Below are 56,241 nucleotides of genomic sequence, written 5' to 3'. Positions count from 1 at the left end.
CCGCCAGAAAAAGCAAACCGCGCCGTAGCGCGGTTTGCGGTAGTGCCGGCCGCTGGCCGGCAACCAGGGGTATCACGGGATTCCGGGATTGCCGGCCAGCGGCCGGCACTACCTGTCCCTTACGCCTTGGTGTACTTGCCGGTGCGGTAGATCAGCCAGCCCACCAGGAACAGCACGGCCAGGCCGATCCACTGCGCGCCCGGCAGGTGGAACGGCACGGCCAGCACGTCGGCGCGGCTGCTGACCACGATCGGAATCGCGATGGCGATGCCCATCAGTGCCTCACCGGTGATCAGGCCCGCAGCGAACAGCACACCCGGCTTATGCACGCGGTCGCGGCCTTCTTCGTCATCGGCTCGCACCTTGTGGAAGCGCTCGACCAGGTGGGCGATCAGGCCGCCGAGGAAGATCGGCACCATCAGCTCCAGCGGCAGGTAGATGCCGATGGCGGCGGCCAGCACCGGCACGCGGAAGCGTGCGTTGCGCGACTTCAGCCAGCTGTCGAAGGCGATGATGGCGGCACCAACCACGGCACCGATGCCGATGAAGGTCCACGGCAGTTCGCCACCGAACAGGCCCTTGGCCACCGAGGCCATCAGGTTTGCCTGCGGCGCAGCCAGCGCGTTCGGGTGCAGCTCGGACTTCACGCCGATGCCGTAGGCGGTGGCTAGCAGGTTCAGCACCGGGGCCATGATCAGCGCGCACGAGAAGGCACCGATGCCCAGCATCAGCTGCTGCTTCCACGGGGTGGCACCTACGATATAGCCGGCCTTGAGGTCCTGCAGGTTGTCACCGCCAACCGCTGCGGCGCAGCACACCACCGCGCCGATCATGATCGCCGCCACCGCGCCCAACGGCGCACCACCGGCACCGACCGGCTTGAGGCCATCGGCGCCCAGCAGCACCACCAGCACGGCCGAGGCGAACAGGATGGTGGAGATGGTGATGCCCGACACCGGGTTGTTGGACGAACCGATCAAGCCGGCCAGGTAGGCCGAGACCGACACGAACAGGAAGCCGGCAACGATCATGATGATGGTCATCGGGATCGACACGTGCCACTGGCCGACGATGGCCTGGTACAGGGCCAGCAGCGGCAGCACGAAGACCACCAGGGCCACCAGCATCCACTTCATCGGCAGGTCGCGCTCGGTGTGCGCCAGCACCGGGCCACCGCTCTTGCGGGCGGCGGCAAAGCCGCTCTTGACGCCATTGAGCAGCGACTTGCGCAGCGAGATCAGGGTCCAGATGCCGCCGATCAGCATTGCGCCGACACCCAGGTAACGCATCTTCGCGCCCCAGATGGCGAACGCCGCTTCGGTGGAGGATGCCGTGGCGACCGACGCGGCCAGTGCCGGATCGGTGTTCATGAAGAACGCCTGGTAGATCGGGATGGCGATGTGCCAGGTCAGGATCGAGCCGGACACGACCACGATGCCGACGTTGAGGCCGACGATGTAGCCCACGCCCAGCAGTGCCGGCGACAGGTTGGTACCGATGAAGGCGGTGACCTTGGAGCTGCCGACGTAGGCCGAGGTGGCCCAGGCGTCGGGAATCAGGCGCATGCCGCTTTCCGCGGCCAGCTTGACGAAGGCACCGATGACTGCCGACAGGCCGAGGATCTTCAGGCCCGGGCCCGGGTTCTCACCAGCCTTGAGCACTTCGGCCGCAGCCTTGCCTTCCGGGAACGGAAGCGGGTCTTCAACGATCATCGAACGGCGCAGCGGCACCGAGAACAGCACGCCCAGCAGGCCACCGAGGCCGGCGATGCCCAGCACCCACCAGTACTTGAAGTCCGGCCAGTAGCCCATGATCACCAGCGCCGGGATGGTGAAGATCACACCGGCGGCGATCGACGAACCGGCCGAGGCGCCGGTCTGCACGATGTTGTTTTCAAGGATGGAGCCACCGCCCAGCAGGCGCAGCACGCCCATGGAAATCACCGCGGCGGGAATGGCGGTGGCGATGGTCAGGCCTGCGAACAGACCGAGGTAGGCGTTTGCGGCGGACAGCACCACCGCCAGCACGATGGCCAGGGCCACTGCGCGGAAGGTGAGCTGCTTGGGCGCAGCGTCGTGGTTCATGGAAGCCCCTGCTGGCAAAAAATCCCTGCCACGCTAGCGTTCAGGGCAGATCAAGTCCAGCGTGCCAAAGGATGGGGGCGTGTGCTGCAGCGCAATGGGCCAGTACGTGGACCGGCAATCGACCGACCCGGCAAAGTCCGGCTGGGCGCAGAGCAAATGATATGTTATATCTTAATGCTACCTTGCTGTTACTGCATCGCATGCCCCCTTCCCCCTCCCCTCGCCTGGCCTCCATCGACCAGCTGCGCGGCACCGTGATGCTGTTGATGTTGCTGGACCACGTGCGCGAGACCTTCTTCCTGCAGCATCAGGTAAGCGACCCGATGGACGCATCGACGGTCTCCCCTGCGCTGTTCGCCTGCCGTCTGCTGGCGCATCTGTGCGCCCCGGTATTCGTGCTGCTCACTGGTCTGTCGGCCTGGCTGTACGGCCAGCGCCAGCCGGATCCACGCCGGGCCATGGCCGCGTTCCTGCTCAAGCGCGGGCTGTTCCTGGTGGTGCTGGAACTGACCCTGGTGAACTTCGCCTGGACCTTCCAGCTGCCGCCGGAAACGCTGTACCTGCAGGTGATCTGGGCCATCGGACTGAGCATGATCGCGCTGGCCGGCCTTCTGTGGCTGCCGCGCCCGGCCCTGCTGGTGCTGGCAGTCGCGGTGGTGGCCGGGCACAACCTGTTGGACGGCGTGCGAGTGGAAGGCCACGGTCTGCTGGCGATGCTGTGGAAAGTGCTGCACCAGCGCGACTGGATCGAGACCGGCGCGCTGCGCCTGCGCACTTCCTACCCGGTGCTGCCGTGGATCGGGGTGATCGCGCTGGGCTACCTGATGGGGCCGTGGTTCGCCCGCGACCGCGACCCGGCGCAACGCCAGCGCTGGCTGCTGTGCGCAGGCGTCGGCGCGCTGGCCCTGTTCGCCCTGCTGCGGTTCGCCAACCAGTACGGGGATGCACCGTGGCAGTACCAGACCAGCACGCTGCGCACCTGGATGAGCGTATTCAACATCACCAAGTACCCGCCGTCGCTGCAGTTCCTGCTGTTGACGCTGGGCGTGGGACTGTTGCTGCTGCGCCTGTACGAATGGCCGCCACTGGCGCGCGCGCTGCGCCCGCTGGCCGATGTCGGCGCCGCGCCGATGTTCTTCTACCTGCTGCACCTGTATGTGCTGAAGGGGCTGTACCTGGCCGCGCTGGCGATCTGGGGGCCGACACACGGTGATCTGTACGCACTGGATTCGGTGGCCGGCCTGCTGCTGGTGGCCTGTGCGCTGGCGGTGGTGCTGTACCCGCCGACGCGGGCGTTCGCGCGGTTCAAGGCACGAAGGCGCGATCTGGCGTGGTTGCGGTACCTGTGATCGCCCAGGCCAGTCCGGCAATCCACGCATGGCGTGGATCTACTGAAAGCGGATCGGGCCACAGGCCTATAATTCCGCGATGAATTCCACCGCTATTGCTTCCGACGATTTCCTGGGCCATCCCAAGGGCGTCTACGTCTGCTTCTTCACCGAAATGTGGGAGCGCTTCTCCTTCTATGGCATGAAGGCGCTGCTGCTGCTGTACCTGACCAAGTACCACCTGTTCGGCGACAAGGCCGGCCTGGACCTGCTCGGTGCCTATGGCGGCCTGGTGTACTGCATCCCGGTGTTCGGCGGCATGCTGGCCGACCGCTGGCTGGGCATGCGCCGGGCGGTGCTGTTCGGCGGCATCCTGCTGGTGCTCGGCCACCTCGGCATGGCCTTCGAAGGCCACGCCGCGTATCGGGTGAACGGCGAAGTGGTGCGCGACACCTCGGCACTGGCGGTGACCTACCTGTCGCTGGCGCTGATCATCATGGGCGTCGGCTTCCTCAAGCCGAACATCTCCACCATCGTCGGCAAGCTGTACGCCAAGGACGACCCGCGCCGCGATTCGGGCTTCTCGCTGTTCTACGCCGGCATCAATCTCGGCGCGCTGTTCTCGTCGCTGGTGTGCGGCTTCCTCGGCGAGGCCTACGGCTGGAAGTACGGTTTCGGTGCAGCCGGCATCGGCATGCTGGCCGGCCTGGCGATGTTCCTGTGGGGCCAGAAGTACCTGCAGGGCCATGCCGAACCGCCGCAGCCGGCCGCGCTGAAGCAGAAGGTGCTGGGCCTGCCGCGCGAATGGCTCATCTATCTGTGCGCGGTGCTCGGTGTGCTGCCGGTCGCGTGGCTGATGTGGGCGGCCGGCAACGGCGCGTTCGCGCTGGGCGGTGAAATCAGCCTGGCGCTGATGCTGATGCTGGTGGTGCTGGGTGGCGTGCTGGTCTGGTTCGCCTGGTTCACCGGCAGCAAGTGCACGCCGGTACAGCGCCAGCAGATGATCGCGCTGATGGTGTTGATCTTCATGGCACTGGTGTTCTTCACCATGTACGAGCAGTCCTACGGCTCGTGGGTGACCTTCACCGACCGCCTGCTGACAAAGGACATCGTGCCCTCGCTGGTGATCACCGGCGGTACGCCGCTGCCGTGGTCGATCATCTCGCTGCTGCTGGCGCCGCTGGGCTTCGTGGTCAGCGCACGCCTGTCCGAGCGCCGCCCCGGCTCGACCGCGCCGCGTGCGTTCTTCATCGGCATCGTGGCACTGATGCTGGTGCTGCTGGTGCGCGACTGCCTGGTGATTCCGCAGACCGCCGGTTCGCTGACCTACCTGGGCGGCCTGTTCCTGGTGCTGCTGGCACCGGCCTTCGCCGCGTTGTGGACCTGGATGGACCGCCGCGGCTGGGAACCGGGCAAGCCGGTGAAATCAGCGTGGGGCCTGGTGATCGGCGCGCTGTCGTTCGTGCCACTGGCGCTGGCCGCACAGCAGGTCGGCGCCACCGGCGAGATGGCCAGCGTGTGGTGGCTGGTGCTGGCCTACTTCCTGCTGGCCAGCGGTGAGATGTGCCTGTCGCCGGTGGGCCTGTCGGCGGTGACCCAGCTGGCCGTACCGCGGGTGATGAGCCTGATGATGGGTACCTGGTTCCTGGCCACCGCGTTCTCGGAAACGCTGGCCGCGCTGTTCGGCAAGCTGGCTGCGATCGAAGTGCCCGAAGGCGAAACGCTGGACATGGTGGCCGCTGCCGGCGCCTATGCGCACCTGTTCTGGCTGCTGATGTGGATCGGCCTGGGCTGCGCGGTGCTGGCCTTCATTGCTGCGCCACTGCTGAAGCGGATGATGCACGGGGTGAAGTAAACCTCCCCGCATTCGAAATCGAGGGCGGCGGATCGAGCATCCGCCGCCCTTTGCGTCAGGGCGCCCTGTCCTTGCCGGCCGCGGGTGCGGTGGTCGCGGTCTTGCCACCCAGGCTGCGCGACAGGAAGGCCAGCAGCTTGCCGTAGTACTCGCTGCGATGGGCCTCGGTGTAGAAACCGTGGCCCTCGGTCTTGTAGTACAGGCTTTCCACCGGGGTACCAGCGCGCTTGAGCGCGGCTTCCATGCGCTCGGTGTGCTGGATCGGCGCGCGCTTGTCTTCGCCACCGGCCGCGAGGAACACCGGCACCTTGATCCGCTCGGCCAGGTTCACCGGCGACACCGCGCCCAGCTTGGCCGGATCCCCCAACCATTCGCGCAGGTAGGTCACGCCTGAACCGCGGTCCTGGATGTCGCCACGGGTATACATCATCGGCAGGTCGTAGACGCCGACATAACCGGCCGCGCACTGGTACAACCCGGGTTCGCGGGCGGCCCCCATCATCGCCGAGTAGGCCCCGTAGCTGGCGCCGTAGATGCAGATGCGACGGCCGTCGGCGATGCCCTCGCTGATCGCCCAGCGGGTGGCATCGGTGACGTCGTCCTGCATCGCCGCGCCCCACTGCTGCGCACCGGCCTGGGTATGCGCCCGGCCGTAGTTGCCTGACCCGCGGAAGTTGACCTGCAGCACGGCATAACCGGCGGCGGCCAGCATCTGCGTTTCGCGGTCGTACTGGCCGGAATCGAAGATGTCGAACGGGCCGCCATGCGGCATCACCACCATCGGCAGGTTGCGCCCGCTGCTGCCGGCCGGCAGGGTCAGGAAGCCATGCAGCGGCAGCCCGTCGCGCGCCTTCAGTGCAATCGGCTTCACGCTGGCGCTGCGGTCCACGTCGATCCAGTCGCTGCGGCTGATCAGGTGATCGGCCTTGCGCGCGACGGTGTCGTACACGTAGAAATCGCCGGGATTGGTGCCCGACCAGGTTTCCACCAGCACGACACGGCCATCGCGGGTGCTGGAGGTGATGTAGACCGCTCCGCCGAAGGCGGCTTCCAGACTGCGATACAGGCGTGCCTCCGGCGACTTCTCGTCGAAGAAGCGGGTCCGTGGCTTATCGCCCAGATACAGCGCGCCGACCGGCACATGGGTGCCGGGCCGATGGATGATGCGGTATGGATTGACCACCTCGTCGCGCAGCAGCGTGGCGCGTTCGCCGGTCTGCGGATTCCAGCTGACGATCGCATCGGGGCCCTGCGTCTGCTCGACATTGAGATAGGCCAGATTGTCATCGGCCGAGAAGCCGAGGGCGGTTTCGATGCGCTTGCTGACTGCCTCGTCGTTGATCGGCTTCCAGCTGTCGCCGCTGCGTTCGCGGAAGTACAGCTTGTTGATGTTGTCGCTGCCCGAGCCGTGCACGAAGCGGACCTCGCCCGCGCCGTCGGTGGTGAACTCGCCGCGCCGTACCGGCGAGGACGCCACGCGCGAGCGACGACCACTGGTCACATCCATGCGATCGACGCGGGTGAACGGATCCTCGGCCAGCGGCCACACAGTGACCAGCACGTTGCGCTCGTCACCCGGCAGATCGTCGGCCAGGAAGGCAGCAACCGCCTCGACCTTTTTCGGCTGGATGCGGGTTCCCGGGCCGTTGCTCTCCACGCGGTAGCCCACCAGCAACTCGCCGCGATTGCCGTTGGCATCGATGGCATAGAGCTCGCCCGTGGGATTGGGCTGGTCGAGCGAGCCCCATTTCTGGGCCAGGCCGATCAGCAGGCGCTCGTTGCTGACCCATTCGAATTCCTGCGCGTGGTTGCGGCTGGGTGGCCGGAAACCGCCGACCATCTGCTTGTCCTTCAACCGCAGCACAGCGATCGCGGTGGTGTCCTCCATCGGAACCGTTGCCGCCACGTATTCGCCCCCCGGCGAAATCTTGATGTCGGTGAAGGTCTCGCGACGCAGGTACTGCGTCAGGTCCACCGCTCCCACGCTGCCTGCGGCAACGCCCCCGATGACGGCCAGTGCGGCCGCCAGAATCGTCTTGTGCATCCTTCCCCTGCTCCTGTGGACACCTTGTCCTGGTGCCGATTCTAGGCAGGGCCGTGCGTTTCCCGCCAGAGCCGGAAAAAACGACGGCACCGTTGCCGGTGCCGTCGTTACCACTACCTTGGAGAGAGAGTCAGGACGTGGGTTCGGGGGGCGTGCGCCGGGTCAGTGGACCCCGCGCACCGCCAACGTAAGGGCCAGGATGCTGAGGATGACGGCGATGGTGCCGTCGAGCACGCGCCAGGTACTGGGCTTGGTGAACAGCGGCGCCAGCAGGCGTGCGCCCAGGCCCTGCGCGGTCAGCCACAGGCAGCTGGCAGTCACCACACCGGCGGCGAAGGCCATGCGGGCGTTGCCGAAGTTCTCGGCGATCGAGCCGATCACCATCATGTCCAGCCAGAAGTGCGGGTTGATCAGCGAGAAGCCGACCGCAGCCATCAGCACCGCGCGGCGGCTGCCGTCGTCGCTGTCAGCCTCGCCCATGCCGCCGCCACCGGCAATCGCACGGCGTGCCGACTTCATGGCGTACCAGGCCAGGAACGCGACACCGGTCCACAGCACGGCGGTGGTCAGCCACGGCAGCGCCGAAGTGAGCGTGCGCAGGCCAGCCACGCTGGCAAAGATGAAGATCGCATCGATGGCCGCACAGGTGGCAACCACCGGCACGATGTGCTTGCGCAGGATGCCCTGGCGCAGAATGAAGGCGCTCTGGGCCCCGACCACGGCGAACAGGCCGATGCCGGTAGCTGCACCAGAGAACCAGGCACCGAGGCCGGTGCTGGCGGAGATGACCGAGAACATGGGATTCACTGCCTTTGCTTGCTTGGGGGGGCGGTGCCTCGCGAAGGCGGACAGCACCGGAACGGGCGCCATTGTCGCGCCGCAACATGAAAAAGACGAGCTAAACTTCCTAAACCAACATTAGCAGAACTTAATTCGATGCGTATCGACCATGCCCAACTGCGCGCCCTCGCCGCAGTGATCCGCGAAGGCAGCTTCGACCGCGCCGCGCAGTCGCTGAATGTCACGCCCTCGGCCATCTCGCAGCGGGTCAAGGCACTGGAGGATCGGGTCGGTCGCCTGTTGGTCAAGCGCGGCACCCCGGCCACCGCCACCGCCGAGGGCCAGGTGCTGGTGCAGCTGGCCGAGCAGACCGCCCTGCTCGAGCACGATGCCCTGCACCGGATGGGCCTGGCCGACGAGGACCTGCCGCAGGCCAGCATTCCGGTGGCGGTGAACCACGACAGCCTGGAAACCTGGTTCCCGCAGGCCGCCTCGCAGTTCGCACAGAGCACCGGCACCACCCTGGACCTGCGCGTGGAGGACCAGGACCACACCGTCGAACTGCTGCGCCAGGGCACCGTGCTGGGCGCGGTGACCACCCTGGACGAGCCGGTGCAGGGCTGCCAGATCCACGCGCTGGGCAGCATCCGCTACGCCGCCACCTGTACCCCCGAATTCCGCGAACGCCATTTTGCCAAGGGCGTGACCGCGCAGGCGCTGGCGCAGGCGCCGGTGCTGGTGTTCAACCGCAAGGACGAAATGCAGTCGCGCTTTGCCCGGCGCATGGCCGGGGATGACCTGCCCAGCACCGCACCGACCTGGTGGATTCCCTCCACCCGCGCCTTTGTGCAGGCCAACCTGGGCGGCATGGGCTGGACCATGAACCCGCTGCCGCTGGTCAAGCGGCACCTGGACGCCGGCCGCCTGGTCTACGTACGCCAGCGCGCGTGGGAAGACGTGCCGCTGTACTGGCAGCACTGGAAGGGTGACGTCCAGACCATGGCCCTGCTGACCCGCGCCGTGCTGGACGCCTCCTCAGCGCTGGTGCGGCGCAAGCGCTGAGGCAGCCCCGCAAAAAAGGGGACGGAGGGGATTAAGTCGTTTTTGCCCAGAATGTCGTATGGGCCTTAAACGACTTAATCCCCTCCGTCCCCTTTTTGCTCCATCCAATCTCCACGAAGTCTCCACACCGGGTCCATGCGTGATGCGGATACTGGTCGGCCGATCACTGCAAGGATGCCCTGCATGCCTGTATTCGTCCGCGATGCGCGCCCCGAAGATGCCGCCGCCTGCATCGACCTGCGCGGGCGCACCCGCGAGAACGCCTTCAGTGCCGCGCAGTTGGCGGAGCTGGGCATCACGCCGGAAAGCTGGGCGGCCGGCATCACCCAGGGCGATTCGATCGGCCGCGTCGCCTGGGAGGGGGAGCGCATGGCCGGTTACTGCTTCGCCGACCGCGACAGTGGCGAGGTGCTGGTGCTGGCCCTGCTGCCGGACTACGAAGGCCGTGGCATCGGCCGCCAGCTGCTGCAGGAGGTGGTGAGCCTGACCCGCGATGCCGGCCATACCCGGCTGTTCCTGGCCTGCTCGGCCGACCCGCGTTCGCGCTCGCATGGCTTCTACCGGCGCCTGGGCTGGCGTCCGACCGGCGAGATCGATGAGGCCGGTGACGAGATTCTGGAGCTGGTCTGATTGAAGGCGTCGCCAGGCATGGCCTGGCGCTACTGGGGCTACGATCGCCAGGCTTGGGCCCGCCGCTCACGTGACGGGGCCGCGAAACGTCGGATGCTGCGTTGCATCAAAAACGGACCGGATCCGGTTAGAATCGCGGATGGATGGCGCAAGGCGTTGTTTCTTCACGCCCTTTCCCTGCCCCACGCGCATCCTGACCCCTTCCCCTCCGCCAACGATCCCGCCCCCATGAAGAAATTTGGCAAGGCCCTGCTCGCCCTGCTCGTGCTGCTGTTGCTGGCCGCCGCGCTGTTCCTGTACTGGCCGCTGACCCAGCGCTCGGTGCCCGCCGCCAGCAACGACAAGCCCGTCGACGTGGTACTGGTCGGCGCCGGCATCATGAGCATCACCCTGGCCACCTACCTGCAGGAACTGCAGCCGGACTGGAACATCCAGGTCTACGAACGCCTCGACGGCGTCGCCGGTGAAAGCTCCGACGGCTGGAACAACGCCGGCACGGGCCACTCGGCGTTCGCCGAACTGAACTACACCCCGGAACTGCCCGACGGCAGCATCGAGACCAAGCGCGCGGTCGGCATCGCCGAATCGTTCGAGGTCTCGCGCCAGTTCTGGTCGCACCAGGTGAAGGAAGGCCGGCTGAGCCAGCCCAGCGACTTCATCAACCCGACCCCGCACATGAGCTTCGTCTGGGGTGATGACAACATCGCCTACCTGCACAAGCGCCAGCAGGCCCTGGTGAAGAATCCGCTGTTCTACGGCATGCAGTACTCCGAGGATCCGGCACAGATCAAGCAGTGGGCACCGCTGCTGATGGAAGGCCGTGACCCGAAGCAGAAGGTCGCCGCGACCTGGATGCCGCTGGGCACCGACGTCAACTTCGGTGTGATCACCCGCCAGCTGACCACCGGCCTGCAGCGCAGCCCGAACTTCAGCCTGCACCTGAACCACGAAGTGAGCGCACTGCGGCAAAACGCTGACAAGAGCTGGAACGTGACGGTGAAGGACCTCAAGGCCGGAACCGAGTCCACCACCCACGCCCGCTTCGTGTTCATCGGTGCCGGTGGCGCCGCGCTGAAGCTGCTGCAGATGTCCGGCATTCCGGAATCGAAGGACTACGCCGGCTTCCCTGTCGGTGGCCAGTTCCTCGCCTTCCAGGGCCAGGACGTGACCTCGCGCCATGGCGTGAAGGCCTACGGCATGGCCGAAACCGGTTCGCCGCCGATGTCGGTGCCGCACCTGGATGCGCGCAAGCTGGACGGCAAGCCGGTGGTCCTGTTCGGGCCGTTCGCGCTGTACAGCACCAAGTTCCTCAAGCACGGCTCGTGGTGGGACCTGTACTCCTCGGTCACCCACAACAACGTTGGCCCGATGCTGGAAGTGGGCAAGGACAACCTGGACCTGGTGCAGTACCTGATGGCCCAGGCACGCCTGAACGATGCCGATCGCCAGGCCGAACTGGTCAAGTACTTCCCCAATGCCAAGCCGGGCGACTGGAAGCTGGTCACCGCCGGCCAGCGCGTGCAGATCATCAAGCGTGATCCGCTGAAGGGCCCGGTGCTGCAGTTCGGTACCGAGATCGTGACCGACAAGGATCACACCATCGCCGCCCTGCTCGGTGCCTCGCCGGGTGCATCGACCTCGCCGCCGATCATGCTGGACCTGATGGCCAAGGCCTTCCCGGACCAGATGAAGGCCGGCTGGGAAACCCGCCTGCGCGAGATCGTGCCGTCGTACGGGCGCAAGCTCAACGACAACGCCGCGCTGGTCAACGAGATCCGCACGCTGACCAGCCAGACCCTGCGCCTGCCGTACCTGGAGGTGCCGGTGGATGCGGACGCGGCATCGCCCGCTCCTGCGGTGGTGCCGGCAGCGGTTCCGGCACCAGCCAAGGAAAAGCGCAACGCCAATGAGGAACTGCAGGCGCTGTAAGCCTGGCAGATTCCCTGTAGCAGACACGGACGGCCACCTTCGGGTGGCCGTTCGCGTTTGGGCCGCTCCCTGCTGCAGAAAGCGATGCCCGGCGCCGGGAATCCTATGCACAATGACGCGAATTGTAATGTTGTTAAGAATTATTTACATTTGCGCCCTGCGCAGTGACCGCGCCCCTCCCAGATGGACCTGATGTGCCCGAAGCCGCCGCCCCGGGTGCTGGACGACTGTTGCCGCCCCCTTCCCGTCTCCGAGCTTCGAACCCACCATGTCCCTGACGTTCCGTAACCGCCTGCCCCGCCGTGCGCTGCTGCCGGCTGCCCTGCTCTCTTCGCTCGCGCTGGTCGCGTCTCCGGCGTTCGCCGAGGCCGCCGCCGATGCATCCGACGCCAAGACCCTGGACCGGGTCAGCGTCCGTGCCGAGCAGTCCGCTCCGCCATCCAGCACCACCCGCCTGCCGATCACACTGCAGGAAACCCCGCAGTCGGCCACTGCGATCAGCCTGAAGCGCCTGCAGGACGAATCGCTGTTCAGCATCAACGACGTGATGCGCAACGTCACCGGCGTCAGCGTGTCCTTCTATGACACCCAGCGCCCGCTGTACTACGCACGCGGCTTCGCCATCACCGACTTCCAGGTCGATGGCATTCCCACCTACAGCGGTTCCACCAACCAGGAATACGACACCGCCTTCTACGACCGCATCGAAGTGATCCGCGGTGCCAACGGCCTGCTCAGCGGCGCCGGCGTGCCGTCGGCCACGGTGAATCTGCTGCGCAAGCGGCCGGGCAAGGAGTTCGATGCCTCGTTCGCGGTCAGCGCCGGCAGCTGGGACTATCGGCGCATGGAGGCGGACGTGACCGCGCCGCTGACCGATGACGGCCGTTTCCGCAGCCGCGTGGTCGCCGCCTATACCGATCGTGGCCTGTATTACGACCGCTACGACGAGAACAAGATGGCCGGCATGGCGGTGCTGGAAGGCGACGTCACCGACAGCACCACGATCACCCTCGGTTACCAGAGCCAGGACAACAATCCGACCGGCTCGACCTGGGGCACCGTGCCGTTCTTCGACAACCAGGGCAATTTCGCGCACCTGCCGCGCTCGACCAACCTGTCGCCGAAGTGGAGCTACTGGAAGCGCGAGAGCAACACTGCCTTCGCCAACCTGGAACAGCGCTTCGGCGACAACTGGCTGCTGAAGATCAACACCGCCTACACCCGCGGCAACGTGCAGAACGTACGCCTGTACGGCACCGGCAACCCGGACCCGGTGACCGGCTCGGGCATCTTCCTGCGCGCGGCCGCCGGTGATTCCAAGGACACCCGCCGCAATGTCGATGCCTACCTGACCGGCAGTTTCCCGCTGTTCGGCCGCGACCACGACGTGACCCTCGGTGCGCAGTGGTCGGATCTTGAAGGCACCACCAACACGCTCGCACTGAACTTCCCGACCGACTGGGCGCGCTGCGGCAGCGAGCGCTGCTATTACATCCCCAACGTGTACAGCTGGAACGGCGATATCTCCGAGGTCACCTACCGCCGTACCGGCGCGCGCCGCGTGGCCAAGACCACGCAGAGTGGCGTCTATCTTGCCACCCGCCTGCGCCTGGCCGATCCGCTGTCGCTGATTGCCGGCGCACGCCTGAGCCGCTGGGAAACCCTCAGCCGCTCCTACAACGCCGCAGGCGCCTACACCGGCACCAGCGGTGCATACAAGGTGAGTGATGAAGTCACCCCGTACGTGGGCCTGGTCTACGACATCACGCCGAACGTCTCGGCGTACGCCAGCTACACCGAGATCTTCAACCCGCAGAACTTCAAGGACCGCAACGAGAACCTGCTGGCGCCAGTACAGGGCTCGAACCTGGAAGCGGGCATCAAGACGCAGTGGTTCGATGGCCGCCTGACCGCCAATGCCGCCGTGTTCGAAGCCAAGCAGGACAACTACGCGGTGCGTGACATGGGCGTGCCGGAGGGTTCGCTGAGCGATGGCACCTCCGCCTACGTCGGCGTCAACGGCACCAAGGCGCGCGGTTGGGAGATGGACGTCAATGGCGAGATCCTGCCGGGCTGGATGGTCAATGCCGGCTACACCCACGTCAAGGTCACCCGCGCCGCCACCGATCTGCTGTACGCCAACCCGCCGAAGGATCTGTTGCAGCTCAACACCCAGCTGCAGCTGCGCGGTGCGCTGGAACGCCTGAGCGTTGGCGGTGGCGTGCAGTGGCAGAGCAAGGTGCAGGGCTACAACATCGCCTACCCGCTGGGCGGCACGGTGACGGTGAACCAGTCGGCCTACATGCTGGTGCAGTTCAACGCCAACTACCGCATCAGCGACAACTGGACGGCAACCCTGAGCGTGCGCAACGCACTGGACAAGACCTACTGGGCGAATCTGGACTACAACAACTACGGCGAACCGCGCTTCGTGTCGGCCAGCCTGCGCTGGAAGTTCTGAGCCACCAGAAACGGTAGTGCCGGCCGCTGGCCGGCTCCAAGCGATGCATCGATGACGCGGAGCCGGCCAGCGGCCGGCACTACCCCGATCGATGCGGGTCATCCTCCATTTCAATCTGAATTGGCCCGCCTTCGCGCGGGCCCTGCTTTTTGCTGCAGTGCGGGTTGCATGCCCGACTGTAATTATGCCGTAATTACATCGACACCAATCGGAAGCCGGTCGATGAACCCGAGCTGGGATACGTTGGAACGCAGCCGCCAGGCCCGCCTGGAACGTGCCGCGCCGTGGGCCCGGGGACGTGAGGTCGCCGCCACCGACGTGGGCGAGCTGCTGCACGCACTGCTGGAGCCGGGCGACAAGGTCTGCCTGGAAGGCAACAACCAGAAGCAGGCCGACTTCCTCGCCCAGTGCCTGGCCGACCTCGATCCCGCGCGGGTGCATGACCTGCACATGGTGCAGTCGGTGCTGTCGCTGCCCTCGCACCTGGATGTATTCGAACGCGGCATCGCCTCGAAACTGGACTTCTCGTTCTCCGGCCCGCAATCGGTGCGGCTGGCCAACCTGGTGGCCGAAGGGCGCATCCAGATCGGTGCCATCCACACCTACCTGGAACTGTTCGGCCGCTACTTCATCGACCTCACGCCCCGCGTAGCGCTGGTCGCCGCGCAGGCCGCCGACCGCCACGGCAACCTCTACACCGGCCCGAACACCGAAGACACCCCGGTCATCGTCGAGGCCACCGCGTTCGGTGGCGGCATCGTCATCGCCCAGGTCAACGAGATCGTCGACACCCTCCCCCGCGTCGACATCCCTGCTGACTGGGTCAACTTCGTGGTGCAGGCGCCGAAGCCGAACCACATCGAGCCGCTGTTCACCCGCGACCCGGCGCAGATCTCCGAGATCCAGGTGCTGATGGCGATGATGGCGATCAAGGGCATCTACGCCGAGTACGGCGTGAACCGCCTCAACCATGGCATCGGCTTCGACACCGCGGCCATCGAGCTGCTGCTCCCCACCTACGCCGAATCGCTCGGGCTGAAGGGAAAGATCTGCCAGCACTGGGCGCTCAATCCACACCCCGCACTGATTCCGGCGATCGAATCGGGCTTCGTCAAATCGGTGCATTCGTTCGGTTCCGAACTGGGCATGGAGAAGTACATCGCCGCACGCAGCGATGTGTTCTTCACCGGCGCTGATGGCTCGATGCGCTCCAACCGCGCGTTCTCGCAGACCGCGGGCCTGTATGCGTGTGACATGTTCATCGGTTCCACCCTGCAGATCGACCTGCAGGGCAACAGCTCCACTGCCACCCGCGACCGCATTGCCGGCTTCGGTGGCGCACCGAACATGGGCTCCGATGCACGTGGCCGCCGCCATGCCAGCGAGGCCTGGATCAAGGCCGGCCAGCAGGCCGCACGCCCCGGTGAGATGCCGCGTGGCCGCAAGCTGGTGGTGCAGATGGTGGAAACCTTCCGCGAACACATGGCACCGGCCTTCGTCGATCGGCTGGACGCCTGGGAGCTGGCCGAGCGCGCGGACATGCCGCTGCCACCGGTGATGATCTATGGCGACGACGTCAGCCATGTGCTGACCGAGGAAGGCATCGCCAACCTGCTGCTGTGCCGCACTCCTGAGGAACGCGAACAAGCGATCCGCGGCGTGTCCGGCTATACCGCCGTGGGCATGGGGCGCGACCGCGCGATGGTGGAGAACCTGCGCGACCGCGGCGTGATCCGCCGTCCCGATGACCTCGGCATCTCCGTGCGCGATGCCAGCCGTGACCTGCTTGCGGCGCGTTCGGTGAAGGACCTGGTGCGCTGGTCCGGCGGCCTGTACGACCCGCCCAAGCGCTTCCGCAACTGGTAAGGGGCTGAGCATGGAAACCCTCGACTATCGATTCGAAGGACACACGGCGGTGCAGTTTCCGCGCGATGCAGTGCTGGTCGGCGTACTGGCCTCGGGCAATCTGGAAATCCTGCTGGAACCGGCCGCACTGGACGGCGCGATGACGGTGCGCATCATCACCGCCGCGCAGGGCTTTGGCCGCGTCTGGGAGGCGGTGATCGGTGATTTCGCACAGCGCCATCCGCTGCGCGATGTACGCGTCTCGATCAACGATGCCGGTGCGACCCCGGCGGTGGTCAGCCTGCGCCTGGACCAGGCAGTGGAAACCCTGCTAGCTGGAGATCCACGATGAGCCGGACGCAGCGCCACAGTTACTACGAAGCCGATGCACGCGAGCGCATCGCCGGCCTGATCGACGCCGGCTCGTTCCGTGAATTCCTCGGCCCGGCGCGGCGGATGATGAGCCCGCACCTGGCACAGCTCGACCAGCCCGCGGCGTTCGACGACGGCATCGTTGTCGGCGAAGCCACACTGCGCGGCCGACGCGTGCTGCTGGCTGCACAGCAGGGTGAATTCATGGGCGGCGGCGTGGGCGAGGTGCACGGCGCCAAGTTGACCGGGCTGCTGCACCGTGCAGCGGAAACCCGACCTGACGGTGTGCTGCTGCTGCTCGATACCGGTGGCGTGCGCCTGCACGAAGCCAATGCAGGGCTCATCGCCATTTCCGAGATCATGCGCGCCACGCTGGATGCGCGCGCTGCAGGCGTCCCCGTGGTGGCGCTGATCGGCAGCGGCAACGGCGCATTCGGTGGCATGGGCATCGTCGCCCGCTGCTGCAGCACGGTGGTCATGTCCGAGGAAGGCCGGCTGTCACTGTCCGGGCCGGAAGTAATCGAGACCGTGCGTGGTGTGGAAGAGTTCGATTCCCGCGATCGCGCGCTGGTCTGGCGCATAACGGGAGGCAAGCACCGCTACCTGATCGACCAGGCACAGGTGCTGGTGCCCGATGCCATCGAGGCGTTCGCGCAGGCTGCCAGTAATGCGCTGCAGCCCGATACCAGCAGCACCGATCCAGATACTGCACTGGCCGCGCTGCAGGAACGCCATGCGGCACTGAAGGCGCGCGTGCAGGCCTGGGGCGATTGCCGCGATGGCCTGGAGATCTGGGCGCGGCTGGGTATCACTGCCCCCGAGCGACTGCCGCTGCTCGACACCGATGCGTTCCTCATCGCCACCGCCGACCGGAGCCTGCCATGAGCATGCCGCTGCAGACCCTGCTCGATGCCCTGTTCCCGCATGGGCATGCCATTGCGGTGAACGATTCGGTGCTGACCGGCAGCGCCACCACCGAGGATGGCGAGGTGACCGTGATCGGTACCGCCGACAAACTCGAAGTCGGCGTGGACCACGCATTGGCACTGGCCGAAACCGTGCTTGCCAGCACCGCCGCGCTTCCACAGCGACCGATCGTGATGCTGGTGGACACCGCTGGCCAGCGCCTGGCGCGGCGTGACGAACTGCTTGGCATCAACGGCTACTTCGCTCACTTGGCGCAGACGCTGGATCTGGCACGCCGACGCGGTGCGCGGCTGGTGACCCTGGTCTATGGCGAGTCGGTCAGCGGCGGCTTTCTGTCGTTCGGCCTGATGGCCGACCACATCCACGCCCTGCCCGATGCACAGGTGCGGGTGATGGACCTGCGCGCGATGGCGCGGGTGACCAAGCAACCGCTGGAGAAACTGCAGGCACTCAGCCAGACCTCGCCGGTGTTCGCGCCGGGCGTGGAGAACTACGTGGCGATGGGTGCGGTGGAATCGCTGTGGGAGGGCGATCTTGCCCAGCACCTGCTGCAGGCGCTGCGCACGCCCGCCGAAGGCGACCTGCGTGCCGCACGCGGCGCACATCGCGGCGGCCGTGCCCTGGCGGCAGGGGTTTCATCTGCGGTGGCCCACGGCGATGCCTGAGCGGCCCGCCCGCCACACGCTGGCCTGGCTGTCGGCCGATGCCGACTGGCGGGCTGACGTGACTGCACAGGAACCACGCCTGGCAGCGTGGTTCGCGCAGGGCCTGCCGGTCATGGTGGCGCGCTGTGCGGCGGACGACCCCGACCCTCGGCTGCGCCTGGGGGTACCGCTACCGCCAAGCGAAGGCAAGCAACGGCTGGCGCTGCGCGTGGCCCTGCAGGACGTCCAGCAGCTGCAGCCTCCCCCTCCCTTGGATCACGTTCTCGCCGGCGGCGTTCCGGCGGATTGGCAGGCGGCGTTGCAGGCAATGCTGCGGCTTGCACCAGCCCGCGTATTCGGCGCCTTCGCATGGCAGCACCTCACCGGACTGCCCTATGTGCACCCGCGCTCGGACATCGACCTGCTGTGGCAGGTGGATGACGCGCGCCAGGCCGACCTGCTGGTCGAACGCCTGCAGCACTGGGAAAGCGCCTATGGGCATCGCGTGGATGGCGAACTGTGCCTGGTGGATGGTGGCGCGGTGAACTGGCGCGAATACGCCGGTCGCAGCCGCGAAGTACTGGTCAAACGCATTGATGGTGCCGCTCTGGAACTGCGCGAGGCCTTGTTCAACGCCACTGGAGTTGTCGCATGAACGCCGTCGTGAAGCGCGTCGCCCAGTCCACCCCGGCGGTGGACAGCGCGCGCCTGGGGCGCCTTGCCATCGCCAGCCTGCACGCCGAACTGGCCCTTGCCCCCAAACCGGGACTGGTTACACCGTTCGATCGCGGCAGCCACCACGACATGGATGCCGGCACCTTCCTGCGCAGCCTGTTCGCGTTGCGCCACTATTTCATCGCCGTGGCCGACGCCGGTGCCGGCGCGGCGCCGTTCCAGACGCTGCGCCGGCATGGCATCGCCGCCGAGATATCGATGCTGCACGCCACTGCGGGCATCAACACCCATCGCGGTGCGATCTTCAGCCTTGGCCTGCTGGTGGCCGCGTCCGCTGCCTGCTGGGGCCGCGCGGGCCGTGTCGCCGCAGCCGAGCAGGTCTGCCAGGAAGTGCGCCGTTGGGCGCCCGAGCTCGCCGACGCGCCTCTGGATGCGAACAGCCCTGGCCAGCGCGCGCGTGCACGGCACGGCGTGCAAGGTGTGCGCGAACAAGCGGCCGCCGGCTACCCGCTGCTGCGCGAAGTGGCACTGCCTGCCCTGCGCCACGCACTGGCCAGCGGCCTGCCGCGCGAGGCCGCGATGTGCCAGACCCTGATGCAGCTGATCGCGTGCGTGGATGACCTCAACCTGCTGCACCGTGGCGGCGCCGACGGCCTGCGCTGGGCCCAGCGGCAGGCACGCACCTTCCTGGACGCCGGCGGCACCTTCGCGCCGGACTGGCAGGTACATCTGCGTCGCATCGGTGACGGCTTCGTCATGCGCCGGCTGAGCCCGGGCGGCAGCGCAGACCTGTTGGCCTGCAGCCTGTTCCTGCTGCAGCAGGAGCAGGCATGAGCCTGGCCCTGCTCTGCCCCGGCCAAGGCGCGCAGCACGCGGCGATGTTCGATCGCGTGCGCGATCTTCCGGCCGCACGCCACACCCTCGATGTGGCCAGCACGGTGCTCGGCCGCGATGTATTCGCCGCTGCGGCGGCCGACGACCGCTTCGACAATGTGCGGGCGCAACCACTGCTGTGCGCAGCAAGCCTGGCGCATTGGCAGGGCCTGCGCGAGGTATTGCCAACGCCGACAGTGATTGCGGGCTACAGCATCGGCGAACTGGCGGCCCACGCCATCGCTGGAAGCATCGATGCAGCCACCTGCCTGGCACTGTCCGTGCAACGCGCGCGCCTGATGGATGCCGCCAGCCCCGATGACGCCGGGCTTCAGGCAGTACTGGGACTGGACCGCGTTGCCACGCAGCAGTTGTGCGATGTGCATGGCGCCTTCATCGCGATCGCCAATGGCCACGACCACTTCATCGTGGGCGGCGCATGGCGGTCGCTGCACGCATTGGCGATGGACGCGCAGTTGCGCGGTGCGGAGATCCGCCCGCTGCCGGTCCATGTGCCCGCGCACACGCCGCTGCTGACCGGCGCAGTGGCACCGTTTGCCGCCGCACTTGAAGCAGTGTCACTGCAGGCCCCACGCCTGCCGCTGCTGGCCGGCATCGATGCGCGACCGGTGCGGGATCGCGCAACCGCAGTCCACACGCTGTCGGCGCAGCTCGCGCAGACCATCGAATGGGCGCAGGTGATGCGCCAGGCCTTCGAGCGTGGCGCGCGGGTGTTCCTGCAGCTGGGCCCAGGCAACGCATTGGCGCGCATGGTCGCGCCGGCCTATCCGTGTTGCGAAGTGCGCGCGGTGGAAGAGTTCCAGAGCCTTGAAGGCGCCGCGGCGTGGGTCCGCAGCGCGCTGGAGCGGCTGCAGTAACGGGTTCGAGCAGTACGTATCACGCAACACGCAGTACGTCGCCTTACCCCGGGATGGCGGGTCTCCATCCGCGCTGTACGTGAGTCACGTGTCTGGGAGGGCGCATGAGTCCACAAATCGCAACGATCATCGGTCTGGTGATCATGTTCATCGTCGCCACCGCGATGCCGATCAACATGGGTGCCGTCGCCTTCGCGCTGGCCTTCATCATCGGCGGGCTGTGGGTCGACATGGGCGGCAAGGAGGTCCTGGCCGGCTTTCCCGGCGATCTGTTCCTGACCCTGGTCGGCATTACCTATCTGTTCGCCATCGCGCAGAAGAACGGCACCATCGACCTGCTGGTGCACTGGGCAGTGAAAGCCGTGCGCGGCCATATCGTGGCCATTCCGTGGGTGATGTTCGTGATCACCGCAGTCCTCACTGCGTTCGGTGCACTGGGCCCGGCGGCGGTCGCGATCATCGGCCCGGTCGCGCTGCGCTTTGCCAAGCAGTACAACATCAATCCACTGATGATGGGCTTGCTGGTCATCCATGGTGCGCAGGCGGGCGGCTTCTCACCGATCAGCGTGTACGGCAGCATCACCAATGGCGTGGTGCAGAAAGCCGGTCTGGAAGTGACCGAGATGGCGGTGTTCCTGACCAGTCTGGGCTTCAACTTCATGATGGCGACGATCTGCTTCTTCGCCTTTGGTGGCATCGCCCTGCTGCGCCGTGGCTCGATCACCGCAGCAGGAACGCTCGGCACTGCCGAGCTGGCGATGGCCGGTGGCCCGCAGGCGTCGTCGCGCCAGTTCGCGATCGAAGGTCATGGCGCGCTGGTCGCGGCAGGCGGCGGCACGCTCAGCAATGATCCGGTAGCACTGGATGCGGTGAACCTGACCCGCGAGCGGTTGTTCACCCTGATCGGCCTGCTCGGCCTGGGCGTGGCCGCGCTGATCTACAACCTCAACGTCGGCCTGGTCTCGATCACCGTGGCGGTGGCGCTGGCGCTGTTGTCGCCGCAGAGCCAGAAGGGTGCGGTCGATGGCATCAGCTGGTCCACCGTGCTGCTGATCTGCGGCGTGGTGACCTACATCGGCGTGCTGGAACATGCCGGCGCGGTGGACTTCATCGGCAACGGTGTCTCCGACATCGGCATCCCGCTGCTCGGAGCGCTGCTGGTCTGCTATGTCGGCGGCATCGTCTCCGCATTCGCTTCGTCGGCAGCGGTACTCGGCGCGACGATTCCATTGGCGGTGCCGTTCCTGATGCAGGGTCACCTCAGCGCCGCCGGCGTGATCTGCGCGCTGGCGGTGTCATCCACCATCGTCGATGTCAGCCCGTTCTCGACCAATGGCGCACTGGTGGTGGCCTCGGCAGCGAAGGAAGAGCGCGAGACCCTGTTCCGCCGCTTCCTGGTGTACAGCGGCCTGGTGGTGGCACTGGGGCCGTTGCTGGCCTGGCTGGTGTTCGTGGTGCCAGGCTGGATGTAACCACCCAACGGTAGTGCCGGCCGCTGGCCGGCACTCTCATGAAGCCATCCAGCAATCATGGGTTGCCGGCCAGCGGCCGGCACTACCTGGCGGTACACTTCCACCATGGCCATTGCCCCTGCCCCGCGGTCACCGAAGAAGCGCGCACCTCTGTACGAAGAGGTGGCCGAACACGTGCGCGAGCGCATCTACGATTACCGGCTGCCGCCGGGAGAATGGATCGACGAGCCCGCGCTGTGCGAGGAACTGGGCATCAGCCGCACGCCGCTGCGCGAGGCGCTGAAGCTGCTGGCCGCCGAAGGCCTGGTGCAGATCGATGCCGGTCGTGGCAGCCGGGTCACGCGACTGACGCTGGAAGACCTCAACCAGCTGTTCCCGGTAATGGCGATGCTGGAAGGCCGCTGCGCGCATGAGGCGGTGAAGCACATCGACGATGCCGGCGTGCAGCAGCTCGAAGACCTGCATGCAGCGATGGAAGCGGCTGCGGCAGAGGGCAACATCGCCGAGTACTACCGCAACAACTACCTGATCCACGAAACCGTGCAGCATTACGCGGGCAACCCCTGGCTGATCCGCATCACCCACGACCTGCACCGCATCCTGAAGATGCATCGTGGCCGTCAGCTGCTGACCCCGGGTCGCACCGCGCAGTCGCTGGCCGAACACCGCGAGCTGATGGAATGCTTCCGCCGCCGCGACGCGCAGGCTGCCGAACGCACCATGGAACGCCATCTGCTGAGCCAGGGCCAGGCACTGGCCGCCTATGTGGCGGCAGGCGGGCTGCTGAACGTACCGGCGCCGTTGCCGACCGAAGGCGGCGGCTGAGCTGTTGGGGTTGCCGGCCAGCGGCCGGCACTACCGGCCGCAGCCAACCGCTGTTCTGTAGAGTCGAGCCATGCTCGACTGCCTTTCGATCAGGCACCGCGGCGTTGGAGCGAAGTGCAGTCGAGCATGGCTCGACTCTACAGAGACCTCAATCGCTGCAGCTGCCACCACCACCGTCACTGCTGCCGCCGTCGCTTCCACAGTCGGAGCTGCTGTAGCTGTGATGACTGTGGCTGTCCCCGGAATAGCCGCCGGAGAAATCGGCGGGCCCACCGCCACTGCCATCGCTCCGCGCGGGTGAGCCATCGGCCGTGGCCACCGCCATGCACAGGATCGCGCCGACCAGCGGCAGCAGCCAGACCAGCAGCAGCTGCACCGCCCGCCCCCCGGCCGACAGGCCATCACGCCTGACGATCACCACGGTAGCCACCACGTTCAGGCCCAGCACCAGCAGGACCAGCAGAAGGGCAACGATCAGCATTCGGCGACTCCGTGCCTGGACTGGAGGCATTATGGCCTTCCACCCCGATGTTGGCCCTGCCTGTCATGAAGATGGGACAATGTAGGGCGCGCCGGCCTGCCTCCGGGCCGCCGGCGCCCCCCCGCACTACACGGAAGAAGAAGAACAACAACATGCTGAAAGTCATTTTCGATACCGACCCGGGCGTCGACGACGCCCTGGCCCTGCTGTACCTGCACAAGCACGCCCAGATCGACCTGATCGGCGTCACCACCACCTTCGGCAATGCCTCGGTGGAGTCGACCACGCACAACGCGCTGTACCTGAAGCAGGCCTGGGGCTTTGCCGCTCCGGTCGCGCGCGGTGCCGGTGGCCCACTGCAGCCGGAAGCCACCCCGGAAGCCTGGCCGGTGCACATCCACGGCCACAACGGGCTGGGCAATCACCCGGTGCCGGCCAGCCTGGACGTGGCCGCCGATGCGCGCCCGGCCCATCAGCTGATCATCGACCTGGTCCGCGCCCATCCGGGCGAGGTGACCCTGGTCGCGGTCGGCCGCATGACCAACCTGGCCCTGGCCCTGCAGCAGGCCCCGGACATCGCCGGCCTGGTGCGCGGCGTGGTGATCATGGGTGGCGCTTTCCACGTCAACGGCAACATCACCCCGGCCGCCGAGGCCAACATCTGGGGCGATGCCGAAGCCGCCGACGTGGTGTTCACCGCCAGCTGGCCGGTTACTGCGATCGGTCTGGACGTGACCACCCGCGTGGAAATGGATCGTGACGGCCTGGACAAGCTGGCTGCCATCGGCGGTGCCGACGCCGAGCTGGTGCGTGCGCTGTCGCAGGACTACGTGGACTTCTACCTGCAGGCCGGCCACAAGGGCATGGTCGTGCACGACTGCTGCGCGTGCATCGCGCTGACCCGCCCGGAGCTGTTCCAGTTCGAGCGCGCCAGCGTGCGCGTGGCCACCGACGGTGTCGCCCGCGGCATGACCATTCCCAAGCCGGAAGGCCTGGCGTTCGGTCCCAGCGTGTGGGATGGCCACGTGGTGCAGTCGATTGCCATCGGCGTGGATGCGGCCGCGGTACTGGCCGACATCGAGCAGACCCTGAAGGTCTGACCCGCTAGCGCCTGGCCCTGCCCGGGACCGTCTCGGGCAGGGTCCACAGCACCGGCAGCACCAGCACCGCCACCAGCGCGATCATCGCGCCCGGCGCCGCTGCCCAGCCGCTGCGCTCCACCCACCATTGCGCCAGCCATGGCGTTGCACCGCCGAAGAAGGCGGTGGCCATGGTCACCCCCAGTGCCAGCCCGCTGACCCGGCCCTCGCCCGGGAATTGTTCGGCCGTGGCCGGGGCCGCCACCGCGCTTACACCACCGGCCACGCAGGCCAGCAGCACCGCGGCCAGCACGATGCCCAGCGCCGTCGCCTGCGCCATCCACGCAAACAGGGACAGTGGCAACAACGCTGCCAGCACGGTCAGGCCCAGCAACACCGGCCGTCGTCCAACGCGGTCGGACAATGCGCCACACAACGGCGTGATCGCGATCACTGCCACCGCCGCAATCGTCGACAGCCACAGTGCGTCGCCCTCGTCATGACCCCGCGCGTGCAGGAACGCAGGCACATAGGTGATGCCCACGTAGTAGGTGATCGATCCCAGCGCCGAGATCGCGAAGGTGCGCGCCACCGCCAGCGGATGGTTGCGCAGTACGTGGCGAAGCGGCGTAGCCGGAATACTGCCCTCGCGACGCTGGCGTTCGAACTCCGGCGATTCGTGCATGCCCGAGCGCGCAACCAGGATCACCAGTGCCAGCGCGGCACCGAAGAAGAACGGAATGCGCCAGCCCCAGCTGTCCAGCTGCGCGGTAGGCAGCAGCGCAACCGTAAGCGCCGAGATCGCCACCGCCAGCAGCGCGCCCACCTCGCTGGCCGCCGATGCCAGCGAGGTCACCAGGCCGCGTCGGCGTGCTGGTGCGCTTTCCAGCAGGTACGCCACCACGCCGGTGTACTCACCGCCCACCGAAAATGCCATCACGCAGCGCAGTACCAACAGTAGCACGCCCGCCGTAGTGCCCGCCGTGGCCGCTGTCGGCAGCAGCGCGGTGGCCAGCATCGCCGCTGCCATCAAGGCCATCGATGCCAGCAGCATCCAGCGCCGGCCCAGCCGGTCCCCCAGGTGGCCGAAGCACAGTGCGCCCAGCGGGCGCATCAGGTAGGACACCGCAAAGCCGGCCAGGGTGACCAGCAGCGCCTGCTCGCCACCACCGAAGAACACCCGCGACAACACCGTGGCGAAGTACAGGTACAGGGTGAAGTCGTACCACTCCACCACCGTGGACAGGCCGGCCACCCACATCGAGCGCTGCCGCTCGGCAGTCATTGCGTGTTCGCCTTCAACAGCCTCGATCCCGGTTGCGCAGGTTCGGGGAGGATGTCACGGCCGGGGTGAAATACCGGTCATCGGCTGTCCGTCGCCTGCATGTACTGGGTTTCATGGCCGGTGAATCGCTCACCGTCAAAGCCGAAGCAGAAGCGTCCTTCCTTGAACACGCGGTAGACCAGCAACGCACCATTGAGGCAGAACTGCTGCTGGTCCACGCCCGTTTCCAGTGTCCCGTAGCCGGCGGCGTCTCCGCCCTTCCCCGCCGGGCCGGTGAAGGCATCGATCGGCAATGGCGTGGCGCGTCCGGTGCGGGTGTCGACCAGCACCAGCGTGCGCTGGAAGTACTCGGGACGATCATCGACCTGTACCAGCAGATAGTGCTGGTTGAAATTGGGCTTCTGATGCTGGAGCGCTTCTTCAATGGCGGCCCGGTGCCGCGCATCGCAGAAGTCGACCGGGCTGTAGCGGTAGCCGCAACCGTCGTGGTCGTAGGGCAGGTTCATGCCGGAATAGCTGACGCTGCCCTTGCTCCCCGCATCGTCCCCCGGTTCGGGCGTGCTGCACAGCAGCCACGAACGCTGCGCATCCTCCGGGTCGGCCAACAGCTTCGGCTCACGGCCCGCTTCGTAAGCCGCGCCACCCGGGAAGTCCTGCCCCAGGTGCTGGCGGGCGATTGAACGCGCCTTCTCCAACGGCAAGGCAATCCTGGCCCCACGGAACGAGACGAACGTCATCGTCGGCAGGATCACCTCTTCCACCGGCAATCCTTTCCATTGCCCACCCGTGCAGAACGTGGCGATCTCATTCTCTTCGTCCACCTTGCAGGGTTTCGGCACATTCGCGGCCAGCCAGGGATGGGCCGGGCGATCGGTCTGAACGTCGATGTACCAGCCGTCCAGCGCGCAGGTCCGCAGGGCATCGAGCAGAGGCGAGATGTCTGTTGTTGTGGTCGGCGCGGCAAGTGGCGTGTCGGCAGAGGGCGCGTCGGCCGGTTCGTCTGGTGTGCGCGGGCAGGCCGCCAGCAGCAGTGCGGCGATCAGCAGTGCAGCGTGACGTGGGCGCCGGATTGAATGATGCGTTCCCTGCATTGCGTGGTGCTCCCTGGTTTCAACACTCGCTGCGGATGATCGCCGATCCCGGGGTGGTGCAGGAATGCCGTAGATCCACGCCATGTGTGGATGCTCTCGCGTCGGGGTCAGATCCCTTTGCTGCGGCAAACGGATCTGACTCCGCCGGTTACCCCGGCAGCTGCAGCTCCGCTCGCAGGCCGCCGCCCTCGCGGTTGTGCAGCCGCAGTGAGCCGCCCAGCGACTGTGCCAGCTGCACCGCGATGGCCAGGCCCAGGCCGGTGCCGCCGGTATCGCGGTTGCGCGAGCTTTCCAGCCGATGGAACGGTGCCAGCACCGCCTGCAGCTGGTTCTCGGGAATTCCCGGGCCATGGTCGGAAATGCTGATCCATACCCTGCCAGCCTCATCGCGGCCCGCCCCGATCTCGGCGGCGCCGGCGTAGCGCACTGCGTTGTCGACCAGATTGCCGACCACCCGTCGCAGCGGCTGCGGCCAGGTCTGCACGATCAGTCCAGCGGGTGCACCGCCACTGACCGGCTTGCCCATGTCCTCGTAGTCGCCGACCACGCTGGCCAGGAACGCCCCCAGGTCCATCGACACTGGCGCACCACTGGCGACGTGGCTGCTGCGCGCATAGGCCACGCCTTCACGCACCAGTTGCCCAAGGTGGTCGAGGTCGGCCAGCAGTCGCTGCTGGGTGCTGTCTTCAGGCAGGGTCTCCACCCGAAGCTTCATGCGCGTGATGGGGGTCTGCAGATCGTGCGAGATCGCTGCGAGAATCTGCAGGCGCTCGCTGACATGGCCACGAATGCGTGCCTGCAGCGCGTTGAGTGCGGCCGCCGCACCGCCTACTTCCGCGGGGCCATCTTCAGGCAGTGCCGGCCCGTCCTTGCCCGGCTGCAGCTGTTCCACCGCATGCGACAGCTGCTGCAGCGGGCGCATGGCCAAGCGCACCGCCAGCCATGCGCATACCAGCAACAGCGCCAACTGCACCAGCAGCACGGCGGGCAGCCAACGCGCCAGCGGCAGACCCGACGGGGTGACTTCAATGGTCAAGGGTGTGCCATCGTGCAGTCGCAGTTCCACCTCGAACCGCTCCGGCAGGCGAGCCACCTGGCGCGCCTGCAACGGATAGCGATGCTGCAGGCTGTCGTCAATGATCGCGGTGACCTGGCGTGCACGATCGGTCTGCAGTCCCGGCCCAGCCGCAGCCGGGCGCAGCAGGTAACGGTAGGTGCGCCGCTCCAGCCGCGGCACCCAGGCATCGCGCTGGTCCGCGGGCAGGTGCTCCAGCAGCGCGACACTCACGGCCACGTCTTCATCGAGGTTGCGCAGCATCATGCTGCGGGTGGACTGATAGCGTTCGAAAAACAACAAGCCGAAGGACAGCGCGTGGGCCAGCGCCAGTCCGCCCAGCAGCACCAGCAGCAGCCGCGCAGACAGCGTGCGCGGCCAGCGTAGACGGTGTGCGCCGGTGTTCATTCGTCCGGCCCCAGCAACTGCACCGGCACGCTGAACACGTAGCCTTCGCTGCGCACGGTCTTGATGTAGGTCGGCTCGCGTGCGTCGTCACCCAGCCGTTGGCGTACGCGGCTGACCAGCAGGTCGATCGAGCGGTCGAACAGTTCGGCATCGCGGCCCTGGGTGAGGCTGAGCAGCTGGTCACGGCTGAGCACCCGATTGGCGTGATCGAGGAACACGCGCAACAGGCGGAACTCGGCACCACTGAGCGGATACGCGGTGTCCTGCGCATCCAGCAGATGGCGTGCGGTGGTATCCAGGCGCCAGGCACCGAAGGCCAGTTGGCGACCGGCTTCGCTCACCTGCAGGTTTGGCGGCAGCATCCGGGTGCGACGGATCACCGCATTGATGCGTGCCAGCAGTTCGCGGGAAGAGAACGGCTTGGTCACGTAGTCGTCGGCGCCCATTTCCAGACCGATGATGCGGTCGGTCTCGTCGTCGCGTGCGGTCAGCAGCACCACCGGCACCGCACGATGCTTGCCGGCACGCAGGTTGCGGCACAGGCTCAGGCCGTCCTCGCCTGGCATCATCACGTCCAGCACCACCAGGTCCACCGCATGGGTATCCATCAGTGCACGCATGGCCCGGCCACCGTCGGCCTGGCTCACGCGCAGGCCGTTGCGTTGCAGGTAGTCGGCCAGCATCTGGCGGATCTCACTGTCATCGTCGACGACAAGGATGTGCGGTACAGGGTTCATTGTGTTCTCGATGAAGGCAGGGGGACAGCACCGCGCGGTGCAGCCATGGTAGCGCGGCTCAGGGGCTGGCCAGCTGGCGCTGGATCTCGCTTTCGGTACGTGCGTAGTCGCCCTCGCCGTAATGGCGGTAGACCACCCGCCCCTGCCGGTCGAGCAGGTACAGCGCGGGCCAGAAGCGGTTGCCCCAGGCGTTCCAGATCCGGTACTGGTTGTCCTGCACCACCGGCCAGGTGATATCCAACCGTGCGATGGCCCTGCGCACGTTGCCGGGCAGCCCTTCATAGGCGAACTCCGGCGTATGCACGCCGATCACCTTCAGGCCCTGCGACGCGTACCGTGCATGCCACTGGTGGACATACGGCGCCACGTTGAGGCAGTTGCTGCAGGTGTAGGTCCAGAACTCGACCAGCACCACCTGCCCCCGCAACTGCTTCAGTGTGAGCGGGGAGCTGTTGTGCCATGGCCCGCCACCGTCGAACCCCGCCACCGGTGCTGCGTCGAGCGACTGCGCGCCAGCATCCGCGCCGGGCCATGCCAGCAACAACGCAGCTCCACCCAGCAGGCCCAGCAGCAGGGGCAGTGCATACCCTCGCAGTGTGGCCATCGCTCAGCCCCCCTGCTCGGCCAGCGGCAGTTCGGCGGGCTTCACGCCTGCAGCTTCCAGGATGCTGTCGGCCACCTGCGCAGGATGCGAAAGCAACGACACATGGCTGCTGCCGATCGATTGCAGCTGCGCGCCAATGCGCTTTGCGGTGGCGGCCTGCAGCTGCGGCGACAGCATGCGATCGTCACGGCTGAGCACGTACCAACTCGGCTTGCTGCGCCACGCCGCAATGTTCACCACCTCGCCCAGCGCGCTGGCCTTCAGCGGGACCTGGGTGCTGTACAGCAGCGCAGCCGACTTCTTCATCACGTCCGGCGCGAAGTCCTGCGCGATGGCATCGGCCGGCAATGTCAGGTAGCCATCCCTCTCCTGCAGGCGGGCCAGGCCCGGACCGACCGGGAAACCTTCGCCTTGCTGCGCCGAAGACTGCCCTGCATCCGGTGCGAAGGCCGCCACGTACACCAGCGCCTGCACCTTCGGGTCATTGCCCGCCTCGGTGATGACCGTACCGCCCCAGCTGTGGCCGACCAGCACGACCTTGCCGGGTGCAGCGGCAATCGCACGACGGGTGGCGGCAACATCGTCGGCCAGCGAGGTGAGCGGATTCTGTACGGCCACCGCAGGCAGCTTCCAGTCATGCAACGTGCTGATGACCTTGCTCCAGCTGGAGCCATCGGCGAACGCGCCGTGCACCAGGATGACGGTGGGCGGTGCAGCGGTACCGGCCTGGGCAGCGAAGGCGGGGGCTGCGGCGCCGGCAAGGGCGAGAGCGGCAGCAAGCAACGAGGTACGGATCATGGGTGGCACTCCGGTGTTGGGAGTGGCCATTTTCCCCTGCCGGTGTATCGGCGCTGTTTCTCCGCGGCACGGAGTTGTACCGGACTGTAGGGCGCAGGCGGGTTTCTACAGTGGGATACATTCGGCCGCCGGGCCCGGCCGGGCGCTACCGGGTGGATATCGCTGCCCGCACGCGGGCGCGCAACGCCCCGATGTGCCCCGACACATCGTCTTTGTATCTGACTGTACGAAACCCCGGCCGCGGCCACAGTCGCTGACAAAACCCCGGGCAACGGCACACGTTGCCGATACCTGCGCCGCCTGAAATGGCCTCCATCGACCACTGGCCCGCAGGACACCACCATGATCAGCACCGCCTCTTCCGTGTATACCCCCCGCCTGGACGCCGTCGGCCGCTGGCTCTCGCCATTGGCGCTGCGCACCCTGCTGGCCTGGGAGTTCTTTGAATCCGGCCGCGAAAAACTGGGCGGCCAGAACTGGTTCGCCGACCTGGAAGGTCGCTTCCCGTTCCCGTTCTCCGCCCTGCCCGCATCACTGAACTGGCAGCTGGCCACCTGGCTGGAACTGGTGGGTGCAGTGATGCTGCTGCTCGGCCTGGCCACGCGCTCGGTGGCTTATGTGTTCTGGGTGCTGACCGTGGTCGCCATCGCCGCCGTGCACTGGCCCGACCAATGGAACGGCCTGGGCGAACTCTGGCAGGGCTATGCAATCACCGACCAAGGCTACGGCAACTTCAAGCTGCCGCTGCTGTTCCTGGCCATGCTGCTGCCACTGATCCTCAACGGCGGTGGCGCACTCAGCGTGGACCGACTGCTGGCCGGCTCACAGCACGCTCCCGTTGGCAATGACGGCCTGGGTTGGGGCGTCAGCCTGATCGCCCTGCTGCTGCCGGTTGCCGCGCTGCTGCCCGGCATCGGCTTCGGCGGCGCCCTGCTCGGTGGTGTGCTGCTGGTGGGTTACGTACTGCGCCGTCGCCGCAACGCCTGATCCGCTTCGCCCCTTCACCGCGCTTCTTCCCTTCGTTTCCGTCGCCTTCAAGCGGCGTCCATCCCGCACGCCCCGCGTGCATTCCCAAGGAGTCACCACCATGTCCGTCTCGACCAAGAACACCCTCTCCTCCCGCCTGCCGCGCATCGGTGCCGTCGGCATCGCCCTGGCCGGTGGCCTGCTGCTGGCCGGCCAGGCTGCGGCGATCCAGCCACTGGCGATCAGTGCCGTGGCCATGAGCGCTGCCGCCGAAGGCAAGTGCGGTGAAGGCAAGTGCGGGGCCAACAAGACCGCCACCGGCAAGCCCGCCGGCAAGGCCAAGGTGGCCGAGGGCCAGTGTGGCGAAGGCAAGTGCGGCGACGCCTCGTTTGCCCGCACCGACCGCGACCACGATGGCCGGGTCTCGCGTGCCGAGTTCAACGCTGTGGCCGCCAAGCGTGCCGCCGAGTTCGACCGCATCGACACCGACCACGACGGCTACATCAGCGAGCAGGAAGCGCACGACTACCTGCGCAGCGTCTACACCGCCAACGGCAAGCCGATGCCGAAGGGCCTCTTCTCCCGCGTAGCCGATTGATCGACGTTCAACCCGCGCCGCCTCCGAGGCGGCGCCCTCTCCCTGGAGCATCCGTCATGAGCCTGCCCCTGCCTTCCGATGCCGCCGGTCTTGGCCTGCGCCGTGGCCTGATCGCCGAACTGCTGGCCATGCCGGCCGGTGCCATCGACTTCCTCGAAGTTTCGCCCGACAACTGGATCGGCGTCGGCGGTGCACACGGTGCAGCGCTGCGCAGGTTGAGCGAACGCCACCCCCTGACCTGTCATGGCCTGTCGCTGTCGCTGGGCGGTCCTGATCCGCTGGACCGCACCCTGCTGGCCCAGACGCGTGCCTTCCTCGACCTGCACCAGGTGCAGCTGTACAGCGAACACCTGAGCTACTGCGCTGCCGGTGGCCACGTCTACGACCTGCTGCCGCTGCCGTTCACCGCCGAGGCCGTGCATCACGTCGCCGGCCGCATCGCCCAGGTGCAGGAGATGCTGGGCCGACGCATCGCCGTGGAGAACATTTCCTACTACGCCGTTGCCGGTGCGGAGATGAGCGAGATCGACTTCATCAATGCCGTGCTCGCCGAGGCGGACTGCGACCTGCTGCTGGACGTCAACAACGTCTTCGTAAACGCCTGCAACAACGGTTACGACGCCTTCGAATTCCTGGCCCGCGTGCCGTCCCACCGTGTCGCCTCGCTGCACGTAGCGGGTCACTTCGATGAAGACGATGGCTTCAAGATCGATACCCACGGTGCGCCGGTGAAAGGCGTGGTCTGGGCGCTGTTGCGCGAGGCCTATGCGCGGGTTGGCGTGCGTCCCACGCTGCTCGAACGCGACTTCAACTTCCCGCCACTGGCCGAGTTGCTGGCCGAGGTCGCGCAGATCCGCCAGGCACAGGCCGAGGCACATTGGCCCGAGGTGGCCCATGGCTGAGTCGCTGGCCACCCTGCAACGGCGTTGGGCCGACCATGTGCGCGACCCATCAATGGCCGCACCCGATGGCATCGAGGCGCGCCGGCTGGCGGTGTACCGTCGCATGTGCATCGACAGCCTGGACACCCTGCTGGCTGGCACCCTGCCACGCCTGCAACACCAGTTGGGCATGCCGCGCTGGCGCGACACCGTGGAGCACTACTACGCCAGCCACACCTGCGGCACCCCGTTGTTCCCACAGATCGCCGGCGAATTCGCGGCCTGGCTGGCGATGCAGGACGCGGTGGCACTGCCGGCCTGGGCAGCGGAACTGGCGCACTACGAGAGCACGCAGCAGTCGCTGCACATTGAAGCGCGCGCCGCCGGGCGTTCGCTGCACCGCGTTCCGGTGGACAGTGATGTGCTGGCGGTTTCGCCGCTGGTGCGGGTGCTTGGCTACCGGTGGCCGGTACATGTGGACGAGATGTTGGAACCGATGCTGGATGCAGCTCCCACGCTGCTGCTGATGCGCCGCACGCCTGAATTCAGTCTGCGTGTCGAGGAACTGGCCCCGCTGGCCTATGCAGTGCTGTTGGCCTTCGGCGATGACGGCACACGTGTGGATGACGTATTGCAGACCGTGGCTGAAGCACATGGTGCCGCGCCGGATGAACTGCGTGCGGCCTGCATTCCAGTGCTGCGCGACCTCTGCAAAGCAGGCGTTCTGGTTGCGTCGACCGATCCCCGGGAGTGCCGGCCGGCGGCCGGCACTACCCCCTCTCCTTTCTTCGAGGCCTGATCATGACTGTTTCCAACACGTCCTTCCTGCACGGCTGGCGCCTGTTCGTAGCCATCAGCGTGGTCCTGATCGCGTTCGCACTGACCGTCTTCACTCTGTATCCCGATGCAGCCGAAGGCAGCCGCGCGGCGATCCGGGTCACTGCGCGCACATCGTTCCTGCTGTTCCTGGCGGCATTCACGGCATCCTCCTTCGCCACCCTGCTGCCCGGCCCGTTCACCCGGTTCCTGCTGCGCGAACGGCGCATCATAGGCCTATCCTTCGCGTTCTCGCACTTGCTGCATGCAATCGCCATCACCAGTTTCGGCATCCTCAACCCGGCGTTCTGGCCAGCACGCTCAGCGATGGCCAACCTCCCGGGCACGGTGGGCTACCTCGCCATCCTGGCGCTGGCCATCACCTCGCACCGGGGGCTCGCCCGGCGCATGGGATCCACGGCCTGGCGTCGCCTGCACGTGACCGGCATGTGGATCATCGCGGCGGTGTTCACCTACTCGTACTTCAAGCGCGTGCCGGGTAACTTCTGGTATGCGGTGCCATCGGCGCTGCTATTCACCGCCTTCGTGGTGCGCTGGATCGCCAAGCGGGCGCAAGCGCTGCGTCGAAGTGCGCATGCGCGGCCGCCGCTGCGGGCGGCCTGACGGGCCGGGGTCAGATCCCTTTGCCAAACGCGAAGGGATCTGACCCCATCAGCCGTCACGTGTGGGGCGGTAGGCAGCGTAGGCATTGAGGATCTTCTGCAGCCGCGCGTGTTGCTTCGTCCCCATGGCTACCCGCTGCACGCGCTTCAGCAGCGTCTTCCACATATATCCGGAACGGAAGAAGTACGGGCGCACCTCAAGGAAGGTCAGCACGACATCCACCGTATCTGGATCGCGTTCGGCAAGTTGCTTCAGCGCGTTGGCGTAGCCCCCCGGGAAAGCAAGCTGTTCATAGCGCTGGTTGTATTCCGCGCAGGCTGCCACGTGCCGCTGCATTTCTTCCGGGCCACGCCAGCGCGCGCCAGCGGCTTCGCGGATGGCTTGGCGCAGCCGATTGATCTCGTCCGCATTGGCGCGGATAAGACGTTCCATGGGTGCGCGGGGATGGGACATGGTTCCTTCCATTTGGTTTGTCAGGGGTCAGATCCATTTCCCGCAGGCAAAGGGCTCTGACCCCACTTCAGGTCACGGGGCGCGGCGCAGGGTGATCAGGGTGATCTCCGAAGGAACGCCGATGCGTGCCGGGAAACCGGCCCACAGGCCAGCACCATTGCTCACGTACAGTGTCATGCCATCCACCTCGTAGCGACCGGACACATAATCGCCATTGGCGCGCTTCACCAGCTGGTCCATGCCGATGATCTGGCCGCCATGTGTATGCCCGGACAGCTGCAGCTTCACCCCACGCGCGGCCGCCTCGCGTGCGTTGCGCGGGCGATGGTCGAGCAGGATCACCGGCGCGCCCGGATCGGCGCCAGCCAGCGCGGCCTCCAGGTCCGGCAGCGGCAGACCGTAGCGTGCGGCCACGGGGTCGGTGACGCCGGCAATGGTCAGCGCCGCATCGCCCCGTCGTACCTGCAGGTGGCTGTTCTCCAGCACCTGCATGTGCAGCGCGCGGAACGCCTGCATCCACGCCTGGTACTGCGCGTAGTACTCGTGGTTGCCGGTGATGGCGATGACGCCGTCCGGTGCATGCAGATCAGCCAACGGGCGGGCGTCCTCGCGACGCGCCTCGACGCTGCCGTCGATCAGATCGCCGGTGATCACGATCAGGTCCGGCGTCAGTGCGTTGCTCTCGTCCACCACCTTGCGCACCCAGTCGCCAGTCAGCAGGCGGCTGGCATGGATGTCGGTCAGCTGCAGCACGCGATAGCCATCGAACGCGGCAGGCAAGCCGGCAATGCTCACCTCGATCTGCCGGGGCTTGGGTACCGCCATGCCCTGGCTGACGCCATAACCGCTCACGAGCAGGGCCAGCAGACCTGCCGTCGGCCGCAGCTTCGGCGCGCGCAGGACCGATACAGTACGCGGCCAGCGCAGCAGGTGCGACAGCAGCAGGCCGGCGTCCAGCACCAGCATCACCAGCGCCAGCAGCAACACGGCGGTGGAGCCGGTGGCCAGCGTGGCGATGGCCAGCTTCGGTATCTCCGGCGAGGCCATCGTGCCCCAGAAGGTGGCTACGATGCGCAGCTGCACGGCAACGCCCACCAGCAGCAGCGACAGCACGACCTTCATCCAGATGGGCATGCGCAGTGGCCAGAACAGGCGCCAGGCCACATACAGGCCCATCAACAAACCGATCGTACTCAGCACTGCAACCATCCTGGAAAGAAAGCGGGCCCGCCATGGTGACGGTTGCCGGCAGTGTTGTGTAGAGCCGAGCCCATACCCGGCTGCTCAGGAAGCAGTCGAGCATGGCTCGACTCTACAGAGGGCCAGTCGAGCATGGCTCGACTCTACGAAAGCCCGATGCGTTCAACCCGCAGGCGCGCGATGCGACGCTTCTCCATTGCCAGTACGGTGATGCGTACATCCGCAATCTCCACCGTGTCACCGATGTCCGGCAGGCGACCCAGACGCTCCAGCACCAGCCCGGAGATGGTCATGTAGTCGGCACTGCGTGGCAGCGAGACGCCGGCCAGGCGCTGCAGGTCGTCCAGAGTGAGCGCGCCATCGGCCTCCCAGCAATCTTCGCCCTGCGCGACCACGCCATAGCGTTCGTCCTGGGTGTCGACCAGGTCACCGGCAATGGCCGCCAGCAGGTCGTTGGCGGTCACCAGGCCTTCCACACTGCCGTACTCGTCCACTGCCACCGCCAGCGGCACCGGGTGCTGGCGGATCAGTTCCAGCGCCTGCAATGCGCTGGCACTGGACAGCACGTACTGCGGCTCACGCAGATTGCCTTCCAGCTGTAGTGGCTTGCCCTGCAGCAGATCGGCCAGAAGGTCGCGGCTCTGCACCACGCCGCGCAGGCTGTCCAGGTCGCCATCACCCACCAGCAGGCGGGTGTGCGGCGATGCCACCAGGCGCGCCACCACGTCCTCCTGCCCACGTGCCAAGTCGATCCACTGCACGTCGGCACGCACGGTCATCACGCTCGACACCGGCCGATCGGCCAGGCCCAGCACGCTGCGGATCATCTCGTGCTCGGCCGGCTGCAACCGCTCTTCCGCATCGACGTGTTCGTCAGCGTTTTCGTCGTCGTGGCCATTGGCCGGGCGCGCGCCCAGCATGCGCAGCACGGCGTCGGCGGTACGCTGGCGGAACGGCTGGCGGCGCTCGTTGCGCTCACGATTGAAGCGCACCCACTGGTTGAAGGCTTCAACCAGGATCGAGAAGGCGATCGCCGCGTACAGATAACCCTTCGGGATCTTGTAGCCCAGGCCTTCGGCCACCAGGCTGAAACCGATCATCAACAGGAAGCCCAGGCACAGCACCACCACCGTGGGATGCTTGTTGACGAAGCGGGTCAGCGGCTTGCTGGCCACCAGCATCAGCACCATCGCGATGGTCACCGCGGCATACATCACGCCCAGGTTGTCGACCATACCAACTGCGGTGATCACCGAGTCCAGCGAGAACACCGCATCGAGCACCACGATCTGTGCCACCACCATCGCGAAGCTGGCGTAGACCTTCTTGCCATCCTCGTGATGCTCGCGGCCCTCCAGCCGCTCGTGCAATTCCATCGTGCCCTTGAACAGCAGGAACAGACCACCGCCCAGCAGGATCAGGTCACGCCCGGAGAAGCTGTGGTCGAACAGCGTGAGCAGCGGTTCGGTCAACTTCATGATCCATGCCAGCGCGGCCAGCAGCACCAGCCGCATCAGCAGGGCCAGCGCCAGGCCGATCACCCGCGCGCGGTCACGCTGGTGCGGCGGCAGTTTGTCGGCCAGGATCGCGATGAACACCAGGTTGTCGATGCCGAGAACGATCTCCAGCACGACCAGGGTTGCAAGGCCCATCCATATCGAGGGGTCAGCCAACCATTCCATTTCAGGTCCGTTTCGTCAGTAGGTAAGGGAGAAGGGGAAACACTCAGTCAGCGTCCTGCGCCTGCGTCGGGTCATGCCCCAGCAGGTCACCGGGCGTGCACTGCAGCTCACGGCAGATCGCATCAAGTGTGGAAAAGCGGATGGCGCGCGCCTTGCCGGTTTTCAGGATCGACAGGTTGGCCAGGGTGATGTCGATGCGCCCGGCCAGCTCGGACAGGGTCATGCCCCGTTCCTGCAGCATGCGGTCCAGGGTGATGACAATCGCCATCAGATGACACCGTCGAGGTCATCGCGCATCGCCGCACCCACGGCAAACACGCGTGCCAGCACGAACAGCATCAGGACCGCGACCAGGCCGGTGATCGACATGCCGCCGCCCACCTCCATCCAGGTGAAGTCCGGGCCCATCCAGGCGGCGTAGGCGCCGATCAGGATCGACAGCACCTCCATCGACAGCATCAGCCAGGCCATGCGCTGCAGGCGCTGTGCATTGGCGTGGGTGAACGGCCGCTCGCGCGCCGCCGACTTCAGCAGCCGCAGCAGGTGGCGCAGGAACATCAGGCACAGCACCAGCAGCGCGACAATCGCGCCCAGGCCCAGGCAGAAATGCAGGAACAGGTCGCTGCCATGCACGGCAGCGGTATCAGCGTCGTGGATGCTGTCGAGCAACCAGCTGCGGTCGTGGGCGACCAGCGGCACGGCCAGCAGTGCGGCCAGGATGCCCAGCCAGCACATCGCCCGCACCGCCTGTACGGCGGCCTGGGCCAGGGTGAACAAGCCTCGCGCGGGTCTGGCGCGGGCGGGACGAGCGGTCAAGCGGCCTCCGGCATTGGGGTGGCCTCGCCGCCCCGGGTGGATTTATCGATAAACGATATACCACTTGCCGCGTGAAAGGCTGAATCGCGCGCCTGGGCCCTTCAGGGCCCAGGCGCGCCCTGCACCAGCATCGCTTCGCCCGGGGCCGCCGAGGCCATCGCCTGCACGCCGGCTTCGGCCGCCTGCCGTGTGACCAGGCGGAATCGTACCTGCAGCTTGCCCTGCCCCGGCGTGGCCCAGCCGTACTGGATGGCCACCTGATCAGCCGACAGCGGCCCACGCCCTGGCAGCGACCGCACCTGCAACGGCTTCGGTGCGGCCTGCACCAACCGGGCGAATCCCTTCTGCACGACCGCCGCGTCGGCCTTTTCGGCGTAGACCGTACACGTGCCATCGTCAGCCCAGCTCACCGCATAGCGGCCACTGGCCAGAGGCACCATCCAGGCCACGCCCGATTGCCCCTGCAACAGCGTCGCGGCTTCGGCGGGCTGCAACGGCGACAGCCCATTGGATTCCATCAGCGACTGCAACCGTGCCGGGGCACCGATGTGCTGCATGCAGGCAGTATCGAACAGCTCGCTGAAGGGATCCTGCGCCGGAGCCTTGGTCTTGGCAATACGCGCGGGTTGCGCCACCGCCAGGGTGGGCAGCAGGGCCAAAGCCAGCCAGAACACAGGACGCATCGGGATTCCACGCTACGGAAAACAGCAGGGAGGATGGCAAAGCCCGGGCGCCACGCGCAATGGGTCATGGCTTGACATGCGTAGATGACGCCCCCGGGTGCACCGATGATGCCGGCCAGCGGCCGGCACTACCGGGTGCTGTAGCGGTAGACCAGATCATCCGCATCGCTGCGCACGGCGTTCGCATCCAGCACCCCGCCCAGGCGCCGCGCGACGGCCTGCGATGCCAGGTTGTCCGGCGCCATGTAGCTGACCAGCGTCGGCAGCCGCACCACCACGAATGCCCAATCGCGTAGTGCACCGGCCGCTTCAGTGGCAAAGCCCTGCCCTTCATGGCCGTCGTACAGCAACCAGCCCAGCTCCTTTTCAGGAAACAGCAGGCCATGATTGATCCCGACCTGGCCGATGCAGGCTCCCGTATCGGCACGCTCGATCATCAACGCGCCATGGCCGAACAGATGCCAGCTGGCGAGGTCATGGCAGAACTGCCCCCACGCCGCCACTTCACCGAACGGCCCGCCCATTCCCCGCGCACGCGGCGAGGCCAGGAACGCGGCATAGACGCCGAAGTCATCCAGCTGCTGTGGACGCAGCCGCAGGCGCACGGTGTGCAGGGTTGGAATCTCAAGCACGACGGCGCACAGGATCAGTACACGGCCAGGTGGCCACAACCGCGGCGCTGTGGCTGCCCTTCCATCGCCACCTGCACGCTGGCCAGGGTGTCCACACCTTCGGCAGTGCGGCACGACTCACGCTTGATCTCGACGATGGCGGGCTGCTGGCCAAGCTCGCCGTTGAGCACGATCAGCGAGCTCGGTGCATCGGCCGGCTGCCCCGGATAGCGCAGCGTGCCCTTGTGGGTACGGCCGTCAGCGCTGAGGCTGGCATCGTGGTTGCCCTGGCCGGTGGAGGCGATCTCAATGCTCCAACCCGCACCGCCGCCGGTGAAAGCCGGCACCGGGCTCAGGTCGGCGGCAACCGAGGGGTGGCGCGGCGCATCCGCAGCGGTCTGCGACGAAGTGGAGGTACAGCCGGCCAGCATCCCGGCCAGCAGCGCTGCAGCAACGACGGGGCGAACGGTCATGATGCGCTCCTGCCAAATGGTCGAAGGTCCAGTCTAGGCAGCCATGCGTGCGCCAGCGATGAACATGATGTTTCAGCGTGGAATGCGCCCACCACCGGCGACCCGCACGCGGTCGCGCCCCTGCGCCTTGGCCTGGTACATGGCCGCATCGGCGGCACGCAGCAGGGTCCGCCAGCCCAAGGCGTCGGTAGCACCGCGGGCCACGCCGAAGCTGGCGGTCACCCGCAGCACGGTACCGCCGGCCACCACGATGTCCAGCTGCTGCAGCGCAAGCCGCAGCGATTCGGCCAGCTGTCGGCCAGCGGCCAGGTCACCGTCGGCCAGCAGCACCAGGAACTCCTCGCCACCATAGCGGGAAATGCTGTCGCTGCGGCGAAGATGGCGCTGCAGCAGTTGCGCCACCTGTACCAGCACTTCATCACCCGCATCGTGGCCATGACCATCATTGATCGATTTGAAGCGATCAACGTCCAGCAGGATCACCACTGCGCTCATCCGCCCCTCGTCGTGGCGCTGCTGCACCAGTTCCTCCAGCGCGCGACGGTTCAGCAGTCCGGTCAATTCATCGGTGCCGGCCAGCTGGCGCAGCTCGCTGGTCAGCGCCGAGCGTTCGCGCGACTTCTCGCGCAGCACTTCAATCGCATCGAACAGGCGCTGCATCTCGGCCAGCGGATGGGTGACATGCTGCTCGGGCCCAGGCGCTTCGGAGGCAATCTGGATCACCTGCCGTTGTGCCTGCAGCAGAGGTCGCAGGATCTGCAGATGCGCGATACGCAGCGCCACACCCAGTACCACCAGGGTTCCCAGCGCGGTGGCCAGAAGTACCGCCAGCCGCGTGGCCTCCCGGTTGCGGGTGTGCTCGAACCTGGCGATGGACACACTCAGGTAACCGTCACGCAGCGCCTCAAGCGACTGCAGGGTCGGCACGTAGCGCGTGGTGAACTCGGCAGCGGTCCACGGCGGCGGCAGGCCACGCCGTCCGTCGTCGATCAGCTGTTCGATCATCGGCAGTGACTCGCCGAAGAACTGCCGGCGCGCCATATCCCAATGCCAGGACAGCGTCGGATCACTGCGGAACACCGATTCGTGGCTGCCGGCCAGCCGCCACAGTTCCAGCAGGCGGCCCTCGGTCTGCAGCGCCGCGCGCACTTGTTCGTTGCGCCAGGCACCGGGTACCGCCACCGGCGCCATCACGTTGGAGGCCAGACGCCCGCCGTGCTCGCGCAGGTCGATCAGCACCTGCCCCTGCATGGCTGGAATCGCCGCTTCGCGGTCGGCCCGGACCAGTACGTTGATCTGTGCCGAGGTCAGCAGATGCAGGCGGTCGACCACGGCAAACATGCCGCTGATCGCGCGCTCCACGTCTTCGACGCGTCGTGCGTCGCGCGGCTGCGCTGCCACCCGGTCCACGCCCGCGCGTGCCGACTGCAGGCGACGTTGCGCGTCTGCCAGCATCCCATGCTCATCCACCACGCCCGGATCAGCCGTGAACACGGCATCCAGCTGCTGCAGCGCGGTGTCCACACGCCTGCGCACCACCGCCAGCTGCAGCGTAAGCCGCGCATGCTCGCTGGCATCGGCCGGGTCGGCACCGAGCAGGCTGTTGGCCGGGCCGCGTTCGGCCGAGACCAGGTTGGCCAGGTCGAAGGTCTGGCGCAGCTGGCGCAGGCTGACCAGGTTGTCCTCGGCAGCGCTGTAGCGCAGCGTGCCCTGGACCAGCGCGATGGCCATCAACGGCAGCGTACAGACCACGAACGACCCCGCCAGGATCCAGACCCAGGTCCGCAGTCCGATGGGCGATGCCTTGCCGGCCATGCAAATTTCCCCTGAAGTGCGGATCACTGTAGCCGCCGGTCCCGGCAGCGCCAAGCCAGTGCCGCGCGAACCGTGACCATGGGTATACCGCAGCCACCGCGAACGCGCCGGCAAGGTCTCACCCCGCGCCGGGCTGAGGCGAATGCGTCACACCCTGCCGTACTAGATCCAGCGCTGGTCGACCAGTTCGCGCTTCACGTAGGCGTAGAACACCGGCGCCGCCACCAGGCCGGGCAGGCCGAACGCCGCTTCCATCACCAGCATCGCCAACAGCAGCTCCCAGGCGCGGGCCTGGATTTCGCCGCCAACGATGCGCGCATTGAGGAAGTACTCCAGCTTGTGGATCACGATCAGGTACAGCAGCGCTGCCACGGCCACGTAGAACGAGACCGACAGCGCGACGATGGTGATGATGGTGTTGGAAATGATGTTGCCCACCACCGGCAGCAGGCCGGCGATGAAGGTGATCAGTACCAGGGTCTTGGACAGTGGCAGGTGCACGCCGAACAACGGCAGCACGCCCAGCAGGAAGATGGCGGTGAACACGGTGTTGAGCAGCGAGATCTTCACCTGCGCGAACACCACCTGGCGGAACGCAGTGGCCAGGCGGCTGGTGCGGCCGATCAGCTCCTGCGCCAGCGGGCCCATCTTCGGCAGCGGCAGTTCGTCATACAGCGCGATCATCGCGCCCAGCACCATACCGATCAGTACGCGTACGCCCACCTGCACCACCGAGGTACCGGCCACGCCCAGCTGGCGCTGATGCTCGGCGGCCCAGTCGTTCAGTGCCGTGCGCAGCGCCGGCATGTCCTCGGGGATGTACGGCTGCAGCAGCGCCGGCACCTGGTGCCGCGACGAATTGAGGATCTCCATCAACCGCGCCAGCAATGCGTCCGGTCCACCGGTCTCGTTGCGGAAAAATGACGCCACGCCGATCCCGGCCAGCACCAGCGCGCTGATGATCACCGCTGACAGCACGATCACCGCGATCGCCCGCGCCCGGCCTGGCGGCAGCTTGCCCTCCACGGTGGAGGCCAGCAGGTGGGTCAGCTGGAACACCAGCAGGCCCGACAGCAGGGTCACCACCAGGCCCAGCTTCAACGCCAGCCACATGCCCAGCAGCATCATCAGCCAGGCCGCGATCCTCGGGACGGGGGGCTTGGGCTGGGCAACGAGGGCGTCTTGCATGGGCGGCACGTCCGGGCAGGGTGGCCCATGGTAGAGGATTGGCGGCGATGATTCCGGGTGCAGGATGAACAGGCAACACACGCGGATTCCGCCGCCCCTTCTCCGTCCATCGGCACGTCCGCAATCACGCCCGGATCACACCCGGTCCAGTGCCAGATACCGCGCCGTGCGCACGATCGTCTCACGCTCGCCGAAGCTGGCCAGCTCGCCGGCAACACGCCCGCTGTCGCCAGTCGCTGCGATCTCCTGCAGGGTGCGCTGCATGGCCCGGATCGCAGCGCGCTGCAGGTCAGAGGGAATGATCACCAGCCGGTAATCGAGTTCGGCCAGCCGCGCCACCGGCACCAGCGGCGTCTTGCCGCTGTGGAACATGTTGATCAGCTTCGGCCCGGGAACCTGCTGCGAAATCACCTCAATCTGCTCCAGCGTTTCCGGTGCCTCGACGAAGATCATGTCCGCGCCCGCGTCCACATAGGCCTGCGCCCGTTCGATCGCCGCATCCAGGCCTTCGCAGGCGATGGCATCGGTACGCGCGATGATCATCAACTCCGGGTCGATCCGCGACTGGCAGGCGACACGGATCTTCGTGCACATCTCGCCCGCGTCGACCAGCGTCTTGTCATCCAGGTGTCCGCAGCGCTTGGGGAAGGCCTGGTCCTCGATATGCAGGGCGGCAACCCCTGCCCTTTCGAACGCGCGCACCGTGCGTTCAACATTCGCGGTGCCGCCGAAGCCGGTGTCAGCGTCGGCGATCACCGACAGATCGCAGGCATCGACGATCCGTTCAACCTGCGCAAGCACTTCGCTGAGGCCGAGCAGGCCGATGTCCGGCACGCCGGCCGAACGCGCGATGGCGCCGCCGCTGGCATAGACCGCATCGAAGCCGGCCAGCTCCACCAGGCGTGCCGACAATCCATCGAATGCACCTGGCGCAATCACGCTGCCCTGGCGGAGCAGATCGCGCAACTGACGTGTCTTTTTCATGGGGTCTCCCTTGTCGTTGGACATCTGCCGTGGGATACCGATGATGTTGCCGCCAGCGGCGACCGTCCAATACCGTGTTCGTACAGCACCAGAACGTTTGAGGTTCCAATGGAACTGCGGCACCTGCGCTACTTCGTCATGACTGCCCAGCTGCAGAGCTTCACCAAGGCCGCCGAGGCCCTGCATATCGCCCAGCCGCCGCTCGGGCAGCAGATCCGCGCCCTGGAGGAAGAGATCGGCACACCGCTGTTCCACCGGCAGGGACGCGGCATCGTGCTCAGCGATGCTGGCCAGGTATTCTGGAAAGCCGCGGAGGACATCCTCGCGCGCGTCGACCAGGCCAAGGAGGAGGCGCTGCGCGCCGCACGCGGCGAGGTCGGTACGTTGACATTGGGGCTGACCGAATCGGCGACCTACAACGAGGCGGTCACCGCGCTGATGCGCAGCTTCCAGCGGGCACATCCGGCGGTGCAGGTGCAGCTGGTCGAAGATGGCAGTGAATCGCTGGTCCGGCGCCTCGATGATGGCGAGCTCGATGCAGTGATCGTGCGCCCGCCGTTTTCCGATACCGGTGAACGGATGACACAGCAACTCAGTGCCGAGCCACTGGTGGCAGTACTGCCGGCCGATCACCCGTTGGCGTGCCGGACGAGCATCGCGCTGATCGAGCTGCGCGACGAGCGCTTCATCCTGTTCTCGCGGAAATCGGGCCAGGGCCTGAGTGCAGATGTCGTCGCTGCCTGCCGCAGCCAGGGCTTTGCGCCTACCATCCAGCAGGAAGCGCCCCAGGTGGCTTCGGCGATCAACCTTGCCGCTGCCGGCCTGGGCATCGCCATCGTGCCGGCCTCGATGCAGAGCATGCACCGCAGCGGCCTGGCTTTTGTTGCGCTGGAACTGGGCATGCCGACCACTACGCTGCAGTTGGCGGTGCGCTGCAAGCCTCCGGCAACGGCCGCCCAGCTGCTGGCCTGCGCCAGAGACGTGTCAACACCTCATTCGCCATAGCTGGCGTTGTTCTTGCCCTGGCGCTTGGCGTGGTACAGCGCGCGGTCGGCCAGTGCCAGCCAGTCCTCGACGCTGCCACCGCGCGGCGTCGCCGCGATTCCGATGCTGACGCTGAACTCGATGCCCGGGGTTGCCTGCCGTGCTGCCTCCAGAAGTTGCAGCCGAACCCGCTCTGCCACATGCATCGCATCGACGGGCGCACAGTCCTGCAGCAGCACGACGAACTCGTCGCCTCCCAGCCGCGCAGGGGTATCGCCGGGCCGGGCGAAGGCGCGCAAGGTGGAGGCGATATGGCGCAGCACTTCGTCCCCGGCGCGATGACCGTGCGAGTCATTGATGCGCTTGAAGTCATCCACATCAAGCATCAGCAGGCAGGCAAAACCACCCTGCCCCTGCGCCTTGTCCAGTGCCTGCTGCGCACGGACGATCAGGAAGCCGCGGTTGGCCAGCTCCACCAGCGGGTCCATGCGGCTCAGCCGCTTCAACTGGCGGTTCTGCGATTTCACCCGCCGCGCCAGCTGCCAGCTGAGGATGCTGAGGCCGATGCCGTAGACGAACAGGAATGGCACGCTGAGCACGATCGTGCGCTGCGATGACACCGGCTGGTAAGGAAACCCGAGCCCCCACCAGGTGAGCGCGAATCCCGCTACCAGTGCCAGTGTGGCCCGTACCGCCAGCTTCACCCCACCGGCGGCGATCTTGTCGGCGACCAGCAGCGCGGCGAACAACGCACTGGGTACCACGCTGAGCCCCATGAAGGCGATCCAGCCACCGCCAAAGAAGGAATCAACCACCATGCAACGGAACTGGACCACCGCAGGCTGCCGTGAGCGCTGGGTCAGCACCAGCGCGAGCGCCGGCCAGGCCAGCGCGTTGAGCAGCAGCAACACCCAGGCCCACGGGCCGTCCTGACGTTCAAGAATGATCGAGGCGATGGGAATCGCGCCCAGCCCATTGCCCACGAAGCGCATCCAGCCGATGCGACGTGCCGCGCCGATGCCTTCGACCGCGACTTCCGTCGAGTCCGTCAAGAACGGCATTGCCGACCCCCTTGCGCGATCGCACGCCCTTGCCGGGCGGCCTGTGGTGAGTCTGACAGCTCTGCGTCAATTCGGGATCAAGGATTCACGGCGGTTACCCTGCCTCACCCACGCCTGGGTGGCGCCGTTGAACCCCGCAGCATCAGGCTGAAATCCAGCGTCTGCTGCAGCGGCACATCCATGTGCTCGATGATGGCAAGCAGCAGGTTGACCGCGCGCTCACCGATCTCCCGCATTGGTTGCCGGATGGTGGTCAACGGCGGCGTGAGGTAGCGGGAAGATGCCAGATCATCGAAGCCGACGATGGACAGGTCCTCCGGCACGCGGATGCCCAGATCGCGGCAGGCCGCCAGGGTGCCCAGCGCCATCTGATCGCTGAAACAGAAGATCGCCGTTGGCGCAGACATGCCGTCCAGCAGCGCCATGGCAGCCGCATGGCCGGATTCCACCGAAAAGTCACCCGGCACGATGTTCAGCTGGCGCAGGCGTCCACGCGCCTTGCCAGCCGCCCGCACCCCTTCCAGCCGTTGCTGGTGCAGCGGATTGTCCGGCGGTCCGCCGACCACGGCGATCCGCTCGTGTCCCAGCCCATACAGATGTTCCATCACCACGCGCGCGGCCGCGGCGTTATCGATATGGACGCTGGGAATGCCCAGTGCGGGGTCGAACTCGCAGCCGTTGATCACCGGCGCGGCGGCACCGCGCTGCTGGACGATCTCGCGCGCCGTGGGCGGCAGGCGGTGCCCCAGCACGATCATGCCGTCGGCCTCGTTGCGCCGGAGCATCTGCGCATAGCGCTCCTCGCGGTCGGGTTGATGCTGGGTATCGCCGAGCAGAACCGCATAGCCGACCGCCTGTGCGGCGTCCTCCGCCCCCTGCAGGATCTGCGCGAAGAACGGATTTGCGATGTCCGGGACGGTGACCAGGATCTTGCCGCTGCGCTGGGTCTTGAGCGTGCGGGCCACCGTGTTGGGCACATAGCCCAGTGCGGCGGCGGCCAGCTCGATGCGCGCGCGGGTAGCCGGCAGCACTTTGTCCGGCCGGGAAAGCGCCCGCGACACCGTGCCTGCGGAGACGCCGACGTGCTTCGCGATGTCGTAGATGGTGGCCATGGCGTTAGTTCTCCTGTCTGCTGTGCAGTGCACAACAGGTCCTGCGTGAGCCCCTGCTAGGATAATGCAATCGATTGCATCGAGGGCGAATCACGTTGAAGACGCTCAAGGGTCCAGCGCTGTTCCTGGCGCAGTTCATCGGCGACACGGCTCCTTTTGATCGGCTGGACACGCTGGCCGGATGGGCCGCGGGTCTGGGCTATTCTGGCGTACAAGTCCCCACCGGCGCGCCCCACCTGTTCGATCTGGCCGAGGCCGCGCGCAGCCAGGCGTACTGCGACGACGTCGCCGGCATGCTGGCCGGTCATGGCGTGCAGATCACCGAGCTGTCCACCCATCTGCAGGGGCAGCTGGTCGCGGTGCATCCGGCCTACGACAGCCTGTTCGACGGATTCGCGCCGGCGGACAAGCGCGGCGATCCGGCTGCCCGCCAGGCTTGGGCAGTCGAGCAGCTTCTGCTGGCCGCCAAAGCCAGTCAGCGCCTGGGGCTGACCGCGCATGCCACGTTCTCCGGCGCATTGGCCTGGCCCTATTTCTATCCCTGGCCGCAGCGTCCACCGGGACTGGTGGAAGAAGCCTTCGCCGAACTCGGCCGCCGCTGGCGCCCGATCCTCGATGCCTTCGATGCCTGCGGCGTGGATCTCTGCTTCGAGATCCACCCAGGTGAGGACCTGCACGATGGCGCGACCTTCGAACGCTTCCTCGACGTGGTGGATCATCACCCCCGCGCCAAGATCCTGTACGACCCCAGCCACCTGCTGCTGCAGCAGATGGACTACCTGGGCTTCATTGACCGCTACCACGCGCGCATCGGCATCTTCCACGTCAAGGACGCGGAGTATCGCGCCAGCGCGAGCAGCGGCGTGTATGGCGGCTACCAGGACTGGATCGATCGTCCGGGCCGGTTCCGTTCGCCCGGTGATGGCCAGATCGACTTCAAGGCGATCTTCTCCAAGTTCGCCCAGTACGACTTCCCCGGATGGGCGGTACTGGAATGGGAGTGCTGCCTGAAGCACCCGGAGGACGGCGCACGCGAAGGTGCCGCCTTCATCCGCGACCACATCATCCGGGTGACCGAGCGCGCCTTCGATGACTTTGCCGACAGTGGCACGGACGCCGCATCACTGCACCACATGCTGGGAATCTGAGCCATTACCGCCCCGGGAGGGCAAGCCATGTCGCACGCCATGTCGCGCTTGGGCGCGATGATGTTTCTGCAGTTCTTCATCTGGGGAGCGTGGTTCGTGACCCTCGGGACGTACCTGGCACAGGGCCCGCTGCAGGCCAGCGCCAGCCAGGTGGCCACCGCCTTCCTCAGCCAGTCGATCGGCGCGATCGTGGCGCCGTTCCTGGTCGGCCTGATCGCCGATCGCTACTTCGCCGCGCAGCGCATCCTAGCGGTGCTGCACCTGGCCGGCGCGGTGCTGATGTGGCTGGCGTCCACTGCTTCCAGCTTCAGCATGTTCTCGGCCTACGTGATGGGTTACATGCTGCTGTTCATGCCCACGCTGGCACTGGCCAACAGCGTGGCGATGCGGCACATGCAGTCACCGGAGAAACAGTTCCCGCTGGTGCGGGTGGCGGGCAGCATCGGCTGGATCGTGGCAGGCGTGCTGATCGGCTGGCTGGGCTGGGAGCAGGCCCATCGGCTTGAACTGACCTTCCGCATGGCCGCGCTGGCATCGCTGGTGCTGGGCCTGTATGCGTTCACTCTGCCGCACACGCCGCCACTGGCACAGCAGCGCGATGCCGGGCTGGGGCAGATCCTGGGTCTCGACTCGCTGCGGCTGCTGAAGTCGCGCGCCTACCTGGTGTTCTTCCTGGCCTCCATCGCCATCTGCATCCCGCTGTCGTTCTACTACAACTTCACCAATCCGTATCTCAACGACCTGGGCGTGCGCGGCGCAGCGGGCCTGCAGTCGCTGGGCCAGGTTTCCGAGGTACTGCTGATGCTGGCCATGCCGTTCCTGTTCGTGCGGCTGGGGGTGAAGACCATGCTGGCGGTCGGCATGGCGGCGTGGGTGGTGCGCTACGTCCTGTTCGCCTTCGGCGATGCAGGCAGCGGCTTCCCGCTACTGGTGATCGGCATCGTGCTGCACGGCATCTGCTACGACTTCTTCTTCGTCACCGGCCAGATCTACACCGATGCCCACGCCGGCCCCGCCGCGCGCAGCAGCGCGCAAGGCTTCATCACCCTGGCCACGTACGGCGTGGGCATGCTGATCGGCACCTTCCTGTCCGGCGCGGTGGTGGAGCACTTCACCACCGAGGCCGGCCCCGACTGGCAGCAGATATGGCTGTTCCCGGCTGGCGTCGCGCTGGTGGTTCTGATCGCCTTCCTGCTGCTGTTCCGCGACCGGCCCGCCGTGGCCGCCGCATCTTCCACACGCTGAGGACCACAGCCGATGCCAAAGCTTGGAATCGCCATCGTCGGCGCCGGCATGATCGGCGCCGTGCACCGCCGCGCGGCCTTGCTCGCCGGTGCCGAGGTACGCGGCGTTGCCGCTTCGTCAGCGCAGCGCGCGCGTGAGATGGCGCAGCTGTGGAATGTCCCGCGCGCCTATCGGGATATCGAAGAGGTGATTGCCGATCCGCAGGTGCAGGTCGTGCATGTCTGCACGCCCAACCATCTGCACCGCGCGATGGCGCAGGCCGCGCTGGAAGCCGGCAAGCACGTGATCTGCGAGAAACCGCTGGCGACCACGCTGGACGATGCGCAGGCGCTGGCGGCGTTGGCCGCCTCGACCGGCTTGGTTGCCACGGTCCCCTTCGTCTACCGCTACCACCCGGTGGTGCGCGAGGCGCGCGCACGCATCGCCCAGGGCGATCTCGGGCCGCTGCACCTGATCCATGGCAGCTACCTGCAGGACTGGCTGCTGGACCCGGCCAGCAACAACTGGCGCGTGGACCCGGCGTTGGGTGGCGCATCGCGCGTGTTCGCCGACATCGGCTCGCACTGGTGCGACCTGGTGGAATGGGTCAGCGGCGAACGCTTCGCCGAGGTCAGCGCGGCGTTCTCTACGGTCATCGCCGAGCGCGGCGCCGTCAGCGGGCAGAGCTTCAGCACGCCAACCGCAGCCAGCGCAATGCAGGCGGTAACGAGCGAGGACGTAGCGGCGGCGATGTTCAGGACCGGCGCCGGTACGCTGGCATCTCTGACGGTCAGCCAGGTCTCGGCCGGACGCCACAACCGCCTCTGGTTCGAGATCGACGGTGCCAACGCCAGTGTGGCCTTCAACCAGGAGGACGCCGAGCGCCTGTGGATCGGCCTGCCCGACCAGCGCGAGGAGGTCTTCGTGCGCGGACCAGGCGCCGGCAGTGCCGATCAACGCCGCCTTTCCGTGCTGCCGGCCGGCCACGCGCAGGGCTACGCCCAGTGCTTCGAAGCATTCGTCGCCGACAGCTATCGCGCCATCGACGACGAGCGGCCGCGGGGCCTGCCCACCTTCGAGGACGGCCTGCGCTCGGCGCAGATCGTCGATCGTGTCATTGCATCGGCCAGGTCGCGTACCTGGACCACCATCGGTTGAAACCCGGGAGGATCTGTTGATGAAAGCCCTTGTCCATGGAACTGCAAGCCTCATTCTGCTGCTCGCTGCCCTGCCCGCTTTTGCAGTCGAAGCTGTCAGCACGCAGAAGCCGATCGCGGTACAGATGTACACCCTGCGCGATGCCGGCTCGCTCGAGCAGCAGCTGAAGATCGTCCACGACGCTGGCGTCCATGCGGTGGAAACGGTCGGCACGCAGAACACCAGCGCCGCCGAGCTCAAGCAGCTGCTGGACCGGTATTCGATCAAGGCAATTTCATCGCATGTGCCGCTGGCCGAGCTGCGCAGCAACCTGGATGGGGTGGTGACCTTCAACCGGTCGATCGGCAACACGACGCTGGTGGTGCCGTACCTGGACAAGAAGGATCGCCCGGGCGATGCCGCCGGCTGGACCGCCCTGGGCCAGGAACTGGGCCGCATCGCAAAGCAGGTGCGCGGCAAGGGCATGCGCCTGGCCTACCACAACCACGACTTCGAACTGGCCGACTTCGACGGCAGGACCGGACTGGAGCTGCTGTTCGCCGCCGCCGGTCCAGACCTGCAGACCGAGCTGGACCTGGCCTGGGTCGCGCGTGCAGGCCTGGACCCGGCAGTGATGCTGGCAAAGTTCCGCGGCCACGTGTTCGCGGTACACGCCAAGGACAATGCACCGAAGGGCCAGGCCCAGGACGAAGGCGGATTCGCCGCGGTGGGCCAGGGCGTGCTGGACTGGAACGCGATCCTGCCTGCTGCGGCAGCCGCCGGCGTGCATTGGTACATCATCGAGCACGACCAGCCACGCGATCCGGCCAGGATCATCCAGACCGGTGCGGACTATCTGCGTGAACACCTGACCACCCGCGTGCCCGCCCGTGCGCGGCGCTGACGCATCAAGGAGCCCCACATGAAAATGATCCTGGCAATGGCGGTGGCCCTGGGCGGCATGAGCGTTGCGACAACCGCCTGGTGCAAGGACGACCCGGCTGCGGGTGCAAAGCTCTACACCGCGAACTGCGTGGCCTGCCACGGCGCCGATCGTGCGGGCATGCCGGGCGCGTTCCCGGCGCTCACCGATATCGGCAAGCGCATGGCACCCGCACAGATCAAGGAAAAGATCAGCAAGGGCGGCGGGCTGATGCCGCCCTTCTCCCAGCTGTCACAGCAGGAGATCAATGACATCGCCAGCTACCTGGCGAAGTAAGCGGCCGGCGACCACGCCGGCCGCGTGCCCCTACAGCTCGCGCGCCCAGATGTTGCGGTAGCTGACCCTGGAGTCATGTTCCTGCAGATAGAGCGGCGCACACCCATGCGGCGCGTAGGAAGGCGCACCGATGTATTCGGTCTTGCCGGCCAGCACAGTGTCGTCCTGCACCAGCACGCCGTTGTGCAGTACCGTGATGCGCGCGGGCGAGACAAGCCCACCGCCCGCCGAGAAGCGCGGTGCTTTCCAGAGGATGTCGTAGGCCTGCCACTGTCCCGGTGCGCGCGAGGCGTTCACCAACGGCATGGCCTGCTTGTAGATCGAACCCGCCTGGCCATTGGCATAGGTCGGGTTGTTGTAGCTGTCGAGCACCTGCAGTTCATACAGCTCCTGCAGGAAGATGCCGCTGTTGCCGCGGTTCTGTCCGTCGAAGCCCTTCGTGTCGGTGGGCGTACGCCACTCGACATGCAGCTGGACGTCGCAGAAGCGTTGCCTGGTGCGAATGCCCTTGCTGCCGGGCACGACGGTCATGGCGCCATCGGCAATCTTCCAGGGCACGCGCCCGCCCTGCTCCGACTCCCACGCGGAGACATCCTTGCCATCGAACAGCACGATTGCGTCGGACGGTGCCTTGCCTGGCGGCGTGGCAACGGTCGCAGGCACCGGCGTCCACACCTCGGTCTTCTTCGGATCGCGCGCGGCGTCGGCACCGTTCTGCGCGAACAGGGGTGCGGCGGCCAGCACGGTGGCCGCGATCAGCAGCGGCTTGATCATCCTGTTGCACTCCATCAGCTGGTCCCCCAGGCGGGCGTGCCGGGAACATAAGCAAGATCGCCGTCGTAGCGCCCCGGCACGGCAACGTACTGCAGCACCCCGGTGGCACCGACCTTGGAGGTGAAGAAGCCGAAGATGGCCAGCTGCTTGAGCATCGTGAAGTAGTGCGGCATCGCCTCGCCTTCTTCAGGCGTACCGGTTTCGGTCACATCGGCATGACGTGCCTTGGCTTCTGCATCGAGCGTGCGCAGCAATTCGGAGCGGGCGTGCGGCGTGAGCGACACGAAGCGGCCACCGGCCCGTTTGTCGATATCGGTCAGCCCTGCGCGGAACGCCGCCTGCTGCCGGGCGGTGTAGCAGTCAGTGACGAACGTCGCCATGAACAGGCCGGCGCCGGCATCCTTCGCCCCTGGTGTCCGGGTCCGCGGCAGGATGGTCTCGGCGATCTCGTCCAGCGTAGCGACGTCGGTATCGGAGAAATGAATCTTGGTGGCGCCCGCCGGTGCCTGACCCTGCACAAGGGCAGGCAACCCAACCATGGCCGCACCGGTGGCGGCGACGATCATCTTCAACAGCTCGCGGCGATCCATCAGAGATTCCCCGCTTTCAGTTCGCGCACCGCATGATCTGCGGCCCGAGCCGTCAGCGCCATGTAGGTCAGCGAAGGATTCACGCAGGCGCTGGAGGTCATGCAGGCCCCGTCGGTCACATAGACATTGGGTGCATCCCAGACCTGGTTGTGCTGGTTCAGCACCGAGCTCTTCCGATCACGTCCCATGCGCGCGGTCCCCATTTCGTGGATGCCCTTGCCCGGGGCGTAATCGTTGTCGTGCATCTTCACGTCCTTGACGCCGGCCGCCTCCAGCATCTCGGCGGCATCGGCGGCCATGTCCTTGCGCATCGCCAGTTCGTTGGCGCGCATGGCAACGTCCATCGCCAGCACCGGCAGACCCCACTTGTCCTTGCGGTCGCGGTCCAGGCGGATCGTGTTGTCGTGGTGCGGCAGCATTTCACCGAACCCGGTCATGCCGATGCGCCAGTCACCGGGCACGGTCAGCGCCTCCTTCAGATCGGCACCGATGTTCAGCTCGGCGATCTCGCGCGACCAGCCGGTGCGGCTGGCACCGCCCTGGTAGCCGAACCCGCGCAGATAGCCGCGCTTGTCGGCCGCAACGTTGCGGAAACGCGGAATGTAGAAGCCGCAGGGGCGACGCCCGAAGTAGTACTTGTCTTCGTAACCCTCGACCCGGCCGGAGGCGCCCGCACCGAAGTGATGGTCCATCACGTTGTGCCCGAGCTCGCCCGACGATGAGCCCAGCCCGCCCTCCCACACATCAGTGGCCGAGTTCATCAACAGCCACGTCGAGTTGAACGACGACGCGTTGAGGAAGATGACCTTGGCCGTGTACTGGTAGGTCTGGCCGGTTTCGGCATCGATGACCTCCACACCGCGGGCACGCTTGCGGTCCTTGTCGTAGAGCACTTCCTTGACGATCGAGAACGGCCGCAAGGTCAGGTTGCCGGTCTTCATCGCCGCCGGCAGTGTCGCTGCCTGGGTGGAAAAATAAGCGCCGAAAGGGCAACCCAGGATGCACTTGTTGCGGTACTGGCAGTTGACGCGGCCCTGTTCCGGCATGGGCTTTGTGATGTTGGCAGTGCGCGAGTGGATCATATGGCGCGTTCCGCCGAAGGCCTTCTTGATACGCGCGGCCACATCCTTCTCGACGATATTCAAGGGAATCGGCGGCAGGAACTCGCCGTCCGGCAACACGTCCAGTCCTTCGCGCGTGCCGGCGATGCCGGCGAACTTTTCCACATGGTCGTACCACGGCGCGATATCGGCGTAGCGGATGGGCCAATCGGCCGCGATGCCGTCCTTGAGGTTCGCCTCGAAATCCAGGTCGGAGAAGCGATAGCTCTGCCGGCCCCATAGCAATGAGCGGCCGCCGACGTGGTAGCCACGGAACCAGTCGAAACGTTTGGTCTCGATGTAGGGCGAGTCCTGTTCGTTGGCCCACATCCCTTCCAGATTCTCAGCCAGGCCGTAGTCGCGCATCAGCACCGGGAAGTCGGCCTTCATCGCCTGCGTTGGCCGGTTGCGATGCGGGAAGTCCCACGCTTCCTTCATCGCATTGACGTAGTCCTTGACGTGCTCGATGTTGCGTCCGCGTTCCAGCATCAGGACCTTCAGGCCCTTTTCGGTCAGCTCCTTCGCCGCCCAACCGCCACTGATTCCCGAGCCAACAACAATGGCGTCGTAATGATTATCTGCCATGGGTTTCTCACCTGGGTGGATATCGTTTCAGACGTCGCAGAGGCGGATCGCCTCGCGCAATGAGCCAACGGGATCGGGCGCTGCAGGCGTGAACTCCTGCGCCAGATACCCCTTGAAACCGGTGTCGCGGATCGCGCGGCAGATGGCCGGATAGTGGAGCTCCTGCTGGTCTCCGATCTCGTTCCGGCCGGGCACGCCTGCGGTGTGGTAATGCTTGAAGCAGGCGTGATGCTTGCCGATGGTGGCGATGATGTCGCCCTCCATGATCTGCATGTGGTAGATATCGTAGAGCAGGCCGAAGTTGTCCGAGCCGAGTCGCTGGCAAAGCTCCACGCCCCATGCCGAGTGGTCGCACAGGTAGTCGCGATGATCGACCCTGGAATTCAGCAGCTCCATCACCAGCACCACCCCGCGCTTCTCGGCGTGCCCGAGTATGCGCTTGAGGCCGGCCTCGGCATTGGCCATGCCTTCGGCGGGGTCCATGCCGTTGCGGTTGCCGGAGAAGCAGATCAGGTTGCGATAGCCGGCATCGGCCACCAGATCAATGTGCCGCGTGTAGCGCTCCACCAGCTGGTCATGGAACTGGCGGCCGGCAAAGCCCTTGGTCAGGCCCAGCTCCGCGCCGTTGCACATCGAGCTGTACACGCCATTCGCCTTCAGCGTGGACCAGTCTTCCGGGCCGACCAGGTCGATCGCGGCAAAGCCGATGTCCTTCACCGTCGCGCAAAGCTGGGCGACGGACAGCTGCGGGAACGTCCAGCGGGCCACGGAGTGCTTCAGGTTGCCCTTGAGCGCTGCGGTGGCGGCGAATGCAGGCAACGCTCCCGCAGTACCCAGAGCTACGCCTCCAGCAACCGCCATGCGCAACGCATCGCGCCGCGTGAGGCCCGTCGCCGGGGCCGGTCTGATCGAATGGATGGACATCCACCTGCCGGCCTCCCAACCGGTATCAAACGCAACGATTCACAGCAATGCAATCGATTGCACCATAGGGGAGGAAATTGTCTGTTTGCAAGTCGCGGTGCACGAAAATTCAATGCTGCGGGGCACAACTCCGCAGGAATCGCGGACAAAGAAAAGCCCCGCATGAGCGTAATGCTGTTCACTTAAGCGGTGCAGCCTTGCGATCGACGGGATAACGGGTTTTGGAGATCTTCACCGTCCTCGGAGTTGTTGGCCGGGGACGGTGCTCCAGGAAGAGGCTGGCGACGCCGGATCGCAGCTGGGATAAACGCCTTCCGGTAGCCGAAGCGGGTTGTGCCGCCGCCATCACGATCAGCTGCGCGGCGATGTAGT

At 66.6% G+C, this 56,241-nt stretch carries 54 protein-coding genes and 1 pseudogene; 27 read left to right on the top strand and 28 right to left on the bottom strand.

The window, feature by feature from the left end:
* Positions 1-119 precede the first annotated feature (119 nt).
* Complete coding sequence (locus tag AC5O77_RS13305) at positions 120-2,084, bottom strand: OPT family oligopeptide transporter (protein ID WP_032127608.1); 1,965 nt, start codon at positions 2,082-2,084, stop codon at positions 120-122.
* Between the two features lie 200 nt (positions 2,085-2,284).
* Here AC5O77_RS13305 and AC5O77_RS13300 point away from each other — a divergent pair, with 200 nt between their 5' ends.
* Both AC5O77_RS13300 and AC5O77_RS13295 read left to right on the top strand, forming a co-directional pair.
* Positions 2,285-3,433, top strand: a complete 1,149-nt coding sequence (locus AC5O77_RS13300; RefSeq protein ID WP_285303397.1) for an acetyltransferase domain-containing protein — start codon at positions 2,285-2,287, stop codon at positions 3,431-3,433.
* Positions 3,434-3,512: 79 nt separating this feature from the next.
* On the top strand, positions 3,513-5,267 hold the full coding sequence (locus AC5O77_RS13295) for a peptide MFS transporter (protein ID WP_478058495.1): 1,755 nt from the start codon (positions 3,513-3,515) through the stop codon (positions 5,265-5,267).
* A gap of 55 nt (positions 5,268-5,322) precedes the next feature.
* Here the strand turns inward: AC5O77_RS13295 and AC5O77_RS13290 are convergent, their stop codons facing one another.
* Both AC5O77_RS13290 and AC5O77_RS13285 read right to left on the bottom strand, forming a co-directional pair.
* Positions 5,323-7,311 (bottom strand): alpha/beta hydrolase family protein, encoded by a 1,989-nt coding sequence (locus AC5O77_RS13290; protein ID WP_478058497.1) that lies wholly within the window; start codon positions 7,309-7,311, stop codon positions 5,323-5,325.
* A 162-nt stretch (positions 7,312-7,473) separates the two neighbouring features.
* Entirely contained in the window at positions 7,474-8,109 is a 636-nt protein-coding gene (locus AC5O77_RS13285; protein ID WP_005408523.1) for a LysE/ArgO family amino acid transporter, read from the bottom strand.
* A gap of 138 nt (positions 8,110-8,247) precedes the next feature.
* Between AC5O77_RS13285 and AC5O77_RS13280 the strand changes: the two genes are divergently transcribed.
* The 13 genes from AC5O77_RS13280 (at position 8,248) to AC5O77_RS13220 (ending at position 22,684) form a co-directional block, all read left to right on the top strand.
* A complete protein-coding gene (locus tag AC5O77_RS13280; protein WP_010483397.1) occupies positions 8,248-9,153 on the top strand; it encodes a LysR family transcriptional regulator ArgP in 906 nt (301 codons plus the stop codon).
* A gap of 183 nt (positions 9,154-9,336) precedes the next feature.
* Entirely contained in the window at positions 9,337-9,783 is a 447-nt protein-coding gene (locus tag AC5O77_RS13275; protein WP_197615741.1) for a GNAT family N-acetyltransferase, read from the top strand.
* A 228-nt stretch (positions 9,784-10,011) separates the two neighbouring features.
* Positions 10,012-11,712 carry a malate dehydrogenase (quinone) gene (gene mqo, locus AC5O77_RS13270; RefSeq protein WP_121503932.1) on the top strand — a complete coding sequence of 567 codons (1,701 nt, stop codon included), beginning with the start codon at positions 10,012-10,014 and terminating at the stop codon, positions 11,710-11,712.
* 268 nt (positions 11,713-11,980) lie between these two features.
* On the top strand, positions 11,981-14,173 hold the full coding sequence (locus tag AC5O77_RS13265; protein ID WP_478058500.1) for a TonB-dependent siderophore receptor: 2,193 nt from the start codon (positions 11,981-11,983) through the stop codon (positions 14,171-14,173).
* A 222-nt stretch (positions 14,174-14,395) separates the two neighbouring features.
* On the top strand, positions 14,396-16,039 hold the full coding sequence (mdcA, locus tag AC5O77_RS13260; RefSeq protein WP_100437532.1) for a malonate decarboxylase subunit alpha: 1,644 nt from the start codon (positions 14,396-14,398) through the stop codon (positions 16,037-16,039).
* A 10-nt stretch (positions 16,040-16,049) separates the two neighbouring features.
* Positions 16,050-16,370, top strand: a complete 321-nt coding sequence (gene mdcC / locus AC5O77_RS13255; RefSeq protein WP_049398883.1) for a malonate decarboxylase acyl carrier protein — start codon at positions 16,050-16,052, stop codon at positions 16,368-16,370.
* Positions 16,367-17,275: a biotin-independent malonate decarboxylase subunit beta gene (locus tag AC5O77_RS13250; RefSeq protein WP_478058503.1), complete on the top strand. Its 909-nt coding sequence runs from the start codon at positions 16,367-16,369 to the stop codon at positions 17,273-17,275. The genes mdcC and AC5O77_RS13250 overlap by 4 nt, the downstream gene beginning before the upstream one ends.
* Before the next feature lie 2 nt (positions 17,276-17,277).
* On the top strand, positions 17,278-17,982 hold the full coding sequence (gene mdcE / locus AC5O77_RS13245; RefSeq protein WP_285302484.1) for a biotin-independent malonate decarboxylase subunit gamma: 705 nt from the start codon (positions 17,278-17,280) through the stop codon (positions 17,980-17,982).
* Positions 17,975-18,616, top strand: coding sequence for a malonate decarboxylase holo-[acyl-carrier-protein] synthase (mdcG, locus tag AC5O77_RS13240; RefSeq protein WP_478058505.1), 642 nt, complete (start codon positions 17,975-17,977; stop codon positions 18,614-18,616). Before mdcE ends, mdcG begins: the two co-directional genes overlap by 8 nt.
* Complete coding sequence (mdcB, locus tag AC5O77_RS13235) at positions 18,613-19,470, top strand: triphosphoribosyl-dephospho-CoA synthase MdcB (RefSeq protein WP_478058507.1); 858 nt, start codon at positions 18,613-18,615, stop codon at positions 19,468-19,470. The genes mdcG and mdcB overlap by 4 nt, the downstream gene beginning before the upstream one ends.
* On the top strand, positions 19,467-20,387 hold the full coding sequence (gene mdcH / locus AC5O77_RS13230) for a malonate decarboxylase subunit epsilon (RefSeq protein WP_478058509.1): 921 nt from the start codon (positions 19,467-19,469) through the stop codon (positions 20,385-20,387). Before mdcB ends, mdcH begins: the two co-directional genes overlap by 4 nt.
* A gap of 104 nt (positions 20,388-20,491) precedes the next feature.
* Positions 20,492-21,859 (top strand): SLC13 family permease, encoded by a 1,368-nt coding sequence (locus AC5O77_RS13225; protein ID WP_107433622.1) that lies wholly within the window; start codon positions 20,492-20,494, stop codon positions 21,857-21,859.
* A 105-nt stretch (positions 21,860-21,964) separates the two neighbouring features.
* Positions 21,965-22,684 (top strand): GntR family transcriptional regulator, encoded by a 720-nt coding sequence (locus AC5O77_RS13220; protein WP_012510388.1) that lies wholly within the window; start codon positions 21,965-21,967, stop codon positions 22,682-22,684.
* A gap of 148 nt (positions 22,685-22,832) precedes the next feature.
* On the opposite strand, the gene AC5O77_RS13215 is transcribed toward AC5O77_RS13220, so the two are convergent.
* Positions 22,833-23,165: a hypothetical protein gene (locus AC5O77_RS13215; protein ID WP_414576680.1), complete on the bottom strand. Its 333-nt coding sequence runs from the start codon at positions 23,163-23,165 to the stop codon at positions 22,833-22,835.
* A gap of 152 nt (positions 23,166-23,317) precedes the next feature.
* Between AC5O77_RS13215 and AC5O77_RS13210 the strand changes: the two genes are divergently transcribed.
* Positions 23,318-24,265 (top strand): nucleoside hydrolase, encoded by a 948-nt coding sequence (locus AC5O77_RS13210; RefSeq protein ID WP_004147861.1) that lies wholly within the window; start codon positions 23,318-23,320, stop codon positions 24,263-24,265.
* Between the two features lie 4 nt (positions 24,266-24,269).
* On the opposite strand, the gene AC5O77_RS13205 is transcribed toward AC5O77_RS13210, so the two are convergent.
* The 6 genes from AC5O77_RS13205 to AC5O77_RS13180 all read right to left on the bottom strand — a co-directional run bounded on the left by AC5O77_RS13205 (position 24,270) and on the right by AC5O77_RS13180 (position 30,221).
* Positions 24,270-25,529: an MFS transporter gene (locus AC5O77_RS13205; protein WP_317217506.1), complete on the bottom strand. Its 1,260-nt coding sequence runs from the start codon at positions 25,527-25,529 to the stop codon at positions 24,270-24,272.
* Between the two features lie 77 nt (positions 25,530-25,606).
* On the bottom strand, positions 25,607-26,620 hold the full coding sequence (locus AC5O77_RS13200) for a hypothetical protein (protein WP_494506892.1): 1,014 nt from the start codon (positions 26,618-26,620) through the stop codon (positions 25,607-25,609).
* A 148-nt stretch (positions 26,621-26,768) separates the two neighbouring features.
* On the bottom strand, positions 26,769-28,082 hold the full coding sequence (locus tag AC5O77_RS13195) for a sensor histidine kinase (protein ID WP_317217508.1): 1,314 nt from the start codon (positions 28,080-28,082) through the stop codon (positions 26,769-26,771).
* Entirely contained in the window at positions 28,079-28,819 is a 741-nt protein-coding gene (locus AC5O77_RS13190; RefSeq protein WP_049443785.1) for a response regulator, read from the bottom strand. The genes AC5O77_RS13195 and AC5O77_RS13190 overlap by 4 nt, the downstream gene beginning before the upstream one ends.
* A 58-nt stretch (positions 28,820-28,877) precedes the next feature.
* Positions 28,878-29,423, bottom strand: coding sequence for a redoxin family protein (locus AC5O77_RS13185; protein ID WP_317217509.1), 546 nt, complete (start codon positions 29,421-29,423; stop codon positions 28,878-28,880).
* Positions 29,424-29,426: 3 nt separating this feature from the next.
* Positions 29,427-30,221 carry an alpha/beta fold hydrolase gene (locus AC5O77_RS13180; protein WP_317217510.1) on the bottom strand — a complete coding sequence of 265 codons (795 nt, stop codon included), beginning with the start codon at positions 30,219-30,221 and terminating at the stop codon, positions 29,427-29,429.
* Positions 30,222-30,563: 342 nt separating this feature from the next.
* On the opposite strand from AC5O77_RS13180, the gene AC5O77_RS13175 reads away from it, so the two are divergent.
* The 5 genes from AC5O77_RS13175 (at position 30,564) to AC5O77_RS13155 (ending at position 34,106) form a co-directional block, all read left to right on the top strand.
* Positions 30,564-31,208: an HvfX family Cu-binding RiPP maturation protein gene (locus tag AC5O77_RS13175; RefSeq protein WP_088025044.1), complete on the top strand. Its 645-nt coding sequence runs from the start codon at positions 30,564-30,566 to the stop codon at positions 31,206-31,208.
* A 100-nt stretch (positions 31,209-31,308) separates the two neighbouring features.
* Positions 31,309-31,785: an HvfA family oxazolone/thioamide-modified RiPP metallophore gene (locus AC5O77_RS13170; protein WP_049422760.1), complete on the top strand. Its 477-nt coding sequence runs from the start codon at positions 31,309-31,311 to the stop codon at positions 31,783-31,785.
* A 56-nt stretch (positions 31,786-31,841) separates the two neighbouring features.
* On the top strand, positions 31,842-32,687 hold the full coding sequence (locus tag AC5O77_RS13165) for an HvfB family MNIO-type RiPP peptide maturase (RefSeq protein ID WP_478057979.1): 846 nt from the start codon (positions 31,842-31,844) through the stop codon (positions 32,685-32,687).
* On the top strand, positions 32,680-33,465 hold the full coding sequence (locus AC5O77_RS13160) for an HvfC family RiPP maturation protein (protein WP_494506891.1): 786 nt from the start codon (positions 32,680-32,682) through the stop codon (positions 33,463-33,465). The genes AC5O77_RS13165 and AC5O77_RS13160 overlap by 8 nt, the downstream gene beginning before the upstream one ends.
* 2 nt (positions 33,466-33,467) lie before the next feature.
* On the top strand, positions 33,468-34,106 hold the full coding sequence (locus AC5O77_RS13155; RefSeq protein ID WP_494506890.1) for a hypothetical protein: 639 nt from the start codon (positions 33,468-33,470) through the stop codon (positions 34,104-34,106).
* A 48-nt stretch (positions 34,107-34,154) separates the two neighbouring features.
* Here AC5O77_RS13155 and AC5O77_RS13150 read toward each other — a convergent pair whose 3' ends face one another.
* From AC5O77_RS13150 to AC5O77_RS13100, 11 genes are all read right to left on the bottom strand, one after another.
* The gene (locus AC5O77_RS13150) at positions 34,155-34,559 is read right to left on the bottom strand and encodes a hypothetical protein (protein WP_346485563.1); all 405 of its coding nucleotides are present in this window, start codon (positions 34,557-34,559) and stop codon (positions 34,155-34,157) included.
* A 72-nt stretch (positions 34,560-34,631) separates the two neighbouring features.
* Positions 34,632-35,768 (bottom strand): metallophosphoesterase, encoded by a 1,137-nt coding sequence (locus AC5O77_RS13145; protein WP_253145477.1) that lies wholly within the window; start codon positions 35,766-35,768, stop codon positions 34,632-34,634.
* 134 nt (positions 35,769-35,902) lie between these two features.
* Positions 35,903-37,441, bottom strand: a complete 1,539-nt coding sequence (locus tag AC5O77_RS13140; RefSeq protein WP_494506889.1) for a TerC family protein — start codon at positions 37,439-37,441, stop codon at positions 35,903-35,905.
* Positions 37,442-37,484: 43 nt separating this feature from the next.
* Positions 37,485-37,709, bottom strand: coding sequence for a helix-turn-helix domain-containing protein (locus AC5O77_RS13135; RefSeq protein ID WP_010483459.1), 225 nt, complete (start codon positions 37,707-37,709; stop codon positions 37,485-37,487).
* Positions 37,709-38,176, bottom strand: a complete 468-nt coding sequence (locus tag AC5O77_RS13130; RefSeq protein ID WP_494506896.1) for a DUF2975 domain-containing protein — start codon at positions 38,174-38,176, stop codon at positions 37,709-37,711. Before AC5O77_RS13130 ends, AC5O77_RS13135 begins: the two co-directional genes overlap by 1 nt.
* 182 nt (positions 38,177-38,358) lie before the next feature.
* Positions 38,359-38,940: an NMCC_0638 family (lipo)protein gene (locus AC5O77_RS13125; RefSeq protein WP_494506888.1), complete on the bottom strand. Its 582-nt coding sequence runs from the start codon at positions 38,938-38,940 to the stop codon at positions 38,359-38,361.
* A 128-nt stretch (positions 38,941-39,068) separates the two neighbouring features.
* Entirely contained in the window at positions 39,069-39,572 is a 504-nt protein-coding gene (locus AC5O77_RS13120) for a GNAT family N-acetyltransferase (RefSeq protein ID WP_478057982.1), read from the bottom strand.
* A 14-nt stretch (positions 39,573-39,586) separates the two neighbouring features.
* Positions 39,587-40,024 carry a hypothetical protein gene (locus AC5O77_RS13115; RefSeq protein ID WP_494506887.1) on the bottom strand — a complete coding sequence of 146 codons (438 nt, stop codon included), beginning with the start codon at positions 40,022-40,024 and terminating at the stop codon, positions 39,587-39,589.
* 72 nt (positions 40,025-40,096) lie between these two features.
* On the bottom strand, positions 40,097-41,839 hold the full coding sequence (locus tag AC5O77_RS13110; RefSeq protein ID WP_032127635.1) for a GGDEF domain-containing protein: 1,743 nt from the start codon (positions 41,837-41,839) through the stop codon (positions 40,097-40,099).
* A 162-nt stretch (positions 41,840-42,001) separates the two neighbouring features.
* A complete protein-coding gene (locus AC5O77_RS13105) occupies positions 42,002-43,027 on the bottom strand; it encodes an AI-2E family transporter (protein WP_012510371.1) in 1,026 nt (341 codons plus the stop codon).
* A gap of 135 nt (positions 43,028-43,162) precedes the next feature.
* Positions 43,163-44,011, bottom strand: coding sequence for an isocitrate lyase/PEP mutase family protein (locus AC5O77_RS13100; protein ID WP_494506886.1), 849 nt, complete (start codon positions 44,009-44,011; stop codon positions 43,163-43,165).
* Between the two features lie 108 nt (positions 44,012-44,119).
* Here AC5O77_RS13100 and AC5O77_RS13095 point away from each other — a divergent pair, with 108 nt between their 5' ends.
* On the top strand, positions 44,120-45,016 hold the full coding sequence (locus AC5O77_RS13095) for a LysR family transcriptional regulator (protein ID WP_253145387.1): 897 nt from the start codon (positions 44,120-44,122) through the stop codon (positions 45,014-45,016).
* On the opposite strand, the gene AC5O77_RS13090 is transcribed toward AC5O77_RS13095, so the two are convergent.
* A complete protein-coding gene (locus tag AC5O77_RS13090; RefSeq protein ID WP_032127639.1) occupies positions 45,004-46,056 on the bottom strand; it encodes a sensor domain-containing diguanylate cyclase in 1,053 nt (350 codons plus the stop codon). The two genes, AC5O77_RS13095 and AC5O77_RS13090, sit on opposite strands and share 13 nt — an antisense overlap.
* A gap of 104 nt (positions 46,057-46,160) precedes the next feature.
* Positions 46,161-47,168, bottom strand: a complete 1,008-nt coding sequence (locus AC5O77_RS13085; protein ID WP_125893725.1) for a LacI family DNA-binding transcriptional regulator — start codon at positions 47,166-47,168, stop codon at positions 46,161-46,163.
* Between the two features lie 95 nt (positions 47,169-47,263).
* Between AC5O77_RS13085 and AC5O77_RS13080 the strand changes: the two genes are divergently transcribed.
* Genes AC5O77_RS13080 through AC5O77_RS13060 form a run of 5 tightly spaced genes read left to right on the top strand, consistent with a single transcriptional unit; the run spans position 47,264 to position 51,896 of the window.
* Positions 47,264-48,316: a sugar phosphate isomerase/epimerase family protein gene (locus AC5O77_RS13080; RefSeq protein WP_049422750.1), complete on the top strand. Its 1,053-nt coding sequence runs from the start codon at positions 47,264-47,266 to the stop codon at positions 48,314-48,316.
* A gap of 27 nt (positions 48,317-48,343) precedes the next feature.
* A complete protein-coding gene (locus AC5O77_RS13075; protein WP_293794393.1) occupies positions 48,344-49,561 on the top strand; it encodes a nucleoside permease in 1,218 nt (405 codons plus the stop codon).
* Positions 49,562-49,573: 12 nt separating this feature from the next.
* Entirely contained in the window at positions 49,574-50,698 is a 1,125-nt protein-coding gene (locus AC5O77_RS13070) for a Gfo/Idh/MocA family protein (protein WP_125893719.1), read from the top strand.
* 19 nt (positions 50,699-50,717) lie between these two features.
* On the top strand, positions 50,718-51,581 hold the full coding sequence (locus AC5O77_RS13065; RefSeq protein WP_125893717.1) for a sugar phosphate isomerase/epimerase family protein: 864 nt from the start codon (positions 50,718-50,720) through the stop codon (positions 51,579-51,581).
* An 18-nt stretch (positions 51,582-51,599) separates the two neighbouring features.
* A complete protein-coding gene (locus AC5O77_RS13060) occupies positions 51,600-51,896 on the top strand; it encodes a c-type cytochrome (protein WP_125893715.1) in 297 nt (98 codons plus the stop codon).
* Between the two features lie 30 nt (positions 51,897-51,926).
* Here the strand turns inward: AC5O77_RS13060 and AC5O77_RS13055 are convergent, their stop codons facing one another.
* The 5 genes and pseudogenes from AC5O77_RS13055 to AC5O77_RS13035 form a co-directional block, all read right to left on the bottom strand.
* Positions 51,927-52,670 (bottom strand): 3-keto-disaccharide hydrolase, encoded by a 744-nt coding sequence (locus AC5O77_RS13055; protein WP_253145364.1) that lies wholly within the window; start codon positions 52,668-52,670, stop codon positions 51,927-51,929.
* 14 nt (positions 52,671-52,684) lie between these two features.
* Positions 52,685-53,260 (bottom strand): gluconate 2-dehydrogenase subunit 3 family protein, encoded by a 576-nt coding sequence (locus tag AC5O77_RS13050; RefSeq protein WP_125893711.1) that lies wholly within the window; start codon positions 53,258-53,260, stop codon positions 52,685-52,687.
* Positions 53,260-54,945: a GMC oxidoreductase gene (locus tag AC5O77_RS13045; RefSeq protein ID WP_125893709.1), complete on the bottom strand. Its 1,686-nt coding sequence runs from the start codon at positions 54,943-54,945 to the stop codon at positions 53,260-53,262. The genes AC5O77_RS13050 and AC5O77_RS13045 overlap by 1 nt, the downstream gene beginning before the upstream one ends.
* A 27-nt stretch (positions 54,946-54,972) precedes the next feature.
* Entirely contained in the window at positions 54,973-55,869 is an 897-nt protein-coding gene (locus AC5O77_RS13040; RefSeq protein WP_293794744.1) for a hydroxypyruvate isomerase family protein, read from the bottom strand.
* A gap of 178 nt (positions 55,870-56,047) precedes the next feature.
* Positions 56,048-56,241: pseudogene (locus tag AC5O77_RS13035) on the bottom strand (IS4 family transposase); the annotation flags it as partial.

It is taken from the genome of Stenotrophomonas sp. INTA L402-1, from assembly GCF_059295135.1.
This window is presented reverse-complemented; position numbering and strand designations above follow the sequence as displayed.

Coding starts and splice junctions, on each gene's coding strand:
- AC5O77_RS13305 (WP_032127608.1), bottom strand. CDS start 2,084: ATGAACCACGACGCTGCGCCCAAGCAGCTCACCTTCCGCGCAGTGGCC.
- AC5O77_RS13300 (WP_285303397.1), top strand. CDS start 2,285: ATGCCCCCTTCCCCCTCCCCTCGCCTGGCCTCCATCGACCAGCTGCGC.
- AC5O77_RS13295 (WP_478058495.1), top strand. CDS start 3,513: ATGAATTCCACCGCTATTGCTTCCGACGATTTCCTGGGCCATCCCAAG.
- AC5O77_RS13290 (WP_478058497.1), bottom strand. CDS start 7,311: ATGCACAAGACGATTCTGGCGGCCGCACTGGCCGTCATCGGGGGCGTT.
- AC5O77_RS13285 (WP_005408523.1), bottom strand. CDS start 8,109: ATGTTCTCGGTCATCTCCGCCAGCACCGGCCTCGGTGCCTGGTTCTCT.
- AC5O77_RS13280 (WP_010483397.1), top strand. CDS start 8,248: ATGCGTATCGACCATGCCCAACTGCGCGCCCTCGCCGCAGTGATCCGC.
- AC5O77_RS13275 (WP_197615741.1), top strand. CDS start 9,337: ATGCCTGTATTCGTCCGCGATGCGCGCCCCGAAGATGCCGCCGCCTGC.
- mqo (WP_121503932.1), top strand. CDS start 10,012: ATGAAGAAATTTGGCAAGGCCCTGCTCGCCCTGCTCGTGCTGCTGTTG.
- AC5O77_RS13265 (WP_478058500.1), top strand. CDS start 11,981: ATGTCCCTGACGTTCCGTAACCGCCTGCCCCGCCGTGCGCTGCTGCCG.
- mdcA (WP_100437532.1), top strand. CDS start 14,396: ATGAACCCGAGCTGGGATACGTTGGAACGCAGCCGCCAGGCCCGCCTG.
- mdcC (WP_049398883.1), top strand. CDS start 16,050: ATGGAAACCCTCGACTATCGATTCGAAGGACACACGGCGGTGCAGTTT.
- AC5O77_RS13250 (WP_478058503.1), top strand. CDS start 16,367: ATGAGCCGGACGCAGCGCCACAGTTACTACGAAGCCGATGCACGCGAG.
- mdcE (WP_285302484.1), top strand. CDS start 17,278: ATGCCGCTGCAGACCCTGCTCGATGCCCTGTTCCCGCATGGGCATGCC.
- mdcG (WP_478058505.1), top strand. CDS start 17,975: ATGCCTGAGCGGCCCGCCCGCCACACGCTGGCCTGGCTGTCGGCCGAT.
- mdcB (WP_478058507.1), top strand. CDS start 18,613: ATGAACGCCGTCGTGAAGCGCGTCGCCCAGTCCACCCCGGCGGTGGAC.
- mdcH (WP_478058509.1), top strand. CDS start 19,467: ATGAGCCTGGCCCTGCTCTGCCCCGGCCAAGGCGCGCAGCACGCGGCG.
- AC5O77_RS13225 (WP_107433622.1), top strand. CDS start 20,492: ATGAGTCCACAAATCGCAACGATCATCGGTCTGGTGATCATGTTCATC.
- AC5O77_RS13220 (WP_012510388.1), top strand. CDS start 21,965: ATGGCCATTGCCCCTGCCCCGCGGTCACCGAAGAAGCGCGCACCTCTG.
- AC5O77_RS13215 (WP_414576680.1), bottom strand. CDS start 23,165: ATGCTGATCGTTGCCCTTCTGCTGGTCCTGCTGGTGCTGGGCCTGAAC.
- AC5O77_RS13210 (WP_004147861.1), top strand. CDS start 23,318: ATGCTGAAAGTCATTTTCGATACCGACCCGGGCGTCGACGACGCCCTG.
- AC5O77_RS13205 (WP_317217506.1), bottom strand. CDS start 25,529: ATGACTGCCGAGCGGCAGCGCTCGATGTGGGTGGCCGGCCTGTCCACG.
- AC5O77_RS13200 (WP_494506892.1), bottom strand. CDS start 26,620: ATGCAGGGAACGCATCATTCAATCCGGCGCCCACGTCACGCTGCACTG.
- AC5O77_RS13195 (WP_317217508.1), bottom strand. CDS start 28,082: ATGAACACCGGCGCACACCGTCTACGCTGGCCGCGCACGCTGTCTGCG.
- AC5O77_RS13190 (WP_049443785.1), bottom strand. CDS start 28,819: ATGAACCCTGTACCGCACATCCTTGTCGTCGACGATGACAGTGAGATC.
- AC5O77_RS13185 (WP_317217509.1), bottom strand. CDS start 29,423: ATGGCCACACTGCGAGGGTATGCACTGCCCCTGCTGCTGGGCCTGCTG.
- AC5O77_RS13180 (WP_317217510.1), bottom strand. CDS start 30,221: ATGATCCGTACCTCGTTGCTTGCTGCCGCTCTCGCCCTTGCCGGCGCC.
- AC5O77_RS13175 (WP_088025044.1), top strand. CDS start 30,564: ATGATCAGCACCGCCTCTTCCGTGTATACCCCCCGCCTGGACGCCGTC.
- AC5O77_RS13170 (WP_049422760.1), top strand. CDS start 31,309: ATGTCCGTCTCGACCAAGAACACCCTCTCCTCCCGCCTGCCGCGCATC.
- AC5O77_RS13165 (WP_478057979.1), top strand. CDS start 31,842: ATGAGCCTGCCCCTGCCTTCCGATGCCGCCGGTCTTGGCCTGCGCCGT.
- AC5O77_RS13160 (WP_494506891.1), top strand. CDS start 32,680: ATGGCTGAGTCGCTGGCCACCCTGCAACGGCGTTGGGCCGACCATGTG.
- AC5O77_RS13155 (WP_494506890.1), top strand. CDS start 33,468: ATGACTGTTTCCAACACGTCCTTCCTGCACGGCTGGCGCCTGTTCGTA.
- AC5O77_RS13150 (WP_346485563.1), bottom strand. CDS start 34,559: ATGTCCCATCCCCGCGCACCCATGGAACGTCTTATCCGCGCCAATGCG.
- AC5O77_RS13145 (WP_253145477.1), bottom strand. CDS start 35,768: ATGGTTGCAGTGCTGAGTACGATCGGTTTGTTGATGGGCCTGTATGTG.
- AC5O77_RS13140 (WP_494506889.1), bottom strand. CDS start 37,441: ATGGAATGGTTGGCTGACCCCTCGATATGGATGGGCCTTGCAACCCTG.
- AC5O77_RS13135 (WP_010483459.1), bottom strand. CDS start 37,709: ATGGCGATTGTCATCACCCTGGACCGCATGCTGCAGGAACGGGGCATG.
- AC5O77_RS13130 (WP_494506896.1), bottom strand. CDS start 38,176: ATGTGCTGGCTGGGCATCCTGGCCGCACTGCTGGCCGTGCCGCTGGTC.
- AC5O77_RS13125 (WP_494506888.1), bottom strand. CDS start 38,940: ATGCGTCCTGTGTTCTGGCTGGCTTTGGCCCTGCTGCCCACCCTGGCG.
- AC5O77_RS13115 (WP_494506887.1), bottom strand. CDS start 40,024: ATGACCGTTCGCCCCGTCGTTGCTGCAGCGCTGCTGGCCGGGATGCTG.
- AC5O77_RS13110 (WP_032127635.1), bottom strand. CDS start 41,839: ATGGCCGGCAAGGCATCGCCCATCGGACTGCGGACCTGGGTCTGGATC.
- AC5O77_RS13105 (WP_012510371.1), bottom strand. CDS start 43,027: ATGCAAGACGCCCTCGTTGCCCAGCCCAAGCCCCCCGTCCCGAGGATC.
- AC5O77_RS13100 (WP_494506886.1), bottom strand. CDS start 44,011: ATGAAAAAGACACGTCAGTTGCGCGATCTGCTCCGCCAGGGCAGCGTG.
- AC5O77_RS13095 (WP_253145387.1), top strand. CDS start 44,120: ATGGAACTGCGGCACCTGCGCTACTTCGTCATGACTGCCCAGCTGCAG.
- AC5O77_RS13090 (WP_032127639.1), bottom strand. CDS start 46,056: ATGCCGTTCTTGACGGACTCGACGGAAGTCGCGGTCGAAGGCATCGGC.
- AC5O77_RS13085 (WP_125893725.1), bottom strand. CDS start 47,168: ATGGCCACCATCTACGACATCGCGAAGCACGTCGGCGTCTCCGCAGGC.
- AC5O77_RS13075 (WP_293794393.1), top strand. CDS start 48,344: ATGTCGCACGCCATGTCGCGCTTGGGCGCGATGATGTTTCTGCAGTTC.
- AC5O77_RS13070 (WP_125893719.1), top strand. CDS start 49,574: ATGCCAAAGCTTGGAATCGCCATCGTCGGCGCCGGCATGATCGGCGCC.
- AC5O77_RS13065 (WP_125893717.1), top strand. CDS start 50,718: ATGAAAGCCCTTGTCCATGGAACTGCAAGCCTCATTCTGCTGCTCGCT.
- AC5O77_RS13060 (WP_125893715.1), top strand. CDS start 51,600: ATGAAAATGATCCTGGCAATGGCGGTGGCCCTGGGCGGCATGAGCGTT.
- AC5O77_RS13055 (WP_253145364.1), bottom strand. CDS start 52,670: ATGATCAAGCCGCTGCTGATCGCGGCCACCGTGCTGGCCGCCGCACCC.
- AC5O77_RS13050 (WP_125893711.1), bottom strand. CDS start 53,260: ATGGATCGCCGCGAGCTGTTGAAGATGATCGTCGCCGCCACCGGTGCG.
- AC5O77_RS13045 (WP_125893709.1), bottom strand. CDS start 54,945: ATGGCAGATAATCATTACGACGCCATTGTTGTTGGCTCGGGAATCAGT.
- AC5O77_RS13040 (WP_293794744.1), bottom strand. CDS start 55,869: ATGTCCATCCATTCGATCAGACCGGCCCCGGCGACGGGCCTCACGCGG.